The sequence below is a fragment of the bacterium SCSIO 12844 genome (assembly GCA_024397935.1).
Taxonomy (GTDB): Bacteria; Pseudomonadota; Gammaproteobacteria; order Francisellales; family Francisellaceae; genus M0027.
Genome location: CP073743.1, coordinates 458,979 through 516,649 on the forward strand (window position 1 = coordinate 458,979; position 57,671 = coordinate 516,649).

50 protein-coding genes (2 of these 50 cut by a window edge) are annotated in these 57,671 nt (G+C 32.9%); 30 read left to right on the forward strand and 20 right to left on the reverse strand.

What is annotated here, in order from left to right; translation table 11 throughout:
• Window positions 1–217: the end of a hypothetical protein gene (locus KFE69_02265; GenBank protein ID UTW42987.1), read on the forward strand. 470 nt of this gene lie to the left of the window's left edge; the window shows 217 of its 687 coding nt (coding positions 471–687); its start codon lies beyond the left edge, outside the window; its stop codon occupies window positions 215–217.
• Window positions 218–221: 4 nt separating this feature from the next.
• Here KFE69_02265 and KFE69_02270 read toward each other — a convergent pair whose 3' ends face one another.
• Window positions 222–1,886, reverse strand: coding sequence for a hypothetical protein (locus KFE69_02270; GenBank protein ID UTW42988.1), 1,665 nt, complete (start codon window positions 1,884–1,886; stop codon window positions 222–224).
• Window positions 1,887–2,208: 322 nt separating this feature from the next.
• The gene (locus KFE69_02275; GenBank protein UTW42989.1) at window positions 2,209–2,547 is read right to left on the reverse strand and encodes a P-II family nitrogen regulator; all 339 of its coding nucleotides are present in this window, start codon (window positions 2,545–2,547) and stop codon (window positions 2,209–2,211) included.
• A gap of 97 nt (window positions 2,548–2,644) precedes the next feature.
• Here KFE69_02275 and KFE69_02280 point away from each other — a divergent pair, with 97 nt between their 5' ends.
• The 3 genes from KFE69_02280 (at window position 2,645) to KFE69_02290 (ending at window position 5,021) form a co-directional block, all read left to right on the forward strand.
• On the forward strand, window positions 2,645–2,911 hold the full coding sequence (locus KFE69_02280) for an accessory factor UbiK family protein (protein UTW42990.1): 267 nt from the start codon (window positions 2,645–2,647) through the stop codon (window positions 2,909–2,911).
• Window positions 2,912–3,032: 121 nt separating this feature from the next.
• On the forward strand, window positions 3,033–4,541 hold the full coding sequence (locus KFE69_02285) for a YifB family Mg chelatase-like AAA ATPase (protein ID UTW42991.1): 1,509 nt from the start codon (window positions 3,033–3,035) through the stop codon (window positions 4,539–4,541).
• Between the two features lie 66 nt (window positions 4,542–4,607).
• Window positions 4,608–5,021, forward strand: a complete 414-nt coding sequence (locus KFE69_02290) for an acyl-CoA thioesterase (protein UTW42992.1) — start codon at window positions 4,608–4,610, stop codon at window positions 5,019–5,021.
• Here the strand turns inward: KFE69_02290 and KFE69_02295 are convergent.
• Window positions 5,016–6,335, reverse strand: coding sequence for a hypothetical protein (locus KFE69_02295; GenBank protein ID UTW42993.1), 1,320 nt, complete (start codon window positions 6,333–6,335; stop codon window positions 5,016–5,018). The two genes, KFE69_02290 and KFE69_02295, sit on opposite strands and share 6 nt — an antisense overlap.
• Before the next feature lie 244 nt (window positions 6,336–6,579).
• Entirely contained in the window at window positions 6,580–7,230 is a 651-nt protein-coding gene (locus tag KFE69_02300) for a glutathione S-transferase family protein (protein UTW42994.1), read from the reverse strand.
• A gap of 147 nt (window positions 7,231–7,377) precedes the next feature.
• Here KFE69_02300 and KFE69_02305 point away from each other — a divergent pair, with 147 nt between their 5' ends.
• Entirely contained in the window at window positions 7,378–8,592 is a 1,215-nt protein-coding gene (locus KFE69_02305) for an MFS transporter (GenBank protein ID UTW42995.1), read from the forward strand.
• On the opposite strand, the gene gshA is transcribed toward KFE69_02305, so the two are convergent.
• Together gshA and KFE69_02315 are read right to left on the reverse strand one after the other, a co-directional pair.
• Window positions 8,578–10,125: a glutamate--cysteine ligase gene (gshA, locus tag KFE69_02310; protein UTW42996.1), complete on the reverse strand. Its 1,548-nt coding sequence runs from the start codon at window positions 10,123–10,125 to the stop codon at window positions 8,578–8,580. The genes KFE69_02305 and gshA overlap by 15 nt on opposite strands.
• A gap of 47 nt (window positions 10,126–10,172) precedes the next feature.
• Window positions 10,173–11,507 carry a dihydroorotase gene (locus tag KFE69_02315; protein ID UTW42997.1) on the reverse strand — a complete coding sequence of 445 codons (1,335 nt, stop codon included), beginning with the start codon at window positions 11,505–11,507 and terminating at the stop codon, window positions 10,173–10,175.
• 164 nt (window positions 11,508–11,671) lie between these two features.
• Between KFE69_02315 and KFE69_02320 the strand changes: the two genes are divergently transcribed.
• Complete coding sequence (locus KFE69_02320) at window positions 11,672–14,152, forward strand: copper-translocating P-type ATPase (protein UTW42998.1); 2,481 nt, start codon at window positions 11,672–11,674, stop codon at window positions 14,150–14,152.
• Window positions 14,153–14,154: 2 nt separating this feature from the next.
• Here KFE69_02320 and KFE69_02325 read toward each other — a convergent pair whose 3' ends face one another.
• Together KFE69_02325 and KFE69_02330 are read right to left on the reverse strand one after the other, a co-directional pair.
• Window positions 14,155–15,594, reverse strand: coding sequence for a bifunctional diguanylate cyclase/phosphodiesterase (locus tag KFE69_02325; GenBank protein ID UTW42999.1), 1,440 nt, complete (start codon window positions 15,592–15,594; stop codon window positions 14,155–14,157).
• Window positions 15,595–15,929: 335 nt separating this feature from the next.
• The gene (locus KFE69_02330; GenBank protein UTW43000.1) at window positions 15,930–17,027 is read right to left on the reverse strand and encodes an IS4 family transposase; all 1,098 of its coding nucleotides are present in this window, start codon (window positions 17,025–17,027) and stop codon (window positions 15,930–15,932) included.
• A 210-nt stretch (window positions 17,028–17,237) separates the two neighbouring features.
• Here KFE69_02330 and KFE69_02335 point away from each other — a divergent pair, with 210 nt between their 5' ends.
• From KFE69_02335 to KFE69_02345, 3 genes are all read left to right on the forward strand, one after another.
• A complete protein-coding gene (locus KFE69_02335) occupies window positions 17,238–18,926 on the forward strand; it encodes a hypothetical protein (GenBank protein ID UTW43001.1) in 1,689 nt (562 codons plus the stop codon).
• Window positions 18,927–19,111: 185 nt separating this feature from the next.
• Window positions 19,112–23,788, forward strand: coding sequence for a hypothetical protein (locus KFE69_02340; protein ID UTW43002.1), 4,677 nt, complete (start codon window positions 19,112–19,114; stop codon window positions 23,786–23,788).
• Window positions 23,789–24,071: 283 nt separating this feature from the next.
• The gene (locus tag KFE69_02345) at window positions 24,072–25,169 is read left to right on the forward strand and encodes an IS4 family transposase (protein ID UTW43003.1); all 1,098 of its coding nucleotides are present in this window, start codon (window positions 24,072–24,074) and stop codon (window positions 25,167–25,169) included.
• 102 nt (window positions 25,170–25,271) lie between these two features.
• Here the strand turns inward: KFE69_02345 and KFE69_02350 are convergent, their stop codons facing one another.
• Together KFE69_02350 and rph are read right to left on the reverse strand one after the other, a co-directional pair.
• The gene (locus tag KFE69_02350; GenBank protein ID UTW43004.1) at window positions 25,272–25,466 is read right to left on the reverse strand and encodes a DUF378 domain-containing protein; all 195 of its coding nucleotides are present in this window, start codon (window positions 25,464–25,466) and stop codon (window positions 25,272–25,274) included.
• A gap of 79 nt (window positions 25,467–25,545) precedes the next feature.
• Window positions 25,546–26,268 (reverse strand): ribonuclease PH, encoded by a 723-nt coding sequence (gene rph / locus KFE69_02355; protein ID UTW43005.1) that lies wholly within the window; start codon window positions 26,266–26,268, stop codon window positions 25,546–25,548.
• A gap of 148 nt (window positions 26,269–26,416) precedes the next feature.
• On the opposite strand from rph, the gene KFE69_02360 reads away from it, so the two are divergent.
• Both KFE69_02360 and ubiA read left to right on the forward strand, forming a co-directional pair.
• On the forward strand, window positions 26,417–26,956 hold the full coding sequence (locus KFE69_02360; GenBank protein UTW43006.1) for a chorismate lyase: 540 nt from the start codon (window positions 26,417–26,419) through the stop codon (window positions 26,954–26,956).
• Window positions 26,956–27,813, forward strand: coding sequence for a 4-hydroxybenzoate octaprenyltransferase (gene ubiA / locus KFE69_02365; protein ID UTW43007.1), 858 nt, complete (start codon window positions 26,956–26,958; stop codon window positions 27,811–27,813). The genes KFE69_02360 and ubiA overlap by 1 nt, the downstream gene beginning before the upstream one ends.
• On the opposite strand, the gene KFE69_02370 is transcribed toward ubiA, so the two are convergent.
• Window positions 27,801–28,529 (reverse strand): metal-dependent hydrolase, encoded by a 729-nt coding sequence (locus KFE69_02370; GenBank protein ID UTW43008.1) that lies wholly within the window; start codon window positions 28,527–28,529, stop codon window positions 27,801–27,803. The genes ubiA and KFE69_02370 overlap by 13 nt on opposite strands.
• A 286-nt stretch (window positions 28,530–28,815) precedes the next feature.
• Between KFE69_02370 and groES the strand changes: the two genes are divergently transcribed.
• The 10 genes from groES to KFE69_02420 all read left to right on the forward strand — a co-directional run bounded on the left by groES (window position 28,816) and on the right by KFE69_02420 (window position 39,449).
• Window positions 28,816–29,121 carry a co-chaperone GroES gene (gene groES, locus KFE69_02375; GenBank protein ID UTW43009.1) on the forward strand — a complete coding sequence of 102 codons (306 nt, stop codon included), beginning with the start codon at window positions 28,816–28,818 and terminating at the stop codon, window positions 29,119–29,121.
• Window positions 29,122–29,165: 44 nt separating this feature from the next.
• On the forward strand, window positions 29,166–30,821 hold the full coding sequence (groL, locus tag KFE69_02380) for a chaperonin GroEL (protein UTW43010.1): 1,656 nt from the start codon (window positions 29,166–29,168) through the stop codon (window positions 30,819–30,821).
• A 154-nt stretch (window positions 30,822–30,975) separates the two neighbouring features.
• Window positions 30,976–31,896 (forward strand): branched-chain amino acid transaminase, encoded by a 921-nt coding sequence (locus tag KFE69_02385; protein UTW43011.1) that lies wholly within the window; start codon window positions 30,976–30,978, stop codon window positions 31,894–31,896.
• A 117-nt stretch (window positions 31,897–32,013) separates the two neighbouring features.
• Window positions 32,014–32,457 carry a hypothetical protein gene (locus KFE69_02390; GenBank protein ID UTW43012.1) on the forward strand — a complete coding sequence of 148 codons (444 nt, stop codon included), beginning with the start codon at window positions 32,014–32,016 and terminating at the stop codon, window positions 32,455–32,457.
• Between the two features lie 150 nt (window positions 32,458–32,607).
• Window positions 32,608–32,901: a hypothetical protein gene (locus KFE69_02395; GenBank protein ID UTW43013.1), complete on the forward strand. Its 294-nt coding sequence runs from the start codon at window positions 32,608–32,610 to the stop codon at window positions 32,899–32,901.
• A 98-nt stretch (window positions 32,902–32,999) separates the two neighbouring features.
• Window positions 33,000–33,929, forward strand: a complete 930-nt coding sequence (gene hutG / locus KFE69_02400; protein UTW43014.1) for a formimidoylglutamase — start codon at window positions 33,000–33,002, stop codon at window positions 33,927–33,929.
• Between the two features lie 71 nt (window positions 33,930–34,000).
• The gene (locus KFE69_02405) at window positions 34,001–35,698 is read left to right on the forward strand and encodes a urocanate hydratase (GenBank protein UTW43015.1); all 1,698 of its coding nucleotides are present in this window, start codon (window positions 34,001–34,003) and stop codon (window positions 35,696–35,698) included.
• A gap of 123 nt (window positions 35,699–35,821) precedes the next feature.
• Window positions 35,822–37,348 (forward strand): histidine ammonia-lyase, encoded by a 1,527-nt coding sequence (hutH, locus tag KFE69_02410; protein ID UTW43950.1) that lies wholly within the window; start codon window positions 35,822–35,824, stop codon window positions 37,346–37,348.
• The gene (hutI, locus tag KFE69_02415; protein ID UTW43016.1) at window positions 37,332–38,540 is read left to right on the forward strand and encodes an imidazolonepropionase; all 1,209 of its coding nucleotides are present in this window, start codon (window positions 37,332–37,334) and stop codon (window positions 38,538–38,540) included. Before hutH ends, hutI begins: the two co-directional genes overlap by 17 nt.
• Before the next feature lie 66 nt (window positions 38,541–38,606).
• Window positions 38,607–39,449: a hypothetical protein gene (locus KFE69_02420; GenBank protein UTW43017.1), complete on the forward strand. Its 843-nt coding sequence runs from the start codon at window positions 38,607–38,609 to the stop codon at window positions 39,447–39,449.
• Here the strand turns inward: KFE69_02420 and minE are convergent.
• From minE to minC, 3 genes are read right to left on the reverse strand one after another with little or no spacing between them, the layout of a single operon-like run.
• On the reverse strand, window positions 39,446–39,727 hold the full coding sequence (gene minE / locus KFE69_02425) for a cell division topological specificity factor MinE (GenBank protein ID UTW43018.1): 282 nt from the start codon (window positions 39,725–39,727) through the stop codon (window positions 39,446–39,448). The genes KFE69_02420 and minE overlap by 4 nt on opposite strands.
• A gap of 3 nt (window positions 39,728–39,730) precedes the next feature.
• The gene (gene minD, locus KFE69_02430; protein UTW43019.1) at window positions 39,731–40,606 is read right to left on the reverse strand and encodes a septum site-determining protein MinD; all 876 of its coding nucleotides are present in this window, start codon (window positions 40,604–40,606) and stop codon (window positions 39,731–39,733) included.
• A gap of 40 nt (window positions 40,607–40,646) precedes the next feature.
• Window positions 40,647–41,381 (reverse strand): septum site-determining protein MinC, encoded by a 735-nt coding sequence (gene minC / locus KFE69_02435; GenBank protein ID UTW43020.1) that lies wholly within the window; start codon window positions 41,379–41,381, stop codon window positions 40,647–40,649.
• 196 nt (window positions 41,382–41,577) lie between these two features.
• Between minC and KFE69_02440 the strand changes: the two genes are divergently transcribed.
• Window positions 41,578–42,609, forward strand: a complete 1,032-nt coding sequence (locus tag KFE69_02440) for an iron ABC transporter permease (protein ID UTW43021.1) — start codon at window positions 41,578–41,580, stop codon at window positions 42,607–42,609.
• A 9-nt stretch (window positions 42,610–42,618) separates the two neighbouring features.
• On the opposite strand, the gene rpmG is transcribed toward KFE69_02440, so the two are convergent.
• From rpmG to KFE69_02460, 4 genes are all read right to left on the reverse strand, one after another.
• Window positions 42,619–42,774, reverse strand: coding sequence for a 50S ribosomal protein L33 (rpmG, locus tag KFE69_02445; GenBank protein UTW43022.1), 156 nt, complete (start codon window positions 42,772–42,774; stop codon window positions 42,619–42,621).
• Between the two features lie 12 nt (window positions 42,775–42,786).
• A complete protein-coding gene (gene rpmB / locus KFE69_02450) occupies window positions 42,787–43,023 on the reverse strand; it encodes a 50S ribosomal protein L28 (GenBank protein ID UTW43023.1) in 237 nt (78 codons plus the stop codon).
• A 123-nt stretch (window positions 43,024–43,146) separates the two neighbouring features.
• Window positions 43,147–44,490 carry a nitrate/sulfonate/bicarbonate ABC transporter ATP-binding protein gene (locus KFE69_02455; GenBank protein ID UTW43951.1) on the reverse strand — a complete coding sequence of 448 codons (1,344 nt, stop codon included), beginning with the start codon at window positions 44,488–44,490 and terminating at the stop codon, window positions 43,147–43,149.
• Window positions 44,491–44,497: 7 nt separating this feature from the next.
• Window positions 44,498–46,237 carry an ABC transporter permease subunit gene (locus KFE69_02460; protein UTW43024.1) on the reverse strand — a complete coding sequence of 580 codons (1,740 nt, stop codon included), beginning with the start codon at window positions 46,235–46,237 and terminating at the stop codon, window positions 44,498–44,500.
• A gap of 180 nt (window positions 46,238–46,417) precedes the next feature.
• On the opposite strand from KFE69_02460, the gene KFE69_02465 reads away from it, so the two are divergent.
• The 8 genes from KFE69_02465 (at window position 46,418) to KFE69_02500 (ending at window position 56,611) form a co-directional block, all read left to right on the forward strand.
• Window positions 46,418–47,410, forward strand: coding sequence for an OmpA family protein (locus tag KFE69_02465; GenBank protein UTW43025.1), 993 nt, complete (start codon window positions 46,418–46,420; stop codon window positions 47,408–47,410).
• Window positions 47,410–48,507 (forward strand): glycosyltransferase, encoded by a 1,098-nt coding sequence (locus tag KFE69_02470; GenBank protein UTW43026.1) that lies wholly within the window; start codon window positions 47,410–47,412, stop codon window positions 48,505–48,507. Before KFE69_02465 ends, KFE69_02470 begins: the two co-directional genes overlap by 1 nt.
• A 94-nt stretch (window positions 48,508–48,601) precedes the next feature.
• Window positions 48,602–49,279: a polysaccharide deacetylase family protein gene (locus tag KFE69_02475; protein UTW43952.1), complete on the forward strand. Its 678-nt coding sequence runs from the start codon at window positions 48,602–48,604 to the stop codon at window positions 49,277–49,279.
• A 110-nt stretch (window positions 49,280–49,389) separates the two neighbouring features.
• Window positions 49,390–50,007, forward strand: a complete 618-nt coding sequence (gene gmk, locus KFE69_02480) for a guanylate kinase (GenBank protein UTW43027.1) — start codon at window positions 49,390–49,392, stop codon at window positions 50,005–50,007.
• Between the two features lie 84 nt (window positions 50,008–50,091).
• Window positions 50,092–51,291 (forward strand): PAS domain-containing protein, encoded by a 1,200-nt coding sequence (locus KFE69_02485; protein ID UTW43028.1) that lies wholly within the window; start codon window positions 50,092–50,094, stop codon window positions 51,289–51,291.
• 10 nt (window positions 51,292–51,301) lie between these two features.
• On the forward strand, window positions 51,302–51,745 hold the full coding sequence (locus KFE69_02490; GenBank protein UTW43029.1) for a response regulator: 444 nt from the start codon (window positions 51,302–51,304) through the stop codon (window positions 51,743–51,745).
• Window positions 51,746–51,787: 42 nt separating this feature from the next.
• Entirely contained in the window at window positions 51,788–54,751 is a 2,964-nt protein-coding gene (locus tag KFE69_02495) for a PAS domain S-box protein (GenBank protein ID UTW43030.1), read from the forward strand.
• Window positions 54,752–54,868: 117 nt separating this feature from the next.
• Window positions 54,869–56,611, forward strand: a complete 1,743-nt coding sequence (locus tag KFE69_02500) for an EAL domain-containing protein (protein ID UTW43031.1) — start codon at window positions 54,869–54,871, stop codon at window positions 56,609–56,611.
• On the opposite strand, the gene coq7 is transcribed toward KFE69_02500, so the two are convergent.
• Both coq7 and rpoD read right to left on the reverse strand, forming a co-directional pair.
• Entirely contained in the window at window positions 56,583–57,227 is a 645-nt protein-coding gene (coq7, locus tag KFE69_02505; protein ID UTW43032.1) for a 2-polyprenyl-3-methyl-6-methoxy-1,4-benzoquinone monooxygenase, read from the reverse strand. The genes KFE69_02500 and coq7 overlap by 29 nt on opposite strands.
• A gap of 99 nt (window positions 57,228–57,326) precedes the next feature.
• Window positions 57,327–57,671, reverse strand: the 3' end of a protein-coding gene (gene rpoD / locus KFE69_02510; protein UTW43033.1) for an RNA polymerase sigma factor RpoD. 1,584 nt of this gene lie beyond the right edge of the window; 345 of the gene's 1,929 nt are visible here — the last part of the coding sequence; the start codon falls outside the window, past its right edge — the gene reads right to left on this strand; it ends in the stop codon at window positions 57,327–57,329.

A 57,671-nucleotide genomic window follows, 5' to 3' on the forward strand; every position in this document is an offset into this window, starting at 1 on the left:
ATATATGGACTACAGTACTAGCTATAGCTCTAACTGGAATATTGCACCAATGATTGGTTTATCAGGTGGTTATCAATTCTCCTTTGGACTAGCTGTTACTGGTAATGTAGATTATGTATTTGGTAAAAGCACAGATGATATTACTTCTGTTAGTGAAAATGATGCATTGGCATACTATAGTATTGGTTTAAACGTTAGTTATACGTTACCAATCTAATTTTCTAATAAGAAGCAATTAATGCTTGAGGGTCATTTCCTATGAGCATAGGTGCTTCTCTAAAATAATTAGCAGGATTATAGTTAGTCGTATTTTCAACAAAATTACGAATACTATTTTTAAACTGCTCCTCAACACTGATGTTATCGTTGTTGACATATTTATATCTTTTGGTTTCCCATTGTGTATCAAATACACGTAAGATATTTTTTAACTCTTTAGCACTTGATGGTGTCATATTACGTTTTCTTTGTAATTGACTGCTTTGAATAATATCCTGCATTATTTGATGTAATTGATTAGGATCTCTAGCATCAGCATTTTGCCATTGCTTTAGCTGCGCTTCTATTTGCTGATAACGTTGAAGTTTATGTTCAGTATTATCAAATGTTTTAGAACCATCTTCAGCATTTTCTAGTGCTTTAGTCAGTTTTTCAATTTGATCTTCACAGTGTTTAGTAAGGCGGTTATGCAATTCTTCTAGTGGGTCATAGCTAAAACGTATCTCTTCTTTAGGTAGATAATAGTTTTTGGCATAATATTGGGCAGCACAGGTGGCTATTACAATTGCTGCACCGATAATTGGTGCATAAGGTCCACCAATTAAAGAGACAGCCATACCAAGAAATAAACCAGCAGCAACACCTAATTTAGCCCATTGTTGACGTTTAGTATAACGTTTTTTAAGCTTTATACGATCTCGCATTTCAATAGCAGATTCGAGTTTTTTAATATTATTTTTTCTTTTTGCTAATGCTTGGTATTTTTCAGGAGGAATATTCATTTTTAGTTTTGCGTAATATTTTAATCTTTGTTCTTCAGATTGATTTTTTTGTTTTAACTGGTTTATACTATTTGGTAGATTTAAATCATTATTAATATTTAATCCCGTACACAAGCTATTAATTTTATTATCTAGCTTATTTATAATTCGATTCATTTTTTGAATTTTTTGATAGGATTTGATTGCTTGATTTAGACAATCAAAACCATATAATGCAACGGTTAAGTAAATACCACCAGGGCCTAAAACCGAGGTTAAGGGTGTTAAATATAATCCTGTCGACATTCCAAAAGTCATTGTGCCTGTAGCAAGCCAGGCTAAGTCGTTGAACCACTCAAAAGCATGTTTTCTTGTATAATCTAGATTGCCTGATTTTGTATGTTTAACAATCAAGGAAGTATGTCTTAAAAATCTCGGTACATACCATAATATACCTAGTGCTGAAATTGCAGGGTTGGCCTTATCAATCGTATTTTTTAGAGCATCTGAATGTAGCGCCTGAGCAATAGAGTCAGCAAGACGTTTAAGGCGCAATGCAAGTAATCTTGAATAATTCCATTCAGGAAAAAAATCAACACCAACCCAAGGCCCTGCCCCATGTTTAAGTTTACTAAAATGTCCTTTAGCGTTAACAAAAATATTAAGTGGGTTTGGCTCTTCTGGGTTTCCGTGGCGTTTTTCTACTATTTTAATAACCCTATTTAATGAAGCTAAACGATCTTGATAATTTAATTGCATTAATAGGTTAGAGTAGTTTATTAGTAATTCATGATATAACTTTTTATCTTTAGAGCTTGGGTTATAGATTGTAAATAACTCTTCGTAGAGTTCGCGTTTTTGGGTTAATGTTAATCCTTCACATAGTTCTTCTAGGAGTGTGTTCATTGTGATATCCTCCATATCCTCTGACTAAATTTGATTTGTTTTTATTATTATGACTTTCAATTAATTATCGTTATTATTATCAAATTAAGTTACTTAGGGGTGGGGTAACACATTGGTTTACATTTAATACCATAGCATATAGATTGCTGTAGTTAATGTGCTAAAGTATTCTCAATGCAATAAAATCTAATTAAAAAATTAAACAATTTAGCATAAGTATTTGAATTTTATTTATAAAATTAATTCATAAAATGAAATAATTATCAGTTATATAATTACCATAGAAAATAAAATAATAGCAGTTGCAACATATTCATTTGATTTATAAAGCATCTTTACCAACTTCTTGTGTACGAATGCGAATGACTTCTTCTAATTGTGTAATAAAGATTTTACCATCACCAATTTTACCAGTTTGTGCATGTTCAATGATCATATCAATAATATCTTCTAGCCACTCATCAACTACAGCAACTTCAAGCTTTATTTTTGGTAAAAAATCAACAGCATATTCTGCACCTCGATATAATTCAGTATGCCCTTGCTGATTACCAAAGCCTTTAACTTCAGTTACAGTCATGCCACCAACACCAAACTCAGTTAAGGCATCTCTAACATCGTCTAATATATGTGCTCTAATAATTGCAGTAATTAATTTCATGGTGACTCCATTTTCTTCTCATTATAGTGTCTATCTGAAAGAATAGTTGTTAAACTTAAACACATTAAATGAATTGATTTTAATAAAGGAGATTATAATGCTAGATACAAAAATATTCGATGAAATGGCAAAAAAATTTACAGATTCTTTGCCACCAGCGCTTAAAAGTATGCAAGAAGAAATGGAAAAGAATTTTAAAACGATTTTGCAAAGTACATTCTCAAAGTTAGACTTAGTCACTAAAGAAGAGTTTGACCGTCAGGTTAAAGTATTAGAAAAAACACGTGGAAAAATTGATCGTTTAGAAAAAGAGTTAGATAAGTTACTAAAAGAAAAAAGTGCTACAACTAAAAAATCAAAATAAATAATTTAAGCATAATAAGATAAAAATAAGTTATATAATAAATAATATAAGCTGTTAGTGTTTTCAAAAAATATATTAAAGTCTAAAATATTGTCAATAATAATAAACAAGGATGTTATTGATGAGTTTGGCGACAGTTAAATCTCGTGCGCAATCTGCAATGAAAGCACCATTGGTCTTTATTGAAGTTCATTTATCCAATGGTTTACCTGGGCTATCAATTGTTGGTTTGCCTGAAACTGCAGTAAAAGAGAGTAAAGATCGTGTACGATCTGCAATTATCAATAGTGGTTTTAGTTTTCCAATGCGAAAAATTACCATTAATATGGCACCTGCCGATTTACCTAAAGAAGGTGGGCGCTTTGACTTACCTATTGCATTAGGTATATTAGCAGCTTCAGGACAATGTAATACTGAAATATTAGAAGCATATGAGTTTGCTGGTGAATTAGCATTAGGTGGTCAATTACGTGCAATAAGAGGTGTGCTACCTTTTGCACTTGCAGCTTTCAATGCAGGTAGTCGACTAATCATTCCAGCGGCTAATGCTGATGATGTCTCATTAGTTAAAGATTTAACTGCTTATAAGGCAAATACGCTATCTGAAGTAATTCATCATTTAGAAACAGTTGAGCCATTAAAAAAAATACGCTCACGTACTCAAATGCCTTATTATGATACAAAGATTGATTTATCAGATGTTAAAGGACAGTATCAGGCAAGAAGAGCATTAGAAATATCAGCTTCAGGCAGACATAATATGTTATTAATGGGACCACCTGGTACTGGTAAAACAATGCTAGCAAGTAGACTTAATACAATTTTACCACCACTAACTGAATCAGAAGCATTAGAAAGTGCATCGATTCATTCTATTCATGGTGCTTATAAAGTTGCAGAGCGTTTTTTTATTCGCCCCTTTAGAACACCTCATCATACAGCATCAGCTGTTGCATTGGTTGGTGGTGGCTCACAACCAAAACCTGGTGAGATTTCGCTTGCACATTATGGTGTTTTATTTCTAGATGAGTTTCCAGAATATGACAGAAGTGTTTTAGAAGTATTAAGAGAACCATTAGAATCAGGTAAAATAACCATATCACGAGCAAATCGAAATGCAGAGTTTCCCGCTAAATTTCAGCTGGTTGCTGCGATGAATCCTTGTCCATGTGGTTATCTAGGCTCTCAAGTAAAGAATTGTTCTTGTACCGAATCACAAGTTAAGCGTTATCAAAATAAGCTATCAGGGCCATTATTAGATCGCATTGATTTACATATTGAAGTGCCAGATTTGCCAAAAGGGTTATTATCGGATCAAAAGTCTACCTATGAAAATAGTGAGACAATTAGAGCTCGTGTTAATATGACTTATGATTTACAAATAGAGCGTCAAGGTTGTACCAATAGTCAATTATCAGGCTTTGAAATTGATCATTTTTGTCGTTTGGCTAAAGCTGAAGCAAAGTTATTAGATCAAGCAATGGAGCGATTAAGTTTATCAGCACGAGCTTATCATCGAATTTTAAAGGTTTCCCGCACAATAGCAGATATAGAAAAATCATCTGATATTCAAATATCACATATTACAGAAGCCTTAAGTTATCGAAAATTGGATCGATATATTCAGTAGATTGATCATTTTAGTCATTTAACTTACAATCCCTTATTAATTATAAGGATAATAAAGGATTTTTTAATGTTACCTAAATTAGCATTTACTGGTGAGTATATATATCAAACTGAAATTGATGTTAGAGTACTAGATTTAAATATGGGTGGACATTTAAGTAATGATAAAGTCTTAAATTACTTAACTGAGGTTAGTGAGCGCTTTTTACAATCTAAAGGATTTAAATTAACTAATATAAATGGTTGTACTTTAGTATTTAGTGCAAGTTATATTCGTTTTAGAAAGGAGGTTTTCTATCCTGAGAAATTAACAGTTAAGTTAGGTATTATGGAGATTACTAAAACACGGGTATTTTTTTATTATTCAATTGAAAATAGCCAAGATCAACTAACTCATCAAGCTGTAATTGAAACAGCTTTAGTTAATAATCAAAGTGGTAAGTTAGAGAAGGCAGAGATGGTTAAGAATTATTTATTATAATTCAACACCAAATGATTGCTCAGGTTGTAATTTATCTAAGTATTCTTGAAATAATTTAGGTGGATTTTGTTCAATTTTACCACGCTCATCAGAACTAAGTTGATTATATGACTTATATTCTTCTTGTTGCAACTGCCATGCTAATTTTTCATCTAGGTTTTTTTGATTGTTGCGGATGTCTGGGTTTTGTCTATGTACCTTTTCTTGCTGCTCAGAAGTTAGTTTACTAAGTGCAGTGTTAGTTAGCTGTACATTTTCTATAATCTCAGAATAAGCATTTTCAAGTTCTTTATATGATTGATAAGTTCTATCTGCTTTATCTTCTAATGCAGAAGCTATTTTAACTGTTTGGCTATTTACAAGGCCACTTAGATTCTCTGTGAATTTTTGATAAGCTTCAGGTGCTTTTTCTTTTGCAATTTTAGTGACCAATTCTGTATGTGTTTTAGGCTCGTAATCAACATCTACTTTTGTTTCATAAGCATTAATAACATGTGTAGCACAGTCGAAATTATTTGTTTGTTCTTCTGTTGACCAGTATTCAGGTTCTTCAACATCAGGGTTATCAATTTCTTTTAGTAAATCATGACTTTTTTCAAGTATGGTTTGTTGTCTCGGGGTTAATTGATTATCTGGCTGTTTAAAAGGTTGTGAATCTTGAATAGTCCAATCAGTTTGGTTTGCTTCACGTTGTAGATAAAACCAATGTCCATCTTCAATGCAAGGTATAAAGACTGTTTTATCTTCATTTTCTGCAATTAATTGTTGCAAAGTTGTATCATGCTCATAGTCAAAAGTAGAAACTGAAATGGGTTTACTAATAAGAATATCATTATTCTCTGTACCATGATTTGGTAATAAAGTTTCCATATCTTTAACAGTAAATAAAGTTTGCGTATTTAAATTACCAGTTTTTTGTAATTCATCAGCAACACTAAGATAAGCTTGCGCGTGCTGATTAATTAGACCTGTATTAGCTTTTTCTAGTTCAAGTTGTAGTTGTAATTGCCATTGCATTAGCTGCTTATGTTTTTCTTCAAAATTGTAGCGAAAGTCTGAAAAAATATCGTGAAAATTTTCTAAAAATTTTGCGCCTTTAGTAGCAGGTTCTATAGATAATAATTGATATAGTTCAATATTATATTGCTTACAAAATTGAGCAATATTCTTTTTATTTTCTTCAAGTTGTTTAATTAGTAGAGGATTGTTAGCAAGTTTTGCAAGCTCTAATAGGCCACCTTGTTCATCAGCTAACTCTACTGATGGAGTTAATTGCTTTTCTATTAGCTTTTGTTGCTCTGGACTTAATGGCATATCGCTCTACCTTAAAACTTTATAATTGAACTTATCATACCTTAATATAAATAACTAAATCTACTGATTGGTTTTTAATCATGTAATCTTAATTAGGTATTAAATAACATTATACGTTGATTTGTAATAGGTAATATATCATAATTTGATGTAATAAATTTATATAGAAATTTCTAAAAAATTTAAGTAGAAACGTAATTTATCGCGTTTAAGCGAAGAACTATTCTATCAAAGAAAATATAATTTAAACAGTTGCTTTTTCAAAAAAGCCTTCACCATAGTATTGATGTACTTTGGTATAGAATGCTTCTGTCATTAACTGTTTGCGCCAGTTATTAAGATGTGGGTACTGATTTAGATCAATATCAATTAGATCAACTGGATCAAGACTTGCCAATAACTCAATATCCGCAATCGTCATATGATTACCTGCAATATAAGTATTATTCGTTAACTGTGCTTCAAGAATAGGTAGATGATTGCTTAAAAACTGATGGCCTTCTTCCATAGAGCGGCTGTCAACTTCAATACCGATTTTATCAGCAAAGTATCGGTTAAATAAAACTTTACTAACATTTGTACCAATATGTGATGCTGCAAAGTCTAACCATTGATTAACTAAAGCTTGTTGTTGTAAATCAGATGGGTAGTAGTTTGTGTTATGGACTTTTTCAGCTAGATAGCGAACAATCGCATTACTTTCAAATAATGTAAAATCACCATCTTCAATCACAGGGACTTTGCCTGCTGGATGACGTTTGATATGAGCTTCAGATTTATGCTCACCTTTCCATGGGTTTAATGCGACAAATTCATACTCAAGATTAAACAAATTAAGTGCAAATCTAACCTTATTAGTTGGAAATGATAAATTAAATCCATAAAGTTTTATCATGATCCTATATCCTTAAATTAATATAAAACACGACACTACTTTACGTAACTTGCTTTTAATTTACAATGGCGATACAATGCTGCCTGAAAAATCAATTTTGTATATTATTTGTTCTATTTTTAATACTTAAAGATTTATGGTGAACTAATGCAGATGATAAAACATTTAAGCTTAATACTCTGTATTGTATTAACCGATATTGCCGTTGAAATTAATATCGATAGTTATTTTCCATCGGTACCACATATGGCTGAAAGCTTTGGCGTATCAATTGGTGCTGTACAGATTGGTTATGCCACATTTCAAATTGCTTGTGCATTGGGTGTTTTTATTTTTGGTCTTTTAGCAATACAAGTTGAAAAGCGTCGATTAACTTTAATTGCCTTAGTAATTTTAATTGTCTCACTGATTGGTGTATCAGTTATTAATCATATTTATTTGTTTTATATTTTACGTTTTATTACAGGCTTTGCTGTCGGCGGTATTATCTCTGTGACTTCAGTCATTATGACAGAGGTTTTTAGTGGTAAAGATATTGCAAAGGTAGGATCAATTTTAATGATGATATTGGCAGTTGTGCCAGCTGCTGCACCTTTTTTAGGGGGGGTGGTTGAAAGTTCAACTCATATTTGGCAGCTAAATTTTATTATTCCTATGATAATTTGTGCATTCGTTTTTCTGCTTGTGTGTTGGAAGTTATCAACCTATCCACCAGAAAATGATGTTCAAACGCTGAAACTAATGCTAAGAGATTATATTGCGCCATTAAGTGACCGTGCTGTTTGGTTTGTTATTTGTAATATTTTAGGTTTTGGCTGGATATTATTTTATATGACAATATCGCCAGAGTTATATCAAGTTCATTTTGGCCTATCAGCTTATGACTATGGTAATTTAAGTTTAGGTATGATCGTTGTTTTTTTCTTAGCGCCATTGTTAAATATTTTGTTGCTTAAATTTATGAGCTTAAGAAATATTATTTTTATAGGCATTTTTATTATGCTAATTTGTAGTGCTGTCGGGCTTTATTTACACTTAGAGTCACTCTATGTGGTATATAGTATTTTAGTTATTTTCTTATTTGGCTTATCTTTAGTTAGAAGTAACCTATATGCTGTATCAACGGAGTATTATTCAAGAAAAGAGAATATGGCAAGTATTTATCTATTATTAGTGATTTTGATCTCGCCAATTTTTAGTTACTATGGTGCGTACTATCGAATTAATGAAGTAGTTGATATTTATCAGGTTGCGCTTTATTTTACCCTAGCCTTATTAATGACATTTTTATTGAATTTATGGTGGTCAAATAAGAAAAAAGATAATTGTGATTCAAAGCAATTAGACTTAGCGGCAAACTGAAGCATAATAGCGTTGGATATAAGATTCAAATGCCCCTTCTTCTTTTGTTTCAAGTAATTTTAATGCCTCTTGAGAATCTGATACTTCACGCTTAAGCTTAGCGAGTAGATTTAAGGGTAATTTAGTTTCAAGTAATGATTGTTGATGTTGATAAGCTTGATTAAGCATCCAATCTTCTGTATTAAGTTTACTTTGTTTAATTGAATTAATTAACATTGCTGAAGGTGTTTTTTCAACATCATTTAATTTTTCGATTTGTGCATAGACAGCTGATTGGTAATGGTTAGTAGCATTTGTTTGATCCCATTTTTCAGCGATTAAAAGACATTCATTTAATATAAGATGAGCCCAATCTTTTAATAATATGTCATTTGAGTTTTTATGTAGTTTTAGTTGTGGGTTACGTCCATAATTAGCGACTAATGCAAAATTTTCTTTGGCAATTTGAATCATTGATTTGGAATATATTGGTGCTTCAGCTAATAAGCAATAAAGGAAAAATACATCCAAAAAGTGTGCGCTTTGAAGATCAATTCCTAATGGCATAAAGGGATTAATATCTAATGTACGTAGCTCTATATAGCTAACACCACGTTTAGATAAGGCGCAAGCAGGGCGTTCACAACGATGGACAATTTGTTTGGGGCGTATGGGGTTATAATATTCATTTTCAATTTGTAAGATACAATCATTTAATTGTTTATAGCCATAGTTTTTATCTAAAACACCAAGTTGAGTATAGTCAGAAAATGGTATTTGTGTTGCTTTAACTAAGTCATTGACATAACTTTTAATATCTCGATAAGAAATATTTAAATCCTTTTGTGCATGACTTTGATAACCAAATTCACTCATGCGAAGACAGGTTGCATATTTATGATAATAGTATTGGCTGTCAAATTCTTGTAATTTATGTTGATTATTAACAGATGTTTTCGCAATAATCGGCGTTGCGCCAAATAAATAGGGCAATAGCCAAGCGTTTTGATAGAACTTTCTTATTAAGCGAAAATAATACTTATTTTTATAGTATTGTAATGTATGTTCACTATGACCATTTTCAGGGATAAGTTGGCTAAGAAATTCATCAGGAAAAGAAAAATTATAATGAATGCCTGCAATTATTTGCATAACTTTACCATAACGTATTGCTAAACCTCGGCGGTATATATGTTTCATCATACCTGAGTTTGAATGGCCAAAATCAGCAATTTTAATTTCATCTTCACAAGTCTTAGGCGGCATACTCATAGGCCAGAGTAATTCACTATGTTCAAGGTTTTGATAAGTGAAGTTTAAATAGGTTTCTAAGCTTTCAAATAATGATGAATAGCTCTCAAAGGGCTCAGTAATGAGTTCAAGTAACCCTTCAGAGTAATCAACTGTAATATTAGGGTGAGTTAATTTTTCACCTAGTTTTTTACTGTGATTGCTTTGTGCAACATTGCCTTTAGGAGTAACTCTTAAAGCCTCACGTTCAATGCCACGTTTAATAGAATCTAATGTTTTAAAGTCAAGGTCAGAGAGATTCATAATAATTCGCCTTATGCAAAATAATTGATATTTAGCAAATGGAGACGCTATCGACTAAATTCAAGGGCAAGGGCTGGTGTTTCATAAATAAATTTACCATTTAAATATAATAATTCACCATTAACCATAGTCATTTGAACGGTCCCATGTAAATCAATACCAGAAAACGGGTTCCATTTACACTTATAAAAACTGCCTTCATCGGTAACTGACTGAACTTTTTCAGGGTCAACTAATACAAGATCAGCATAATAGCCTTCACGGATAAAGCCTCGATCTTTAACTTGATAAACAATTGCAGGGTTATGCGCTGTTTTTTGCACAATTTGCTCAATACTAAAAACGCCTTGGTGTACAAGTTCAAATAGAGATGGCAAAGCATGTTGTACTAGTGGTAATCCAGCTGGTGCTTGAAAATAAGTATTATTTTTTTCATCCTTTGTATGTGGGGCATGATCTGTTGCAATAATATCAATTAAATTAGAGTTAATGGCATCTCGTAAGGTGTTGCGATCATTAATTGTTTTAATTGAAGGGTTGCATTTAATTAAGCTACCTTTGCTTTCATAGTCTTGGTCATTAAAAAATAAGTGATGAACACAGGCTTCTGCAGTAATTTGTTTTTTCTCCAAGGGAATTGATGAATCAAATAAACTCATTTCTTTAGCAGTAGTCAAATGTAGTACGTGTAGCTTAGTACCGTGGCGTTTGGCTAATTTTACAGCTAAAGAGGATGATTTAAAACAAGCGGCTTCTGAACGGATATCTTTATGGTATTTAAAAGGTATATCATCACCATATTTTTCTTTATAAGCTTTTTCATTGAGAGTGATCATTGGTGTGTCTTCACAATGTGTAGCAATTAGGGTAGGGCTTGCAGCAAAAATATCGTTTAATATCTGTTCATCATTAACAAGCATATTACCGGTTGATGCACCCATAAATACTTTAACACCAGCAATTCTGCTTCGATCAGCTGATTTAATTGATTCTAAGTTATTGTTACTAGCACCTAAATAGAAGGCATAATTTGCTAGCGATTTATATTTAGCTCGATTTAATTTATCTTCAATCGCCTGCATATCAAGCGTTGGTGGTGTAACATTGGGCATTTCCATATAGGAAGTAATACCACCGGCAATGGCCGCTTTTGACTCACTTTGGATATCACCTTTATGGGTTAACCCAGGCTCCCTAAAATGAACTTGATCATCAATCATACCAGGTATAATATATTTTCCTAATGCATCAATAATCGTTGCATGGGTTGATGTAATATGTGGTGCTATTTTTTCGATTCGTCCATTTTTAACTTTAATATCAGTTTCAATTTGCTTGCCTTCATTGACGATAATGGCATTTTTAATAATATATGCGCTCATGATTTTCCTACAGTATAAATACAGCTAAATTTGTTAAATATATTATACTCGTTATAGATGTTAATTGTAATTCATAGCAGAAACAAAACGGCCTCTAAGGTTGAATTTTAAGTTTAAGAAGAATTAAGATAGAGTATCTTTTGAGAGTAAAGTGAGGTAGATAAATGAAAGGGCAAGAGCATGTGGAAGTTTTTTTAGTTGATGCAATGCGCTGTTCATCCTGTGTGGCAAAAATTGAAACGGCAGTTGGTGGGTTAGATGGTGTTAAATTTGTTAATGTTAATTTAATGGAAAAAGAGGTAACTATCTCAGGTGGTAATCGAGACTTAATAATTAAAAAATTAACAGATTTAGGTTATCCAGCAAAGCTAAAACAAACACCTCAAGTAAAAGGTGTGCAATTTTCAATTAATAATATGTCTTGTTCAAGTTGTGTTGCTAAAATTGAAAATGCCTTATCCAAAGTCAATGGTGTGACAGCGGTCAATGTAAATTTTGTTGAGAAATTTGCTAAAGTAGAAGGTGATTTTAAAGCCAGTGATATTTTATTTGAATTAGAAAACCTCGGTTATCCTGCTACTGTAATTAAAGCAAATGATTTAGATCAGATTACATCTCGAAAAAAATCAGCTAAAGCTGAAATTAGGCATAGTTATTATAGAGCGATCATCGCATTTATTATGGGTTTATTTTTATTTATTCCAGATATGCTTGCGATGCTTTCAGACAAAATAGAGATCTTTCCTTCATTTTATCACCATACAAAAGGCATATTTAATATAGACCCTTATCCTTTTTGGCTTGTGATGTTAATTTTAGTTTTGGCTGTGATGATTTATTCAGGGGGACAGTATTACCAAGGTGCTTGGAAACAGTTTAAACATCGTTCATCAAATATGGATACCTTAATTGCCTTAGGTACAGGTGCTGCATTTCTCTATTCAGCTTTAGTGATACTATTTTCTAAATGGTTGCCAAAAGAGATGTTATACATTTACCTGGATGCAGCGGTTTTAATCCTCGCATTTGTTAATTTTGGTCATGCCTTAGAGACAAAAGCTAAAGGGAGAACTTCAGAGGCCATTGAAAAACTAGTTGGCTTAAAACCAAAAACGGCAATCGTATTACAAGGTGATAAGGAAGTTGAGCTAGATGTTGATTTACTATCGCTTGGTGACTGTGTATTAGTCAAACCAGGCGAAAAATTACCAGTTGATGGTGTTGTGATTGATGGTGAAAGCTCAGTGAATGAGTCAATGCTCACAGGTGAATCATTACCTGTTACTAAAAGAATAGATGATGAAGTCTATCAAGGCACGATTAATTTAAATGGTATATTAACAGTTCAGATTAAAACAGATATGGCTGAAACACAGCTAGCTAAAATTATTGATTTGGTTCGACAAGCCCAAAGTTCAAAACCGCAAATTGCAAGATTAGTTGATACGATAGCAGCGGGTTTTGTACCGATTGTAATCGGTATTGCTTTTATTACATTTGCACTGTGGCTTGGTACAAGTTTGCCACATGCGGTAACTGCTGCAATTAGTGTTTTAGTTATAGCTTGCCCATGTGCCTTAGGTTTAGGGACGCCAATTGCTATGATGATTGGTATGGGAAAATCTGCAGAGTATGGTGTGTTAGTAAGAAATGCGCAAGCTTTGCAATCTGCAAGTAAGCTTAATATGATTGTTTTTGATAAAACAGGAACATTAACTGAAGGTAAGCCTGAGGTAACAGAGGTGCACTGGCAAGGGGACAGCGATCAAAGTAAAGCCTTAAATTATTTATATCAAATAGAAAAGTATTCAGAGCACCCATTAGCTCAAGCTATTTGTCAATATATTGAAACAAAGGAGACTGCCATTAGTCCAGTTGATTTAAAAGGCTTTCAAGCAATTTCTGGGCGCGGTGTTAAAGGATTGATCAATCAAGAACCAATCTTTATTGGCAACGAAAAATTAATGCTAGATGCTAAAGTTCAGTTAAGTGATGAACAAAAGTCACTATCTATATCACTAGCTGAAAGTGGTGCAACCTCTATTTTCGTTGGTTTAAATGGCAAAGTGATTTTAACCTTAGCAATTACAGATCCAATTAAACCAGAAGCCAAAGAGATGATTAATTTGATACATTTAATGGGTATTAAAACGGCAATGATTTCAGGTGATTTATATCAAAGTGCACAGGCGGTGGCACAGAGTGTTGGCATAAATACTGTATATGCTGAAGTATTGCCTGAAGATAAGTCAGCCTATATTAGACGATTACAAAATGAAAAATTAAATGTTGCTATGGTTGGTGATGGTATTAATGATGCGCCAGCCTTATCTCAAGCTCAAGTGGGTTTTGCAATTGGTTCAGGAACTGATGTAGCTATTGAAAGTGCTGATATTACCTTATCCAGTGATAATTTATATTCGATTAAAAATGCGATTGTGTTTTCACGTAAAATTATGCGTAATATTAAACAAAACCTATTTGGTGCATTAATTTATAATGTCATTGCCATCCCAGTTGCAGCTGGTGTTCTTTATCCATTTTTTGGCATCTTACTTAGCCCAATAATTGCTTCTGTTGCAATGGCATTATCTTCAATTACTGTGGTACTAAATGCATCAAGGTTAAGAAGGTTAAAACCTTAAAATTATTCATCTTTTACAATTAATTTCTCTGCATCTTTTGGTATTAGTGGCTTTGAAAAATAATATCCCTGAACAAAGTCACATGTCTCTTTAACTAATAAATCTAGTTGTGCTTTTGTTTCAACACCTTCAGCGACAACTTTAAGATTAAGTTTTCTTGCTAATGCAATAAGAGAAGAGACAATACTATTATCAGCATCTTCAACACCTAAGCCTTGAATAAATGTTTTATCAATTTTAATCGTTGTAATGGGTAAGTATTTTAGATGCGAGATAGATGAGTAACCGGTACCAAAATCATCTAATGCATGTGATGTACCAAGTTTATGTAACTTATCTAGCATATGACCACCATGTTGCATAATGGCCATTTCAGTAATTTCAAATTCAAACAATTGATAGGGTAATTGATACTGATCAATAATTTTACTAATGACTTTAAATAAATCTTCTTCAGTTAATTGTACAGGGGAGAGATTAATTGACATTTTATAGTTAAACTTTTTTGTATGATTCCACAGTGCTACTTGCTTACAAACAGTTTCTAAAACCCACTGGCCAATTGCGTGTATCATGCCATTTTCTTCTGCAATGGGTATAAATTGATCAGGAGGTATTATGCCTAGTTTTTTATTCTTCCAGCGTATTAATGCTTCAAACCCATGTAGTTTACATTCAGGTAATGCATAAATAGGCTGATATACCATACTAAACTCATTATTTTTTAAAGCTTGTTTTAATTGCTGTTCAATGGTTAATTGTTGTATATGGTCTTTATGTAGATTAGTGGTTGCATAGGTGTAATTTATTTCACTAGAAGTTTTTGCTCGATACATTGCAATATCTGCATTTTTTATTAAATCAGTTTCATTATCTGCAATCATTGGAAAACATGAAATACCAATGCTTGCACCAATAGTTGCACTATGACCGTCTAAATCATAGGGCTTGTTAAGCTCTTGAGTGATTTTCCAAGCAACAATACCTGCGGCATGCGTGCTTTTAATCTCATGTAAAATAACAGCAAATTCATCACCACCGATTCGTGCGACAAAGTCACCTTTTCTTAAACTTTTTTTAAGTCGTAAAGCAACTTGTTTTAGTAGTAAATCACCAATTTGATGTCCTAATGTATCATTAACATTTTTAAACTTATCTAAATCAATAAATAAAAGTGCTAGAATATGTTGATGTCTTTTAGCATGCGCCATTAACCTGTGTAATGTTTCTTCAAAATTTCGTCGATTTGGTATATCCGTTAATACATCATTACTAGCAAGTTTTTTTAATAGTTCATTTTGTTGATGAATTTGCTCTATTAATAGTTTATTTTCAAGAATCAAGTCATGCATGGATGAAAGTTCTACTGAATTAGTTTTTTGATTATTAACATTATTTTCACTACTTTCGTTAGTTGAAGTTAGTTTTTTTAATGTATTCATTTGATTATTTAATTCACTAAATAATTGAGACTTCTCAATAGTTGTTGAGACTGCGCGTTCAAAACCAGTGGATGTTAGTTTTTCAGTATTGAGTTTATCAAGTACATATTGATTTAACTCATCTGTTTGATTTTGGCCATCTTTTAGTAGATAAATAATGGGTATTTTTATATTGCTTGGATTTAAGTTTAATTTTAAAAACGCTTTAGTTTTATCAAAACCAAGTAAAATTGCAGCATAATGATTATTAGTTAATATTTGACTATTTAATTTTTCATTATTATAAGTGGTGATTTGATAAGATTTTGAGTGAGTATTAATTAATTTTTCTCACACTACATGACACCTACCAGAGCCATTCTTTGACTAATTGATATTTTAGGTTTAAATGTAGCTTTGATAATATTACAGATATACTCTGAAGAATTAATGGCTCTGGCTAGCGATTTAGCAATAGTTTCAGTACCAATTTTAATCAAAGACTTAGCTTTAAATCCATGCTTTTTAATTTTAATAGGTTTAATGCTTTCTAATATTTCACCTGTACGATAAGACCATATTAATGCAATGGATACAACAAACATAAGCCTTGAAAGTTTTTGCATATCAGTTAAGTGGGTATTCTCAAAATTAAAACCACGTTTTTTAATAGCTGAAAAAAATGACTCAATCTCCCATCTTATTTTATATTGATCGAGTGCATTTAGGTTAAACTCTCTAGTTACAACAATAACTAATTCACCTGTAGGCAGTCGCAGTCCTGAAACATATAAATCGCAGCCTACTATACACTTTGTATTATGAAGTGTTCTTGCTTGTGAAGCTTTAAGAGTTAGAAATAATTTTGAAATCTTTTTATTAGAAGCTAGATAATTACCTTTGGCTCGAATAACAAATTTAACTTGTTTGCTAGACAAATAAGCTATCCAATTTCCATCAATAAATTCACGATCACATAAAAGTGTTTTAATTCTAGTTGCAGGAATAAATTCAAGTAGTTGATCAAATAGTCTCTGCCTATCAATGGCTTTTGAGTTACCTCTCTTTCGCTGAGGAAGCAGTGACCAAATCACAGGAATTGCAACACCTTTATAAGCAATAGCAATCATTAGAAAATTAATATGTACCTTGCCAAACTTCCAGTTAGTTCTATCCATGCATAATATGACTTGATCAGATAAATTGAAAATGGTGTCGACTAGTTTCCAGAGGCTAAGAAAAGATATTTCAAACCTTGTGATAAAACGTTGAAGACGCCTATAACATGACGTAGTTGATGCTTTTGATGGAAAACATTTAGCAATTTGTGAAAGATTAACATCATTTATTATCTGTAGGGCAATAATAAAGTAAGTTAGGCATTCAGTATTCCAAAAAGATAAGTTAAAATAGTGCTTCAGTGACTGTTGTAATTCATTGATGTGTTTCATCATATCGCTCTTTTTTGTTTTTTGGCGATTATAAGAATGAACGATAACAATGAAAAATCAATGGGTTACACCGTTACTGTCGTGTAGTGTGAAATAGTTTGATTAATATAAATACCAATTATTTCAAATTTAGTTTTATTATATTTGATAATTTACTCTAATTCTAATATAGCTTAAAAAGAGGTATTACTTAAACCATGGAGGGTAAGGTATATGCATCTTTCATCATCTGACATCTATGATTTTTTAAATGCTGGCGCTACATTAGAGCGTGTTTTTAGACGCCTATTAGATAATACTTGTGTACGCCCACTCAGCCAATCATTGATTCAACAGTTTGCTATCAATGAACAAACTAATCTAAGACAACAAGGTATCGCAAAAGCACCTATTACAACGTTTATAACAATGCTTAGACAAAACTCAAACCTCACAGACTACTTAGATGAATTATCACAAGCTTTTAAATTATTAATTCAAAAACAAATAAAAAAAGGAGAACCCATTAGTAATGCATTTCAATCAGATTATGAACTTTTAACTACAATGAATGCTTTAAAGGTCATTTTAATTATAAACCGATTAGATTCGCTTCACTCAACAACAAGTTTTAGTTTAGAAAAGTTTGAAGCAATTGAAAGCGAGTTAGCAAAAAAACTTCAATATAATATTCGTCTTACAACCAATATTCACAATGCATTAACCTATATGTTTTATTACTATTGGGAGCATGATTGTAATAAAAACTATCAAATATTTGCTCAAAAATGCGGATTCTTATTTGGTTTTAGGAAAGATGCTGAAGAAAATAATTGGCCAGTTAGTACTCGAGTTACTAAAACAACAGAGGACAACTTTGATGCATTTACTGAGATTTTTGAACTCCAACCTAAGCTAAAAGGCTATATTGGTGATATTTTGCAACAATTACCTATAGCGCTTAGAAATATTGATGATCATATTTTTTCAAAATTTACCGAACGAAAACGAAAAAATCTCGCTATTAATGGTCTTGCTATTTTAGCACCCGATAATCAGTGTGGGCTACAACTCGTTAAAACAGGCAAAACACAATATCAACTAGTCTGCCCTGAAGATGATAAAGAAAAATTTATTCTGCAACACTTATTACCCACAAAGTTATATGAATTATTACAAGACCCAGCTAAATATGAACGTTACCAAAATCTACTAAAATACTATTCAAAACCTGAAAATGAACAACTCTATTTTGATCTTTTTAATGACTCATACTCAATGGAGTATCTTGCTACAGTTAATAACTTTTTTATTCGTGCTAATGAACTATTGAAATTGAAACCAAAACAATCAAATACATTATTTTTTAATTCATTACTTAGTTATAACAACCAAAATCAAGATGATCGAATTGAAATCATTGATATGATTGCTAATGCACAGAGTAGTTCACATCTTTTAGCAATGCGTGAACTATGGTTTAAAAATAATCAATTTCTCGCATACGGTAAGCTTAAGACATCCAAACACTGGACAATAACACCAACTGGTGAGATTACTCGAATATCAGAAAGAAATAGCAGAATTAATCTATTATGTGCCATTAAGCTCTTTTTATTATTGGCTCAAGAAAACCAACTGCCTAATGCTAAAGCACTCAATGCGTTAATTGATGAAAACCCTGCATTTTTATTTTTAAAGTTAGCAAGGCGAACTTATATTAGTGACTTATCTAATCAAACTTCATCGCTTTATCAAACCTATTGCCAATATCTTGATGGAAATCAGTCTGAGCAAACACATCATAATATTATCCAATACCTTAATCAGCGTTGGCATACGCATATTGAAAAAATAAATAAAAAATTGAAATTAAATATTGATGCACCGATAGATGCGCCTGCTATAACAATGAACTCATAAGTTATTCTTAGCTATATAAATGGCCTTTTTAGTAAATAAATTGTAACTCGTTCATAATTAAAAATAATCAAGCTATTGTTTTTAAAAAGTTTATTTTTCAATCTAGTGAAATATTTAAATTATATCTTTTATTTAAAATACTTCTTACTATAAATGATTTAAGACAATGAATTTGGAGCTGCAATATGAAAGATCTGGATAAAAGGATATTAAAGTCAAAAATCGAATTTGCCTTAAGTTTTAATCATGATGCTGAAGAATTTATAATTCTTCAGCAAGAAGCAATCGCTTTAAAAAGACTGTTTGCTGAAAGTGATCTTTCTGATTATTCAAGAAGCGATAAGCTAATTGCAAATTTTAATCAACATTTTAACAGCTATTTTCCAGATGCTCCAAATTTTCAAACAACAAAGGCTCCAAGATTTGATCAAGTAAAAAAAGAGGTTGCATCACTTGTTCAAACATATCCTATACAAGCATTTTCAAATACGTCAGAGTTACTAGAATCACAATCTAAAGGTTCGTTTCGTATTAGTGGCTCAACGCTTTCTACTAAAACTGACACAAATTTTTTCTATATAGATAATTACGCACAACAGAGTCTACGTGATGGTAGTCTAAAACCTAACTATGCTGATACGGGATTTAAATTTCATATCAGCATTTTAGATGAAGATATGGAAAAAGCTTATGCAATCATGATTGATTTACTGAAAAAAGGTAATAGTCCTATTGCTAAGATGAAAATAACCTTAATAAATTCAATCTATCAAAGAAAACAACAAGCAATAGAAGAATTAAATGAGCTTTATAAAAAACGAGAAGAGTTTAGAATTTTAGAAAAAGAAGACAAATTATCTGAAAGAGATAAAAATTATAATATACCTAAAAATGAAGATGATATTCTTCGGATGATCAGTTTCATAAAGTCTACGAACCGCTTTATGAACAATTGCCAATTTACATTATATATCAATGAAGGTATTGAAGATAAAGCCTATATCGAATTTATACAAACATTAGAAAGACAATTCTTAAATGCTGGTATTCGTCCAGGTCATATGCCAATTGCTGATCAAAGTTTATCTCTTTATGCTTCCGGACGATATGAATTAAATGAGCAAGGGAACTATATTGCTGCTGGTGAAGTTGAAAGCTTAAGTGGTCAAGCAAAAGCTTTTTACCAAAAAAGACATGATGAAAATACGATATTTCAAGGGGTTAAGTACGCTACTTGCATCCAGCTTGAGCAGTGGCTTAATCAACGATTCCCTCAACTTATTACTCCTGATTTTAGCCAACATACAAACTATGAATTAAAACAATTAACCAATGCAATTATTGAATTTAATCAAAAATATGGCAGTGAAGTTTCAGCTAACACAATCCAAGCTATATTAAATTTAGCCAAAATTAATATCAACTATTTAGAGCAGTTAAACTTTGAAGATTTTCAACAAATTAATACATTATCCGGTCATGGTTATGATGTTCACGAAGTAATTTCAGGACTATTTTTTACTAAAAAAGCTAATCCTGTCATAGGCTATCAACTCAATACATTAAGAGAAGAACTACTGGCATTTGAAAAAGAGAAAAACTTTATTAATCAATGCTTACTAAAACATGATGTCCATCAAGTCAGCTTAATGCAATTATCTGTAAAGGATTATCATGAATTAATTAAAGTTAAAAGTAGTACTAATAATGAAAAGGATATTGTAAATACCTATCATAATATTGTCTTACAAAAACTGTTAATTCAAAGAGATATTCAAGCTGCTGAAGCTTTAAAAGAAAGACAAAACAATATTCAATTAGGTGAGCAAATTGCAATTCAGTTTTCTTTACCTGCTGTTATTTTAAACACGCTAGATGAAGATGATTTTCAAGCAATTGGCTTTAAAGCACAATCCCTATTACCTCGACATGCCTTAGCATCAACGCTACAAGCAAAGGATTTAAACAGTTTTGCTGAACAACTAATTTCAGAAGCTGGGCAAATAGATTATGAACTAACTATTGATAATTTATTAAGGAGCTATGGAATCAACAATCACTGTTCAAACTTTTTAAATCAAGACCAGATTACAAGTATTGGTGAAGCTATGCTTGAAAGGCCACAAGATGACCCTCTGGATATTTTTATTGAAAAGCTAGGTGAGTTTAATAGTCCATTAAGAAAAATAATCTCATTATGGGCAAGTAATAATAGGCCAATTATTCAAAAAATGCATCAAGTTACCGAACAATTATCTAATGATTTTCAGTTAGTTATAAATTTTAATTCAAGTGAGCTACTCAAATTAAATCAATTACTATATCGACATGAGTTTAAAGCAAACTCTTTAAATGCAATTGCTACAGTTTATGAAGACAATGGTTATCATATGGCTGCCAATAAATTTAGAGATACGAATAATCTATATTTAGATGGCATTAAATTATTACGACATCTATTACCAGAGCAATTAGCTCACGACATTACATCTTATTTAAAGGCTCATCATATTGTAAACATTCAAAAAGCTCATCAACAAGGTCTTGGCCAACAAGGACTTTTAAATCGATTATTACTATCACTCAAATCAAATTCAGATGAAAGTCATCAATTAAGCGTAACTACTCTAGCAATTGGAAGTTTATTAGAAAATTATCATAATGCTTATCAAAGTATCATTTCTATTGCTCCCTCACAAAATCTAGCAACCCTTATTGAGCACATCAAACCAATTGATTTAATTAAAGCCGTTAACATGCTTAACGAGCAAGATAATTGTAATTATTTAAACAGATTATTAATTAATTTAGATGATCAAGATATTAAAAATACAAAAATACTCAAAGAATTTTCAGATGATTTTCAACGAGGTATTGCTTTATTACAAGCATCAAGCTTTGATCAATACCCTCAAGTAAGGTCACACTGCTCTATTGGTCAAATTGCAAAGCTTGGTCAACAAGTACGTCAATACAGTAAACCACTTCAAGCAGTTGAACAACTATTCCACCAGATTAATCAAAAGTATCAAGAAGGTGCACCACAAATCTGTCGTGACTTAATCACCGTTAGAAATAAACTAAGTAATTGCGGTTATCCCAATGATATTATATATCGACTAGATATTCAAAAGGTAATGCCATTACTATTTCCTAACTTAAAAGATACTAAGCAATTTCATAAAAATACAAGATTATTATTAGCTGATTATCAAGTGGATCCAGCCATTGAATTATTCAAAACACCTATACCTATTGAATATGAAAATGATCATGGCATCGAAAGCCAAATAATTGTTATTGGAGAGCGCTCTGGACAAAGTTACTTCACATCTCAATCAGAAGTTTTAGAAGATGATAGTTTTGATGGCAGGGTTGTAAGTGAAGAGAAAAAAATTGAACAGCTAAAACAAAATTGGGACCAACGAAATGGTTTCGACTTTGATGAGTATAAAAATTTAACATTAGCTCAAAAGTTACAACTAAACCGTCTGCATGCCATTAAAGATGAGCTTAAAGGCAAAGTGACTTTTGATGGTTTAAGACTAAAACTAGAAGATGCAGATCCTAAAACAATTATGATGCATGAAAACCTTAAAAAGATCTTTGAGTTTAGTGGTAATGATGCATTCTTAGAAGAAAAACAAATACATTTTATGCGAATCATTAATTTGTATAATGATCAATTTAAACAAGTTAATGATAAACTAGATTTTGAAGTGTTACGTTTATTCTTAAAAGAAACTCACTTAATTAACTCCTTTGGTCCTCTAGGAGAGAATGGACTTCCAGTGAATTTTGAACAATCTATTGTAGAATTAAAACAAAAAGAATTAGAACTTCTTACTATCAGTCAATTAATGGATCAAGCCCTAACATCCATTAACTACCCTAATCGAGGTTTCTACTTACCCATAGAAGATATGTTAAGTATTAAAGATAAACTCATTGAATATAAAGGTGTTGACATTGGATTAATTAATACATTAATTACTAGTTTAGAAGAAAAAGGCAACCAAGCATTAGCCCAACAATTATCAAATCATCAACAAAATTTTTATCAAAATACGATTACTAATATCTTTAAACAATATGGCATATCAGAAGAACAGTTGGATCTTCAAGCTAATCAATATCAAATGATATATCAATTTTATGCGCAATATCTTAAATCCGAAGGTAAAGCACCATCAATTAGTATTATGCTTGATATGTATAAGAAAGTAACGAATCAAGTACAAGGTGATTTTCTTGAAACGCTTGTGATTAATAATCTCCAAGATATAAATAAAGCTTTAGCTCTTGTCACACAGGCTTGCCAAAGGTATCACTTACCTAGCGAAAAGCTAAATGAATTATCAAATACTGAACTTTTAAGTATTTATGATGCTTATCGATTTCAAGGCAGAAGTTTAATAGGTGCACTTGCAGATACCTATTTAACTAAAGGAGATGCTCAATTTGCTAACGAATTATTAAAGATTGATCCAGCTAATTTTAAATGTAAAGGATTACTATCAAATACCTGCTATGTCTCTGAAGCTAGAATAGCTCAAATTGAACCATCTGAATTGTATCAGCTATATAATGCAATGGAGCAATGTAATCAAAATAGTATACTGATGATCTTAGACAAACACCAATCTGGCCTTAATATGTTAGCTCAATATTATAATGCTGGCATTGTAGCACTTAAAGAGACGTCACAGGAACTTCCTCTACTAATTGATGTAGAATATATGGTTCAAACTGGAAAAAAAATATATGAAGCAAGGACTCCTGCAATAATAAATAGAGAACTTTTCTATCGGCAAAGTGAAAATCAAAAATCTCCTGATAATCCCTATGAGAATAGCAAATAAAATAATCCTTTTAATTAAGCTATAATTTTTAAATATAGAATTACAAAAATCACCAAAACAAATAACCAAACTTTTACCTATACTTACAATATAACTACATCATTTCTTTTTAAAGCTTTTAAAAAAGGAGTTGATTACCAATATGGATAATGATGATTTATTATTAATAACAGATGATCAAAATATAGAAAAATTCACACTACACGACAGTAACGGTGTAACCCATTGATTTTTCATTGTTATCGTTCATTCTTATAATCGCCAAAAAACAAAAAAGAGCGATATGATGAAACACATCAATGAATTACAACAGTCACTGAAGCACTATTTTAACTTATCTTTTTGGAATACTGAATGCCTAACTTACTTTATTATTGCCCTACAGATAATAAATGATGTTAATCTTTCACAAATTGCTAAATGTTTTCCATCAAAAGCATCAACTACGTCATGTTATAGGCGTCTTCAACGTTTTATCACAAGGTTTGAAATATCTTTTCTTAGCCTCTGGAAACTAGTCGACACCATTTTCAATTTATCTGATCAAGTCATATTATGCATGGATAGAACTAACTGGAAGTTTGGCAAGGTACATATTAATTTTCTAATGATTGCTATTGCTTATAAAGGTGTTGCAATTCCTGTGATTTGGTCACTGCTTCCTCAGCGAAAGAGAGGTAACTCAAAAGCCATTGATAGGCAGAGACTATTTGATCAACTACTTGAATTTATTCCTGCAACTAGAATTAAAACACTTTTATGTGATCGTGAATTTATTGATGGAAATTGGATAGCTTATTTGTCTAGCAAACAAGTTAAATTTGTTATTCGAGCCAAAGGTAATTATCTAGCTTCTAATAAAAAGATTTCAAAATTATTTCTAACTCTTAAAGCTTCACAAGCAAGAACACTTCATAATACAAAGTGTATAGTAGGCTGCGATTTATATGTTTCAGGACTGCGACTGCCTACAGGTGAATTAGTTATTGTTGTAACTAGAGAGTTTAACCTAAATGCACTCGATCAATATAAAATAAGATGGGAGATTGAGTCATTTTTTTCAGCTATTAAAAAACGTGGTTTTAATTTTGAGAATACCCACTTAACTGATATGCAAAAACTTTCAAGGCTTATGTTTGTTGTATCCATTGCATTAATATGGTCTTATCGTACAGGTGAAATATTAGAAAGCATTAAACCTATTAAAATTAAAAAGCATGGATTTAAAGCTAAGTCTTTGATTAAAATTGGTACTGAAACTATTGCTAAATCGCTAGCCAGAGCCATTAATTCTTCAGAGTATATCTGTAATATTATCAAAGCTACATTTAAACCTAAAATATCAATTAGTCAAAGAATGGCTCTGGTAGGTGTCATGTAGTGTGAAACTATTTATTAAAGATAGTTGAATGCTATTACTAATTAATTACTTTAGATTTTGAAACAAATTATTAAGAAGTTCAAATAATCTATAGGGTATTAATTATTTACACACCTTCTTAAAAAATGAAATACAATAAATCGCTGCAATACCAACAACTAAATAGACTAGTTTATCTAACCATTCGGTAGTACCCAGTAATCGTTCAACGGCATTATATTCAAACACACCAACAAGTAGCCAGTTTATGCCACCAAGAATAACTAATAATAGGGCAATAAAATTAATCACTTTCATTATATTGTACTCCACTATTTATTTTAGTTTCGTACTAACTGTAGAAGGTAAAGCTAATTTTGTAAAGGAAGTTGGTTGTTTATTGTGCAGTTGCTTGTTTTTGTTTACCAGAGATGATTTCGGTGCCTTTTTTAGCTAAGATAAACATTTGATGAAATTCATCTTCACTAAAAGGAGCACCTTCTGCTGTACCTTGTATTTCAATGATATTGCTATTTTCACTCATAATCACATTCATATCAGTTTCAGCAGATGAATCTTCAGAGTAGTCAAGATCAAGAATTGGAGTTTGATTGTAAATACCAACAGAGATTGCTGCAATATGCATTTTAAATGGTTTGGCGCCTTCTTTAAGTAAATTATTTTGTTTCATATAATCAATGGCATCAAATAATGCAACTGATGCGCCAGAGATTGCAGCTGTTCGTGTACCACCATCAGCTTGGATAACATCACAGTCAATGGTAATGGTATAATCACCAAGTTGTGTTAAATCAATGGCGGCGCGTAACGAGCGACCAATTAAACGTTGAATTTCTTGAGTACGGCCTGATTGTTTACCGCGAGCTGCTTCGCGTTGCATTCTTTCATGGGTTGAGCGTGGTAGCATACCATATTCAGCGGTAATCCAACCTTGATCTGAGTCTTTTAGAAACTTTGGTACGCCTTTAACAACAGAGGCATTACATAGTACCTTGGTATCACCAAATGAAATTAAAACAGAGCCTTCAGCGTGTTTGGTATAGTTTTTTTGGATAGAAATTTCTCGTAGTTGATCGTTTTGTCTTTGACTTGGGCGCATGATTTTAGCCTTAATTTTTAAGGATTCATTTAAATTTAAACGATAGTATACGATTTTATTAATAAAAATTTAAGTGCCAAGTTTAATTGATTATGGGATAATACTGCCCAGTGTAACTTAACTATAATGATAATAAAGAAGAATATTGATGTCTTGGCAGTTTCAATTACCCAGTAATAATCCATTGTATATAAAATGGCTAAAAGAAACACAAAAATTAAGTGCTAGTCTTCGAGATGTATTTGAAAACTGGCATATTCGATTATTATTTCAGGAAAAAGCATCATTAAATGTATCGGATCAGTACCTATTAAATGTAACATCTAATGAAAGTTGGCAACGTATGATTGTACATTTAGATGATCAAACTCCATTAATTATTGGTCGAGTGGTTGTGCCAGAAATAACTTTTGAGCGTTATCAAGATCAATTATTAAATTTAAAAAAACGCTCTATTGGTGATCAACTATTATTTATTGACCCTAAGATTAAACGTAGCCCATTTTTATTTAATGAGTTTTCAGTTCAAGAGCTTCAATTTAGCCAATTACCAGATTGGTTGTTTGAGCAAGAGGATACAAGTGTAACTGCACGAAGCTCAATTTTTCATTTAAATGCAGAATACCCTTTAATGATTGAAGAGTATTTTTTAGCAAGTTTTTTTGAATCGTTAAAGGCAAATATATAATGGCAAAACTCAAAGCTTATTGCTTTTTAATGCGCCTACATCGCCCAATGCCTATTTTATTATTACTATGGCCAACATATTGGTCATTATGGACAGCTTCAGGAGGTTATCCAGGCAGAAAAATATTGATTATTTTTACCTTAGGCGTTGTGATCGTTAGAACTTTAGGTTGTATTATTAATGATTTATCAGATAGAAAATATGATAGCCAAGTTAAGCGTACTGAGAAAAGGCCATTAACAACAGGTGAAGTTAAACCAAATGAGGCATGGATTCTATTTATTATATTGGGTTTAATTGCCTTTTTATTGGTCTTATTTTTAAATATTGAAACAATTTTTATGTCATTTGGTGCTTTAGCATTAACCATTTTTTACCCTTTATGTAAGCGCTTTTTTTCATTGCCTCAATTGATTTTAGGTATGACATTTAACTATGGTATTTTAATGGCCTCAACAGCCATTTTAAAAACAATTACCCTAGAAGCATTTTTACTTTATTTGGCTTCAATTATTTGGACACTAGCCTATGATACAATTTATGCACTAGCAGATAAGCCCTATGATATTAAATTAAAGCTTAAATCATCAGCAGTAACTTTTGGTCGCTATGATATTGTCATGATTATTCTGTTACAGCAATTAAGTATTTTAGTCTTGTGCTTATTTGGGTTTATTAGTCATTTTTCTTGGATTTTCTATCTTGGTTTGATTGTTTGTGAAGTTTTATTTTTCTTTCAATATCGCTTATATAAAAAGCGAGATATTGCAAATGTTATTAAAGCATTTTCAGATAATCACTGGGTAGGTTTTGTGATATTTTTTGTAATTGTATTACAGTTTAGTTATACGCTTTGATGATTTTGTGTTTCTGAACGATAAGCTTTTGGATAAAGATTTTCTTTAATATGTGTGTAGATTTTACCTTCAGTCACTTGTGCTGTTAAACCATTTGTACTTGGCAATATAAACCATAGAGCAATGATTAGTACATATAAAATAGCATACTGAATTAGGTGGGAAAAAGAAATTAGCTTAAATGCTGTACCGAAGGATTTTTTTAGTGTTACCCCTGAAAGATTAACACTATAGAGTTCATCAAGGATTAAATGAACGCAAAAGCCATAGAATAAAAATATACCGAAAACCCAAGATACTAAATTATTTCCGCTTAAATGATAGATGCTGAATATAAGTAACATGCTTAAAAAAATACCCATCGGGACTGAATGAAAAATTCCTCGGTGAATGGTGAGTTTTCTAAAGATGTGAATAATACCATATCGAACCAGTAAAAAGGCAATAAACCAAGAGGAGATGCCGATAATAATACCAAGTTGGGGCATTAAAGAAAAAATAGCACAAAAACCACTAATGGCAGCTAAAATACCAAAAATAATGCTAATTGAAGTTGAATGATCAGAGTCAACATCCGGCAGAAACCCACCAACCATGCCAATACCAATGGCAGTAATTGTTTCAATTGGGGTTAAAATACCACAAGCAGCGACTAAGCCACCAGCAATGACACTTGCAGATGCCGCAATAGTTAAATGTGTATGAAAATTGGCCATGAGTTTGATTTATCTATATTTATTTGATTGTATTAAAGAGCATAACTAATATCGTTAAAAAGCTCTATTACTAAGTTAAATTATTTTTAATAAACAAAAATTTAGCTTACATAGCGTGTCGGTGAGTTTGATGATGTATAAAAAAAATTAAAAAAAAATGTTTTGATGACTTGAAAAGATTTGTTATGCCCTTATATAGGGATGTGCAAACAAATTAAATAAGCCAATTTTCTGGCTTAAAGATAGTTAATTAGTTTTAGATAAACACTCAAAAGGAGGAAATTAAATGAGTATTCGTCCATTACATGATCGCGTACTAGTGATACGTGCTGAAGAAGAAACAACAACAGCAGGTGGTTTAGTATTACCAGGTAGTGCTTCTGAAAAGCCAGTAACTGGTGAAGTCGTTGCGGTTGGTAACGGTAAAATCTTATCTGATGGTACAACACGTCCTTTAGATGTTAAAGTTGGTGATACTATTTTATTTGGTAAGTATTCAGGTACTGAAGTAAAGCTTGATGGCCAAGAATATCTAGTTATGCGTGAAGAAGATATTATGGGTGTTGTTGTTAAAGAAACAGCAAAAGCATAAGTTTTAGAATTAATTAGTTTTAAATTTTAAAGAGGAAATTAAACATGAGTGCAAAAACAGTTAAGTTTTCAGATGACGCACGTACGCGTATGCTTGATGGTGTTAATACACTAGCAAATGCAGTAAAAGTAACGTTAGGTCCTAAAGGTCGTAATGTTGTATTGGAAAAGTCTTTTGGTGCACCTACAATTACTAAAGATGGTGTTTCAGTTGCAAAAGAAATTGAACTTAAAGATAAGTTTGAAAATATGGGTGCGCAAATGGTTAAAGAAGTTGCATCACAAACTGCTGATATCGCAGGTGATGGTACAACAACTGCAACAGTTTTAGCACAATCTATTTTAACAGAAGGTTTAAAATCAGTTGCTGCTGGTATGAATCCAATGGATCTTAAGCGTGGAATTGATAAAGGTGTTCAAGCGGTTGTTGCTGAACTTAAAAATAACTTATCTCAACCATGTGATGATAATAAATCAATTGCTCAAGTTGGTACAATTTCAGCGAATGCTGATCAAGCTATTGGTAGTAAAATTGCTGAAGCAATGGAAAAAGTAGGTAAAGAAGGCGTTATCACTGTAGAAGAAGGTTCTGGCTTCGAAGATGAGCTAGCAGTTGTTGAAGGTATGCAATTTGATCGTGGTTATCTATCACCTTACTTTGTTACAAACCAACAAAATATGACAGCTGAGCATGAATCACCTTATATCTTACTAGTAGATAAGAAAATTTCTAATATTCGTGATTTACTTCCAGTATTAGAAAGCGTTGCGAAAGCAGGTAAGCCTCTAATGATTATTGCTGAAGATGTGGAAGGTGAAGCATTAGCAACATTAGTTGTTAACAATATTCGTGGTATTGTTAAGGTTGTTGCTGTTAAAGCGCCTGGTTTTGGTGATCGTCGTAAAGCAATGTTAGAAGATATCGCAATTCTTACAGGTGCAACTGTAATCTCTGAAGAAGTTGGCTTAACACTAGAGAAAGCGACAATTGATCAACTAGGTACAGCTAAGCGTATCCAAGTTACTAAAGAAGAAACCACTATCATTGATGGTGCTGGTGAAACAACTTCAATTGAAAATCGTATTGCACACATTCGTACACAGATTGATGAAGCAACTTCTGATTATGATCGTGAAAAATTACAAGAGCGCCTAGCTAAATTAGCTGGTGGTGTTGCTGTAATTAAAGTTGGTGCTGTGACTGAAGTTGAAATGAAAGAGAAAAAAGATCGTGTTGATGATGCGCTTCATGCAACGCGTGCTGCAGTTGAAGAAGGTGTTGTACCTGGTGGTGGCGTTGCATTAATTCGTGCAGTTGCTGCATTAGATAGCTTAACTGGCGATAATGAAGATCAAAACCACGGTATTGCAATTCTTCGCCGTTCAATGGAAGCACCTCTTCGTCAAATCGTAACAAATGCTGGTGGTGAAGCTTCAGTTGTTGTTAATGCAATTGCAAAAGGTGAAGGTAACTTTGGTTTTAATGCTGCAACTGGTGAATATTGCGATATGGTTGAAGCGGGTATTATTGATCCAACTAAAGTAACACGTTCTGCTATTCAAAATGCAGCGTCAATTGCTGGGTTGATGATTACAACAGAAGCTATGGTTGCTGAAATTCCTGAAGAAAAACCAGCTGCTCCTGATATGAGTGGCATGGGTGGAATGGGCGGCATGGGCGGAATGGGCGGCATGATGTAAGCCTTTTTCTTAAGCTTCTTATTTTTTAAGAATAAACTTAATAAAAGCCTGTATTTTATGCAGGCTTTTTTTTTGCCTTTTATATAAGAAGTCTTTAAACTTGATTGACTATTTAGAAAAAATTTAAAATCTAATTTATCTTAAGGATTTATACATGAATGAAATGCAAAGTATTTGGCATAATGGCGCTTTAGTTCCATGGCAAGAATGTAAGGTACATATTCTAACGCATGGGCTACATTATGGCAGCGGTATTTTTGAAGGTATTCGTGCTTATCAAACTGATCAAGGCCCAGCTATTTTTAAGTTACAAGAGCATATGGCGCGTTTTATTTATTCTGCTAATGCGTTGGGTATGAAACTACCTTATACGCAGAAAGAATTAGAAGATGCAGTTTGTTTAACCGTTCAGTCAAATCACTTAGAATCAGGTTATATTCGCCCTGTTGCATTTTATGGTTATGATGAGTTAGGTGTTGTGCCTGCAAAAAATTCACCAATCGATGTTGCCGTTGCCTGCTGGCCATGGGGTAAATATTTAGCCAGTGACCTAATTGATGTTGAAATTAGTCAGTATATTAGAATACACCCTAAATCAACCATTGCTGATGCAAAAATTTGTGGTCACTATGTTAATAGCTTATTATCTAAACTTGCATCAAATCAAGCAAAGTATCATGAAGTGTTAATGCTAGATGCCGATGGCTTTGTTGCTGAAATGTCAGCATCAAATGTCTTTATTGTTAAAAATAATAAAGTCTATACAACAGAAGAAGGTACCATTTTAGTTGGTATTACGCGTAATGTTGTCATTGATATTTTAAAATCTAAAGGTTATGAGGTAATTGAAACAAAATTCACACCTAACGAAATCATTGATGCTGATGAAGCCTTTGTTTGTGGGACAGCAGTTGAAGTTGTTTCAATGAAAAGCTTAAATGATCAGTTAATTAATCATGGTCAAATAGGCAAGGTAACAGAATTAGTTAAAGAGGCCTATCACCGAATCGTTACAGGTAAAGATGAAAGTTATCAAGATTCATTAACCTTAGTAAGTGAATATTCTACCACATAGCAATTTAGTTCTATTTTTATCATAAAATATCAATGCCATGATGGATAAATTAATAATAGCTTCCTAGACTTATATAAATCAAAATTGGTTTCAAGTAATCTAGGAGTGTTTTTTAGTATGAAAAATATAATTATACTATCTGCATTAAGTGTTTTATTCAGTGTGTCAGTTAGTAGCTTTGCTGCATTTGGCGTTAATACAGGTGTAAGTACAGATACGGCAAGCCAAGCATTAAGTTCTAAAGCTTCAGTTGGTGATACAAAAGATATTAATGAGATTATTAATCTTAATATTAATGATCAAAGTGATCAGGTGATGTGGAGTAATTTTGTTAAAAACTGTATGTTACCTGATTTATCTCATGATCAAATTGCTTCTTTAGCAACAGGTGGCGTAAGTGGTATAAATAAATTTTTAACAAGCTTCACACCGCAACAAAGCGCAATGACCATGGCATATAATAAGCTTGTATCTTGCCCTGATGCAAAACCAGCAGCAAAAAAATTGCTTGAAAAACTATCAACAGCCCAAGTGACAAAATCAAAATCATCGCTTTGGTAAAAGGCTAGTACTTAATAGCGCAATCAGTTAAACTTCTATTTATTATTACTAGATTATATAATTGTGTGGATGCGTCAAAAAGATAATATCAATTTAATATCTATAGTTCTATGGCTTTTTATAAGCTGTATTATCTTGGGATTTTTAGATATGATCTCATCTAATAGTATTGTTGATGCAGCTGCGAATTTTTATATTAGTGATATGATTGCTTATCTTATTTTTGCAACACTAATACTTTTGTTAAAAATGGGTTATACATGGGCTAAATATGCGTATGTGATTTTCTTATTTTTTTGGTTTATTATTCTATTTTCTTTATTAATTCCTTATTTTAATCATACAGTTAACTTAATGTTAATTGGTTTGCAGATTGTATTAAATTTATTAGGCGTTTTTATTTTATTCCAAAGCCAAAGTAATACCACTCATTCATGTATATAAGTTAAATTTAGATTGAAATTGCCTTTCATAAAAGGCTGTGGTAGCGTAAAAACTATTCTATTTAAAGGACTTTAAGGCAGGAATGCAGATTGTATCGTATGACAGATAAACGCAGTCTATGGCAAGGGCGTTCTGATATAAGCAAGCATGAATATATCTATCAAATTGTTCAGCAATTATCAATTGATCAATTAAAGCCAACTTCTGGCTTTGGTTTAATTGGTTTTGCATCTGATGAAGGTGTTCGGCGAAATTTAGGTAGAGTTGGTGCAAAAGAAGGCCCTGATGCACTAAGGCGAGCATTAGCATCAATTGCATTAAAAAAAGAGATGAGCTTATATGATTTAGGGGATGTGTTATGCTTAGATGGTGATTTAGAAAAAGCGCAGAGTCAATTAGCAGCATCGGTTAAATCAATCATTGAAAATGGCTTGATGCCGGTTGTCTTAGGTGGTGGGCATGAGACAGCTTGGGGGCATTTTCTAGGTATTGATCAGGCTTATGCATCCAAAGAAGAGGTTGCGATTATTAATTTTGATGCACACCTAGATTTAAGAGCATTAATTGATAATAAATATGCCTCTTCAGGTACGCCGTTTTATCAGATTTCAGAGTATTTAAAATCAATGGATAGGCCATTTCATTATTACTGTGCAGGTGTACAGCCATTTGCAAATACCAAGACATTATTTGATTATGCAAATGATCATCAAGTTAATATTTATTTGGCAGAAGAGATTAATCAAAATCCTTATAATTTGGGTTTTATCAAAAATATAATTGAGAAGCATAATAAAATTTATGTCTCAGTCTGCTTGGATGTGTTTCAGGCAGCTATAGCACCTGGCGTTAGTGCGCCACAAGCATTAGGCATTAACTTAACTTATGTTTTAGAAGCATTAAAATTATTGGCTCAATCTAATGCTGTCGTGGGAGTTGATATAGTTGAATTATCACCACGTTATGATATTGATTGCCAAAGCGCTAAATTAGCAGCTAGCCTATTAAGTACTTTTTTACAGACCTAATGAGTATTAAGTCTTTTAAATATTTAAAAAGAAACAATTTATATTAATTAACTTTAGGAGTTTTAAGATAAATGGATGAAGTAGTGGAATCAAATTATCAAAGTCAAGATAAGCATGCGCCATATACAGTTAAGGCGCCAACAGGTAGCTCATTACAATGTAAAAGTTGGCAAACAGAGGCAGCACTTAGAATGTTGATGAATAACTTAGATCCAAGTGTTGCTGAATATCCAGAGCAACTAGTTGTCTATGGTGGGATTGGAAAAGCAGCAAGAAATTGGCCCTGTTTTAATAAAATTGTTGAAACTTTGAAATCATTAGAGTCTGATCAAACATTATTAATTCAATCTGGAAAACCAGTCGGTGTATTTACTACAACTGAAGATAGCCCAAGAGTATTAATTGCCAATTCAAATTTAGTACCACATTGGGCAAATTGGCAGCACTTTCATAAACTTGATCAAGCAGGTTTAATGATGTATGGCCAAATGACGGCAGGCTCTTGGATTTATATTGGCTCACAAGGTATTGTCCAGGGAACTTTTGAAACATTTGTTGAAATGGCAAGACAACATTATCAGGGTGATCTAGCAGGAAAATGGATACTAACTGCAGGTCTAGGTGGTATGGGTGGAGCACAACCATTAGCAGCAGTATTAGCAGGCGCCTCTGTTTTAGTAGTTGAGTGTGACCCATCACGAATAGATTTCCGCCTAAAGACAAAATATTTAGATTATAAAGCAGATAATCTTGATCATGCTTTGGAATTAATTGAAACAGCAAAAAATGAAAAACGCGCAATTTCTGTTGGTTTATTAGGCAATCAAGCTGAAATTTTACCAGAACTTGTAAAGCGTGATGTTCGCCCTGATGCAGTTACCGATCAAACCAGTGCACATGATCCATTAAATGGTTATTTGCCAATTGGCTGGAGCTTAGAGAAAGCAAAAACAATGCGTCAAAGTGAGCCTGAAACAGTGATTAAGGCAGCAAAAGAATCAATGGCTATCCATGTTCAAGCGATGTGTGATTTAGCATCATTAGGCATTCCTACATTTGACTATGGTAATAATATTCGTCAAATGGCCTATGAAGCTGGATGTAAAAACGCCTTTGATTTTCCGGGCTTTGTGCCAGCTTATATTCGGCCATTATTCTGTCAAGGCATTGGCCCATTTCGCTGGGTAGCATTATCTGGAGATCCTGAAGATATCTATAAAACAGATCAGAAAGTAAAAGAATTATTACCTGATGATAAACATTTGCACCGTTGGTTGGATATGGCCAAATCGCGAATTCAATTTCAAGGCTTACCTGCAAGAATATGCTGGGTTGGTTTAGGTGATCGTGCAAAGCTTGGTGTTGCATTTAATGAGATGGTTAAATCTGGAGAATTAAAGGCGCCTATTGTTATTGGTCGTGATCATTTAGATTCAGGCTCTGTTGCCAGCCCCAATCGAGAAACTGAAGCTATGATGGATGGTTCTGATGCGGTATCAGACTGGCCTTTATTAAATGCACTATTAAATACAGCTTCAGGTGCAACTTGGGTAAGCTTGCATCATGGTGGTGGTGTTGGTATGGGCTTTTCACAACATGCTGGCATGGTAATTGTTGCAGATGGTACAGATAAAGCAAAAGCCAAACTAAACCGTGTATTAACAAATGATCCAGCGACAGGTGTTATGCGTCACGCAGATAGCGGTTATCAAAAAGCTATCGACTGTGCAAAAGAACACAACCTAAATTTACCGATGATTAATGAATAACGTGATAGGTGGTGATGTATGGATACAGTAGAATTTAAAGAAGAGATTAATACGTTTGAAAAAGTAATTGAAAAAAAAGAGAAAATAGCTAGTGGAATAGATCAATCATTGGGTGAGGATAGTATGCTGCCATTTATATTAATTCCAGGAAGTTTAGATCTTGAGAGTATTCGACATTTGATTCAAAATGATCGTAAAATAAAACTTGCAGATAGTGCTTATCATGCAATTGATCGTTCCTATCAAATATTACAAGAATTAATTTCTCAAGGTAAAACAATCTATGGTGTTAATACAGGTTTTGGCCTATTAGCGAATAAAAAAATAGAAAAAGAAGAGCTAAAGCGTTTACAAAAGCGTTTGATTTTATCGCATGCTGCTGGTGTTGGTAAAATGCTAGATACAGACACAGTTAAATTAATACTCTTATTAAAAATTAATAGTCTTGCCCAAGGTTATTCAGGTGTTTCGCGTAAATTAATTGATCGCTTAGTCTTTTTTTATAATCAGAAAGTATTCCCTGAAATTCCATCTCAAGGCTCAGTTGGTGCTTCAGGAGATTTAGCACCATTAGCGCACTTATCATTACCATTATTAGGTGAAGGGCGTGTTAATTACCAAGGAAAAATCGTTTCAGCATCAAATGCATTAGCTAGTATGGATATAGAGCCACTTCAACTAGAAGAAAAAGAAGGTTTAGCATTAATTAATGGTACTCAAGCTTCAACAGCTATTGCTTTAACAGGATTATTAAAGGCACAAAAGAATTTTGCAATTGCAACGATTTCAGGTACCTTATCGCTTGATGCTGTTGCAGGTAGTATTCGCCCATTTCATCCAACGATTGCAAGAATGAAAAAATCACAAGGGCAAATGGTTTTCTCTCATGCAGTGTTTAAATTAATTGAAGGCAGTGAAATTTTACTTTCTCATCAAAATGAATGTAATAAAGTACAAGATCCTTATTCAATCCGTTGTCAGCCCCAAGTTATGGGTGCAATCTGGCAACAAATTAAGCATGCTGAAGATAGTTTAATTAATGAAGCAAATGCAGTTTCTGATAACCCTTTAATTATTCCAGATACAAAAGAGGTTATCTCAGGTGGTAATTTTCATGCAGAATCAGCAGCTTTAAGTGCAGATCAAGTAGCAATTGCTGTATGTGAAATTGGTTCAATTGCAGAACGTCGAATCGCACTTTTAACTGATAAAGCTTTTAGTGGGCTGCCCGCATTTTTAGTTAAAGATGCTGGCTTAAACTCAGGATTTATGATCGCACATGTAACAGCTTCTGCCTTAGCCAGTGAAAATAAAACACATGCACACCCAGCCTCTGTTGATTCATTGCCAACCTCAGCCAATCAAGAAGATCATGTTTCTATGGCAACGTTTGCCGCAATGAAGTTAAATCAGATTTGTGATAATGTTTTACAGATTTTAGCGATTGAAACCTTAGCTGCATGCCAAGGAATTGATTTTAGATCGCCATTGAAGTCATCTGATAAATTAATGGGTTATTATATGCGGATAAGGCGTGAGGTATCTTTTTATGAAAAGGATCGCTTATTTGCAGATGACATTGCTAAGATTGCTAAATTAATTAGTCAGATTGCTTATTATGGTGAGATGTATCATGATCTCTTCTCTTGATCTTTTAATTAAAAATGCACGTCTTTTAACGATTAATAATCAATTCGATATATTAGATTGTGCTGATGTTGGTATTAATAATGGTAAAATTGTAGCAATTGATAAGAAATTAGCCAAAGTAGATGCAATTAAAGTCATTGATGCTAAAGGTGCACTTCTAACGCCAGGCTTAATTGATTGCCATACACATATTATCTATGCAGGCAATCGTTCAGATGAGTTTGCAATGAGGTTAAATGGTGCAAGTTATCAAGAGATTGCTAAAAAAGGTGGTGGTATATTATCAACTGTTAATGCAACGCGTAAAGCAAGTGTTGATGAATTGATTTCATCTGCCTCAAAGCGTTTAGATGTTATGTTAAATTATGGTGTGACAACACTTGAAGTTAAGTCAGGCTATGGGCTTGATATGAATGCTGAAATCAAAATGCTACAAGTTGCTAAAGTATTAAATGATCAGTATCCTGTATCAGTTATAGCAACTTTTCTTGCTGCGCATGCAGTGCCACCTGAGTATAAAAATAACCCAGATGAGTATCTTAATCTTATTATTGAGCAAATGCTTCCTGAAGTAAAAGCCAAAAATTTAGCTGAGTTTATTGATGCTTTTTGTGAATCAATTGCATTTGATGCTAATCAAGTAAAGCGACTGTTTGAAAAATCTAAGTCATATGGTTTTAAACTAAAGTTACATGCAGAGCAACTAACAGATCAAAAAGGTGCTAAATTAGCTGCCAGTATGGGGGCGTATTCAGTGGATCATTTAGAATATTTAAATAAAGAGGATGTTATAGCTTTAAAAGAAAATAATACAGTTGCTGTATTATTACCTGGTGCTTATTACTTTCTTAAAGAAACTAAGTTGCCGCCGGTTGATGCACTACGACAGCATCAAGTACCAATTGCTATTGCAACGGATGCTAATCCTGGTAGCTCACCATTTCTATCTTTACCACTAATGATGAATATGGCATGTATTTTATTTGGCTTGTCTATTAAAGAAGCTTGGCAGGCTGTAACTATTAATGCTGCCAGGGCATTAGATCGTCAGAATAGTATCGGTAGTATAGAAGTTGGAAAATTAGCAGATTTAGTTATTTGGAATACAAATAATGAAAATGATATTGTTTGCAATTCAACTGGGATTAAGATAGATAAATTTATAAAATCAGGTGTATTAATTAAAATTTAACTTAAATTTTTATGATAAATATTTGATAAATTAAATCCAAGTAATATTTATTTGGAGGTTGTATATATGTTTAAAGAGCCATTATTTGAAGTACAAGATATATCTAGTGATGAAGATGAGAGGTTAGATTTATCTGAGGTTAGAAGTTTATCTACCAAAGCATTTGTTCAAGATTATTTAAATCAAGAAGTACCGTTATCTTTAAAATTTAATGAAAAAGAACAAAGTGCTACATTGTATTTGGTTCGTCCAGAGGGTGGAGTTTTTGCCGGTGGTGCATCAAATACTGTAGCAATACCTAAAGATGGTTATTTTATCTATTTTAAATCTCAACTTGAACGCGGTGTATCTGGAGAAGCTATTGCTTCTTTTTCAGCGACAGTACTACCTTGGAAAGAAAATAGTATATGTACTCAAAATCTTGATGAGGCTGAAGATATAATTGTAACGCCAATACTTGAAGGTTGTACATTTGTGATTGATAAAAAAAATGCTGAAGTCCATCATATCAATGCGCAAACAGAGTCAGGCAATATTTCTGTTGATTTAATGCATACGAAAATAGAAAAATTAATGCGTGAAAACTCTCTTAGTGAATCAGATATAATAGTAATTGGTCCTCAATCCGGTACTGAGTCATATCATTTTAAAGAACATGAAAAACTAGCTAATATTGCTAATGTTGTTGGAGTTAAGACGCAAGCTGTCTGGGAATTTAATGTTCATACTTATGGTATAAATTGTGAGTCAGAAGAATATGAAATTGACCAAGTTTCAGTCAAGCGTTATAGTATAGGCGATAAAGCTATAGCAAGATCACCTAAAACTGTATTTGCAAGTGAAGCTTCTGAGGCAAAGCATAAAAAAAGTATTTGTGAAACTATCTCTGAAAGCTGTGTAATTCTTTAAGCTTCTTGTAAGGTGACATTTAATTCTAGTACTGAGTGGCCATCGATATTACCAACATCGACATTGACTTTTTCTCTGTCAACTTTAACATACTTTGCAATGACTTCCATAATCTCTTGTTGAAGTTTAGCTAAAATTTCAGGTGAAGCTAAAACGCCTTCATCACCACTGCCTGAGCGCTCTGCTCTTTGATGAGCAACAATAATCTGTAAACGTTCTTTTGCAATATCAGCTGATTGCTTTGATGTCTTTGAGCGAAATAAATCAAAAAGTCCCATTATTTAAGCCCTCGCGCCTTTGAAAATTCTCTGAAAAAGACCAATCTTTTTAGCTTCAATATAGCGAAGAGGTTTATCTTCTCCTAAAAATCGCTCAACTGCGTCGAGATAGGCTTGTCCTGCATCACTATCATTATCCATAATGACAGGCACACCAGCATTTGATGCTTTAAGGACTGCTTTAGATTCAGGAATAACGCCAAGTAAAGGTATGGATAAGATATCTTTAACATCAGTTAATGATAACATTTCACCATTATCAACGCGATCAGGTGAATAACGTGTTAATAAGAGATGCTCTTTTATCGGGTCATCTCCTTTCTCTGCGCGGCGGCTTTTACTGGATAATACACCTAAAATACGGTCAGAGTCACGAACAGATGACACTTCAGGGTTGGTTACAACGATTGCTTCATCTGCAAAATACATCGCCATTAAAGCGCCTTTTTCAATACCTGCTGGCGAATCGCATACAATATAGTCAAACTCTTTAGCTAGCTCATCTAAAATTTTGCCAACAGCTTCTTGTTTTAAAGCATCTTTATCACGTGTTTGCGATGCTGGTAGGATATATAAGTTATCAATACGTTTATCTTTAATTAAGGTTTGCTTGATATTGGATTCACCATTAACAAGATTAATAAAATCATAGACGACACGGCGTTCACAACCCATCACTAGATCAAGGTTTCTTAAGCCTACATCAAAGTCGATAACAACTGTCTTATTACCTTTCTGAGCAAGTCCAGAAGCAAATGCAGCACTTGTGGTTGTTTTGCCAACACCACCTTTACCAGAGGTGATGACAATTATCCTTGCTTTTTTTTCATCTTTTTTATGATTCTCTTTTTTCTTATCACTGACTTCTACTTCACTCACGGTACGATCCTCTATATTACTGTTAAATCAGTTAAATTGTTTAGTTAATCGGTAGTATCATTAACTGTCCATCTTTTAAGTATATTTGATGTGAGCGATTTTGCTCACTATGGTAACCATCTTCAAATAAACGGTATTGTCCTGCAATAGAAATTAAGTTTGCTTCTAGGTTATGACAGAAGATACGTGCATCAGCATTACCATTAATGCCTGCCAACGCACGACCGCGTAAAGTACCATAGACATGGATGCTGCCTTCAGCGAGTAATTCGGCGCCTGGACTTACTGTTGATGTAACAACTAAGTCACCTTCTGATGCATAAACTTGTTGTCCTGAGCGAATCGGTGTATCAATAATAAGACTTTGTTTACTGTATTGGCGTGCGATTGCCTCAGAAGCCTTTTTACTGCCATTTGTTGTCGTTTCTTTATCTTCTTTAGACTGTCTTGGTTGAGCAGTTAGTCGAGCTTCAGTTAAAACAGGTAAATTAAGTGATTTTATTTTTTCTTGCCAAGTGCTATTTTTAGTGCAGTAGCCAACAGGAATTAGTGCATGTTTTACTAATAGGTTGTTTAATGCTTCTAAATCGATTGTTTTAGTTTCATCTTTTTCAAGATCAAGTAAATCAATCACAATGGGTGCTTGATTGAAAAAGTTAGGTGCCTGTTCTTTCTTCTTAGCAAGTTCTTTATCAATTGTATCAATATGATTGCTGGTTAATTGCAACACGCTAAGTGTGAACAATCGACCTTTAAGCTGAAATGCTGCTTCCATGTTGCCTCTTTTATTAAGTATTGGTTATTTACCCTGTATAGTTTATGGTTTTATAGCGTTAGTATCCAGCTTTCGCAAGAAAAAAATTATAAATATTGTCTTCTTAAGGTTTTCATTTGCAGCAATTTAGGACAAAAAGTGATTATAATACAGAAAAATGTATAAAATCTGTAAAAGTAAAAAAGGACCTATTAATTTGAAGCCTTCATTTTATATAAGTATTGTATTGTTGATTGGTATTATCAGTGCATCGTTTGTTTTTTTAATCACAGGTGAAGCTGCAATTAGCCCAAGCTTACTTTTAAAGTTGTTATTTTCTTTATTGGATCAAACTTATCAGATGACATTATTAGATCAGGTCATCTTATTTATTAAATTACCTATTTTAGTTGCAGCATTATTAGCAGGTATTGTCTATGGTTTTGCAGGAGCATTGATGCAAGGGTTATTAAGAAACCCTTTAGCTGATCCAGGTGTTTTAGGTGTATCATCAGGTGCATCGCTAATGGTTGTTTTAGGATTATATTTTTGCGCAACACCTTTTATGATTAGCTTTAATCAAAATATAATTATTTTAGGCTTAGCAGCGATTGGTGCTGCAGTTGTTTTAGTTTTAATGTATTTAGTTTCAGTCTTGTTTATTAATGGTAAGATAACAGGAGTGCTATTAGCAGGTGTTGCATTAGCTTCTATCTTTTCATCGGTTTTAATGTTAATTATTACATTTTCACAGACAAGTAATTTACATTTTGCATTAAGTTGGCTTATGGGGGGTATTCAAAACGTATCGTGGATTTTGTTGGGCTTTGATTTTATTGTCATTGTTGTTGCCTTAATTCTACTACAAAGATTAGCGCCGGCATTAGATATTTTGGCATTAGGGGAGTTAGATGCTAAAGTAAGCGGTGTGAACATGAACAGGCTATTAGTTATGATATTAATTGGTTTGTCAAATATTATGGCCGTTGCAGTTTCAATTTCAGGCCCTATTGCTTTTATTGGTTTAGTTGCACCACATATTGTACGCCTTTTAGGGTTACGTACCCACTTTGCATTATTATTAAATAGTGCATTAACTGGAGGTTTATTGGTAATTATTTCAGAGATTATTGCAAGGTGTTTATTTGCGCCATATGTTTTGCCATTAGGCGCTATCACTGCATTAATTGGAGCGCCATTTTTTTTAATGTTATTATGGCGATCAAGAAAATTAAGCTTATTTATATAAAGCTACTATTTATTTGATTTTTGCTTCTTTATAGATGACGTGCTTGCGAGCAACTGGGTCAAATTTTTTAATTTGAAATTTTTCAGTCATCGTACGTTTGTTTTTAGTTGTTGTATAAAAATGACCCGTACCTGCTGATGAAACAAGTCTTATTTTTTCACGCATGAGATTTTCCTCTTATACTTTAATGCCGCGGCTGCGGACATCAGCTAACACACTGTCAATACCTTTTTTATCAATGATACGCATTCCTTTGGCACTGACGCGAAGTTTGACATAACGATTTTCACTTTCAACCCAAAAACGATGTGTGTGAAGATTAGGTAAAAAACGACGTCTTGTTTTATTATGCGCGTGAGAGACATTATTGCCGCTCATTGGGCGCTTATTTGTAACCATACATACTCTGGACATGATAACCTCCAAATTAAACTAAAAAACTAAAATTCTTCAAGGCTGGAATTTATATCAGATATTGATAAAAATAACAAGTCTTAGAGCAAAAAGAATCAGAAAAAGTAAGTCTTAAATGAATATTTAGCTATTGGTTTCATCTAAGCTTAGCATCTTAGTATTGTAGTCATATTCGATAATTTCAGCATAACGCGCCCAGTCGATAAAAGTATGTAAAATACGTTCTGCTTCTTTTTCACTAAAATGATCTTCAAGCTCAGTTAAAAAGCGTGATTGTGGCGCACGCTTATTAGGGCGTTCTTTTAGTACTTTAACAACGTGGCGTGCAAGTGGAATATTTTGCAATAATAATCGAGAAAATAGGACTTTACGGTCTGTGATATCAGCATTAACAAATGTTTTACCAAGCTCTGTCATTGTAATATCGCCTTCAGCAATATGCGCAAGTTGTAATACAGATAAGATTTCTAAAATAGGGAATAAATCATCGACATCTAAGCGCACATAATCAGCTACTTCAGGTAAGTCAATGGCACCTTTTTCTTGCATTTCATACATTTCAGATAGTAAACCTGCTAATTCAGCAATGTCCGTATCAGGCAAGCGATAAGCAATCGTTAATGCGCGACGTCGGTTCATTCGTTCGCCTAATTCTTTTGTTTGGGCTGTTGTCATCATCCGGTAAACTTCATCGATTAAATGACTAACTGCTAAATCTTTAGAGTTTCTAGGTCTTGGTAGATCAATCTTTAATTCACCTCGAATAAACCCTGGGTTACTACCAAAGATAATCACTCGATCAGCGGTTAAGACTGCTTCTTCAATATTATGGGTGACAAATAAGATACCTTTCATATCATTATTTTTTTCCCATAATTCGAGTAAATCCTCACGTAATATTTCAGCAGTTAAGACATCTAGGGCAGAAAAGGGTTCATCCATTAATAAAATATCGGGTTTTAATACCAATGCTCTGGCAAAGCCAACACGCTGACGCATACCGCCTGATAACTCTTTAGGATAAGCATTTTCAAAACCATCTAAACCAATCATGTCAATTGCATCAATTGCACGCTTTCTTCTTTCTTTTCTCGGAATGCTTCGAGCTTCTAAGCCTAATTCTACGTTTTCTAATACAGTAAGCCACGGCATTAGTGCAAAGCTTTGAAATACCATAGAGATATCTGAAACAGGCTCAGTAACAGGTTGATTGCGATAAAGTACTTCACCTGATGTTGGCGCACTTAAGCCTGCGATAATTCTAAGTAATGTTGATTTACCAGAACCAGATTTACCAAGTAAGGCAACAATTTCACCTTCTTTAAGTGTAAAATTTACATTCTCTAGTACGACTAAATCTTGTTTGTCAGGGTTTTGAAATGCTTTATTAACATTGCGAACATTAATAATGCTTGTTACATCAGCTGCTTGATTAGGTAGTGGTTGTGATTGAAGTTTACTTTTCATCATAATATTACTCCATTTTATAGCGTGTTTCAGCAAAGCGGTAGAGTCGTCGCCAGAATAAACGGTTAATTAAAGTTACCCAAAAGCACATAACAATAACACCAAGTGCAACTTCAGGCATATGGCCAAGCATTGTATTATCAGTAATATAAGAACCAAGTCCTGTTGCGCTAAATTTTTGGTTATTCCAATCAATTACTTCAGCAACAATACTGGCATTCCAAGAGCCGCCAGCAGCAGTAATTGCGCCTGTGACATAAAATGGAAATACTGAAGGAATTAAATATTTACTCCATTTAGTCCAGCCAGATAACTGTAAGTTATGTGATGCAAGCTTTAATTCTTGTGGAATAGCTGAAGCGCCTGCAATAACATTAAATAAAATATACCATTGCGTTCCTAAAATCATTAAAGGTGCGCACCAGATTTGAAAGTTTAAGTGCCAGGCAAGTACAATAAGGGCAAATGGCCCGTATAATAAATTAGCAGGAAAAGCGGCTAAAATTTGAGCAATCGGTTGAATAGTTTGTGCTAATTTAGGGCGAGTACCAATCCAAATACCAATGGGTATCCAGATAAATGAGCATAAAATAATTAAGATGAAGACTCTAGCACCAGTATAAAAGCCAAGCACAAAAACATGTAATGTTTCTTTAAAATCAATATTGGTATCAGCATAGACAAACTGCCAAATTAAATAAAAGAAAATAACGCCGCATAGGATCAGAGATAAATACCAAACAAATGCTGAGATAGAACTTGGCTTTGTAGCAGAAAATAAATGTGTTTTGCGCCTATGTGGGCGTTTTCTTAGTAATTTTAAATTAACAATATGATTGGCATAAATACCAAATGTATGGCTAAAGCGCTTCATCCAAGGTGCACGTTTCATGACATTTAAAAACCAAGAAGATTGATTTTGCTCTTGAATGTCAGTAACAACAAACTTTTCACTCCAGGCAACTAATGGTCTAAATAAAAGCTGATCGTATAATAAAATGACAATTAGCATGGCGATAAGTGCATAAAAAATGGCATGGCCATTACCTTGATTGAGTGCCGTTTGAATATATGAGCCAATACCAGGTAACATCACTTCATGATGACCAACAGAGATTGCTTCTGAGGCAACAACAAAAAACCATCCCCCTGACATAGACATCATGGCATTCCATAGTAGACCAGGCATTGAAAATGGTACTTCTAATTTCCAAAAACGTTGCCATGCTGAGAGTTTGTACATATCAGCTGCTTCATTTAACTCTTTTGGAATTGTTCTTAGAGACTGGTAAAAACTTAAGGTCATATTCCATACTTGTGACGTAAATACAGCGAAAATTGCAGCGCATTGTGGGCCTAAAAGTGAGCCTGGAAATAGGGCAACAAAAGCAACAATCAAAATAGAAAGATACCCAAGAATAGGCACAGATTGTAAGATATCAATAATCGGGATGATTACTTTACCAGCACGTGTGCTTTTTGCAGCAATCGCGCCAATAACAAAGCTAAAAATAAACGATAAAATTAAAGCAATAAACATCCTTAGCACTGTCTCTAGTGCATAGCGGGGCAAATACCATGGACTTAAATGGATAGTCGGTAAATGGTCAAAGGAAAAACTACCACCAAGATTAGAACCAGTCCATGCAAGTGCCAATAAAACACTAAAGACTAGAAATAATGCGAATAAATCCCATTTATTTGGTAGAAGCTGAGTTGCAGGTTGGTTAAATAAGGTATCTCTCATAGCACCAAACTCTTAAGCTGTTGAACTTTTAGAAGGGGTTGCGAGTGAGAATCTAACATTATTAGCAATTAAATGATAGAAGTTTTTTGGAAAAATATGCTTAATGTTGTTATCATAGCAAGAACAAATTAAGTTATTAATATAATTTATCAAGTTAAAAATTTAAAAAAGGAGTTTGCCATGGCGCTTAAACGTAATCTATTAATTCTATCAGCAGCAGTTGCAACGGCACTAGCTACGTCATCTGCTTATGCAGATTTATATAACCGAGATCCAGGCTTTTATTTTGAAGCTGCAATGGGTGGATGGATTGATGCTTCAACTGCCTATGACTCTTCTCCTGTCGGTTCAGTTAATGCTGGATATAATTTTAATAAGCAATTTGCGCTACAAATAGCGCCTTATGTAAGTGCAACAGCTAATGCCGTTGTTGGTGAAGGTATTTGGAATATCCCAACAAATAGTCGTTGGAATCCTTATCTTGCCGCTGGTGCAGGTTATATGCATATGGTGCATAGTGGCTTTGGGATGGATGCTGGTGGTGGTATTCGTTATCAAGTATCCAAAGACCTTGATTTAACATTAAATTATCGTTATATGCAGCTCTTTGATGGTGATTTGCATAATGGACAGGTTGTAACGTTAGGCATTAGAGTGCTTTTTGGTCAAGCTGGTGCAGCAACAACTGCAGCTAGTGACCAAGTGGTTAAAGAACAGTATGCATTACCAGCTGGTGTCGATCGTTGTAGTGGTGATATGTCACAAGCAACTCGTCAATCAACTGGATGTTATAGTGTATCAAGTGATCAAGTAACCATGCATTTAGATGTTAAATTTGCTTTTGATAAATCAATGCTAACACCAGGCAGTAAAATAGCAGTTACACGCCTTGCAAGTTTTATGAAACAATACCCATCAACGAATGTTGTACTTTATGGTTATGCTAGTTGGGAAGGTAGAGGCTCAAAAGCTTATAATAAAAAGTTATCTTTAAGACGTGCAAATAGTGTTAAAAGTTATCTATATAGCCTAGGTGTCGATAATACAAGGATTAAAACGGTTGGTATGGGTATCTCAAGTCCAATTGCTTCAAATAAAACAGAAGAAGGACGTGCATTAAACCGTCGTGTGGAAGCGGCAATTGATTTACCATTAAAACAAACTAGTAACTAATGAAAGAAATAATAAAAGTCTTACATACCGAATGGGGTGATGGCTGGGGTGGTCAAGAAATGAGGACCATCAATGAGATGAAGGCTGTTGCCCAACAAGGTGTTAAAGTTTACTTGGCTTGTACAGCGCATGCTAAAATTGGCCAGAAAGCTAAAGCTTTAGGCTTTGAAGTCTTTCATTTCCCGTTTAAAGGTAACTGGGATTATAAAACCTTATTTGGCCTTAAGAAATTAATCAAAGACTTAGAAATTGATATTGTTAACACACACTCTAGTAAAGATACAGTGGTCGGAGGCCTAGCTGCAAAATTAGCAGGTTGTAAATTTATCCGTACGCGTCATTTATCGATTCCTGTTAAAAAAACATCATTTATGAATAAAATGGCTGATCATGTTATCACAACTGGAGAAGCTGTTCGTCAAAATATGATTAGTTATAGTGGTTTAAAAGCAGATAAAGTAACTTCAGTTGCAACTGGTGTTGATGAAGGGCTATTTGACTCTAAGCGTTATGACTCAAATAAAATGCGTGATCAATTTGCTATTAAAGAAGATGAAATTGCCATTGGTATTATTGCGGTATTAAGAAATGGCAAACGCCATGACTTATTTTTGCAAATGGGTAAATTACTTAAAGAAAAAGGCTTGAATGTTCGTTTAATGATTGCGGGTAGTGGTCCAGGAAAGGAACGAATAGAGGCGTTAGTTAAAGATACTCAAATGTCAGATTATACAACGTTAACAGGCCATATTGATAAACCGCAAGAGCTATTAAGTGCTTTAGATTATTTTGTCCTAAGTTCTGATGCTGAAGGTGTACCACAATCAGTGATTCAAGCCTTAGCAATGAATAAAGCAACTTTAGCAACCGATGTTGGTAGTACAGCTGATTTATATCAAGGGGATAATTTTATACTGGTACCAAAAGGTAATCCAGAGTATTGGGCGCAACAGCTTGAAGTCTTAATTATATATCCTGAAAAAAAACAACAATTAGAATCAAAAGCGCGAAATTCGATATTAGCTGAGTTTTCAACTAAAGCAATGACAGATAAAGTATTAAGCATTTATCATCGAGTATTAGGCTATGATGATTAATCCTTTTAAGCGATCAGTGCCAGTTTTAATGTATCATCATGTACTAGAGCAATCAGGTTTTATTTGTTCATCAATTGAAGAATTTGATCAACAAATGGCTTATTTGGTTGCTAACAAATATAAGACATTAACCATTGATGAGTTTTATCAATATAAAAAGGGAAAGCTTAAGTTACCTAAAAAAAGTGTGCTTATTACTTTTGATGATGGTTGGCGCAATAATTTTGTTTATGCTTATCCGATTTTAAAAAAATATGGCCTAAAAGCAACCCTTTTTGTTGTCACTGGTTGGATTGAGGCAGCATCAAATAGTAATGATGCGCCATTTCAAGCTGTTCAACATAAGGAATGTAAGAAAAAAGCACCAACTCATCCGCGAGAAGTTCTATGTAACTGGGATGAGCTTAAGAAAATGGCTGATGTATTTGACATTCAAGCGCATACCCATACGCATCGGGATGATTATTTTGGCACACTTGATTGGCAGAAAGATATTATTTTAAGTAGAGAGTTATTGAAACAACGTTTGAATATTGATTCAAAACACCTTTGTTGGCCACGTGGTAATTATGATATAGAGACCATAAAATTAGCCAAAGATGCAGGGTTTGAAGTTTTATATACAACTGAACGTGGTATCAATTTAGCGGATAATCAGCTTGATTATATTAAACGTATTGCCGTTAAAAAAGATGCCCGTTGGTTAAGGAAAACATTAAAGCTATTTTCTAGCTCCCTAATGGGAAGTATTTATGCCAAACTTAAAGCATAGTTTTATTATGCCTCTTAATAAATCTCCAAGATATATTTGACCTTATTATTGATGCTGACTAAAGTAGTAGTCATATTAAAAATTAAATAAAATAAAAAGGTATTTTACAATTGAATACTCGAGAGGGACTTATTTTTGTCATTTCAGCACCTTCTGGTGCAGGTAAGACTTCCTTAGTTAAATCATTATTAGAAGATATAGAAAGCATTGATGTTTGTATTTCGCACACAACTCGAGAACCAAGAGAGGGTGAAAAACAAAGTGAGGCTTATTATTTTGTTAATAAAGAAGAGTTTGAATTTTTAGTTAATGAAAACGCATTTATTGAACATGCAAAAGTTTTTGATCATTATTATGGTACATCAAACGCTGAAATTACTCGAATCACATCTTTAGGAGATGATGTGATACTTGAAATTGATTGGCAAGGTGCAAAACAGATACTCAAGCGTTTCCCAGGGAAGGCTGTCAGCATCTTTATACTGCCCCCATCAATTGATGCATTAAAAGAGCGCTTAGAAAAGCGTGGCAAAGATAGCGATGAAACTATTCAAAAACGTCTTGAAAAAGCCAAATGGGAAATCAAAGAATATCACCATTATGATTATATATTAATTAATGATGACTTTAATCAAACATTAATAGATTTGATCTCAATTATTAAAGGCGAGCGTGTTAAACATCAGCATGACCAAATGGTAGAATTTATTCAAAATCAATTACTTTAGTAATCTCATTGGTATTATTTTTTTTTTCAAGCATAATTAATAACTATTGGTTAAGTAATTAATGAAATGACCGGTATTTTTATTATGAATCATTTAAATTTTCAAACTAATGATAAGATAAAGCCTTATGGTGATGAGCATTATTTAAAAAAAGAGTTATATCAATTAGTTCAGGATGATATTAATGTATTTGAGTTTTTGCAAAATAATTTGTTAGATGGGCTTTGGTATTGGGACTTAGAGCGACCTGAACATGAATGGATGAGTCGAGGGTTTTGGGAGCTTTTTGGTTATGATCCAGAGACAAAAGAACATTTAGTTAATGAGTGGCATGACTTGATTTTTAAAGAAGATTTAGAGATAGCAGTAGAAAACTTTAATAAACATTGTAAAAATGAACAGCATGCATATGACCAGGTTGTACGTTACCGTCATAAAAATGGTAAAACCATTTGGGTGCGTTGTAGAGGGCTAGCAATTCGAAATGCTCAAGGAAAACCTGTACGTTTACTTGGTGTTCATACAGATTTAACTAAACAGAAAGAAGACGAAGCTAAGATACAACAATATGCAAATGAGCTTGAAAAATCAAATCAAGCATTAGAAGAGTTTGCCTATATTGTTTCCCATGATTTAAAACAACCATTAAGAGGGATTAACAATTACACGGATTTTTTGATGGAAGATTATTTTGATCAGTTAGATGAAGTAGGTAAAAAGCAGCTTAAAACACTTAAGCAACTAAGTGAGCATATGTCAGAATTAATTGATAAAATATTATATTTTTCACGTGTTGGGCGTGTTGATTTATCAATCGTGCAAAATGATCTTAATGAAGTAGTTAATGAAAAATTGTTTTTGTTGGAAAATTTTTTAGAGGAAAATCAAGCTGAGGTTAAATTTGTAAAAAACTTGCCAAGCATAAAATGTGATGCTGTGAAAATTGGTGAAGTATTTCATAATTTGATTACTAATGCGGTTAAGTATAATGATAAGTCACCAAAGCTGGTGGAAATTGACTACTTAGAAACAAAAACACACATTCAGTTTTCTGTTAAAGACAATGGTATTGGTATTGATCAAAAGCATTTTGATAAAATTTTTAAAATGTTCGGTCGTTTGCATGGGCAGAAAGAATATGGCGGTGGCAGTGGGGCAGGTTTAAGCATTGTTAAAAGAATTGTTGAGCGCCACAATGGTAAAGTGTGGCTTGAATCTCTTATAAACCAAGGTACAGTTGTATATTTTACAGTCAATAAAACTTATGGTGAGCAAACTAATTAGGAGCTAAATAATGAATCGATCAACTGCAAAGATATTAGTAATTGAAGATAGCGATGAAGATTTTTATGCAACCGATCGTGCATTTAAAAAATCAGGTATTGCAAATCCTTTGGTTCGTTGCTGTGATGGGGAAGATGCCTTAGAGTATTTAAATAAAACGGGTCGTTATAGTGAAAGCAAAGATGAACAATTACCGAATGTGATTTTATTAGATCTTAATTTACCTCGTCTAGATGGGCGAGAGTTTCTAACCCATATTAAAAGTGATATTCACTTTAAAAAGATTCCAGTGATTGTACTAACAACATCCAATGATGAAAAAGATATTGAACATTGCTATGCCCATGGTGCCAATAGCTATATACAAAAACCAGTAGATTTACAAAGATTTATAGAGTCAATTCAACGCTTAAAAAACTATTGGTTTGAAATTGTTGTTTTGCCGAATTTATAATGTAAAAAATACAGATTCATTAATGGTTCAGGGACAGACAATATGTTAGATATTGAAAATATAACTAAAAAAGCTAACACAACGTCAGCATTTAGTGAGTATTTATTTAAGCTAGTATGCCAATTCTTATCTATTGTTGTTATTTTAGTTGGTGTGCTTGTATTAATTGGTTGGTATAGCCATATTACGCTATTAATCCAAATCTTACCGCATTTTGTACCAATGCAATATAATACTGCATTAGGTTTTGTTTTATCAGGTTTGGCGATTTTTTTATTAAAACCTTTACCGAAAGTATCTGTTATTTTGGCAGCATTACTTTTTATATTAGGGTTTCTAACATTATTGCAATATGCTTTGTCTTTAAATTTTGGCATAGACCAATTATTTATAGAGCATTACATTTTAGTTAAAACATCCCACCCTGGGCGTATGGCACCTAATACAGCATTATGCTTTACACTGACCGCTTTAACGTTAGTTCTTATCTTTATCTTAAGTAGGAGGCAATATAGTTTATATATCAGTTTAGTGATCGCAATTGTAATTGGTTGTTTAGGGTTAGTTGCCTTATTTGGCTATTTAGCTGATATTCAAACAGCTTATGGTTGGGGTAATCTAACGCGTATGGCAGTGCATACTTCATTATGCTTTATTTTTATCTCAATTGCTTTAGTTTTTTATTTAATACCCAAATTAAATTATTCTGAAAACTATCAAACATTTTTAATACCAATTATTTCGCTGTTAGTTGTTTGTTGCTTATTTTTAATTATATGGCATATATTAGAAGTTCAACAAGAAAAGGCAATTAGAACTGATTTTAATCAGAAAGCAGATATTTTAAATGAAAAAATATCTCAACAGGTACAGACAAGTATTAATTCGATTAATCGTTTATATTCTCGTTTAAATGGTGGTGCTTATAAATCACAATATTTTATTGATCAAGATATTAATACTTATTTAAAGCATATACCAGCATTAATATTTCTTAGTTTGCAAGGCAGTAAAAGTCAAAAAGAAAAAATATATAAATCTCAAGTTTACTCTAATGATTTTATTAATAAGCTATATGCTCAGTGTCGCAGTACTTTATTTCAGTCTTCTCATAAACAGTCAAATAATATTGATATTATTCCTGGGTTTGTTTGCATTCAATCAGAAACAACTCGTGATATGGCAGCTTTAGATTTGACTAAAGTTATTAATTTTATTGATAGTCAAATTTATGATAAACAGTATCAATTTAAATTAACACAAGATGGTCAATTGATTTACCCATCAAGAGTGGATAGTGATCAATTATTTTCCTTAGACCACTATGCTTATACATTTGATTTATATGGAACAACGCTACATTTACAATTAGCACCCAATCAAAAATTTTTGGATGGCCAAGCATCAATTGTGCCAATTTTATTTCAAGTATTTGGATTGGTTTGTGCTATTTTATTTAGTATTTTGGTTCGTTTTTGGTTAATTAGCCGTCTAAATAGCCAACAGTTAAAAGCTGCGATTGAACAACAAAAAGAAACGGATAAAGTATTAAAAACAGTTACCGATAGTATTTTAGAAGCAGTATTAATTGTTGGTAGTAATGGTAATATTTTATTTTCAAATAAACAGGCTCAAGAATTAACAGGTTATTTTTCTGATGAACTATTAAAAATTATTTCAATTGAACAATTAATTCCAGAGTCTATTAGAGATAAACATAAACTATATCGCCAAGACTATATGAGCGATCCAAAAAGAAGAAGAATGGCAGATTTAAAAAATATTTTTTTATTAAATAAGTCAGGTGAAAAAATTCCTATTGAAATTGGTTTAACGCCAATAAAAATGAATAATAAACTTGTAACATTATGTGCAATTTTTGATATTCGTGAGCGTTTAGCAGCAGAGCAATATAAACGCTATCAAGAAGAATTTATTCAAAATTCAATTGATAGTATTGTTGATTATGCAATTATTATGTTAGATGTTAATGGCTGTGTCATGACGTGGAATTCAGGTGCTGAAGTGATTAAAGGTTATATAAAAGAAGAAGCTGTTGGTAAGCATATTGATATTTTTTACCCAGATGAGCAAACAGATATTGCAATTAAGTTGCTTGAAAAAGCAAAGGATAAGGGTAGTAGTCGTGATCTAGGCTGGCGTAAAAGAAAAGATGGGACATTATACTGGGCTGATGTGGTAATAACAGCACTTTATAATGATGGTATTATTCGTGGGTTTATTAAAATAACACGGGATTTAACGGAGAAAAAACAAGCTGAAGATGATGTTCGCCATTATATGAAAAAACTAGAACGATCAAATCAAGAACTAGATGATTTTGCTTATATTGCATCACATGATTTAAAGCAGCCTTTACGTGGGATTGCAAATTATGCTAGTTTTTTAATAGAAGATTATGCAGATAAAATAGACGAAGAAGGTAAATACCAGCTTAAGACATTACAAGATTTATCTAAACGTTTAGAAACATTGATTGATACACTTTTATATTTCTCACGTGTAGGTCGTAGTCAGTTAGCAATTACAGCATGTAATCTTAATGATGTTGTTGAAGAAAAATTATACTTTTTAAAAGAGTTTTTGACAGACCAAAATGCAACGGTAGCAATTATTAAACCGCTGCCAATGATTCAATGTGATGCATCAAAAATTGGTGAGGTATTTTATAATCTGATTACAAATGGAATTAAATATAATGCTCAAACTGAAAAGCGTATAGAAATTGATTTTGTTGAAAATAAGTCGAATTATCAATTTTCGATTAAAGATAATGGTATTGGTATTGCACAGCAACACCAAGAAAAAATATTTCAGATTTTTAAACGTTTGCATGGTCAAAATGAATATGGTGGTGGTACAGGTGCGGGTATGACGATCGTTAAAAAAATCATAGAACGTCATTATGGTAAGGTTTGGATTGAATCAAAAGAAGGCGAAGGAACAATCATATATTTTACAATCAGTAAAAACCTAGAATTATGAATACAATTTTATTTTATATAATCAAACATATGATTTTAATTTGAAAACATATGCAAAAAAATAATTTTATTCTATAGTTATTATTAATTATAAATAATTTGACTTATTTAGGGTATTATGCAAGGTACTTATAAAATACTGATTATAGATGACAATGAAATTGATAGAGTCAATATTAAGCGTTTATTATCAAAGTCTGATAAGTTTCAATATGATTTCTCTGAAATAGAGGTATTAGATCATCATTTCAATAAAGATTTATTTAGTACAATCGATTGTGTTTTAATTGACTATAGTATGCCTAAGATTAATGGTATAGAATTAATCAATGAAGTTAATGCACTTTTGAATATTCAAGCACCAGCTATGGTGATGATGACAGGTTATGGTGATGAATCAATTGCAGCTGAATCAATTAAATCAGGCGCTAATGATTATTTAAGTAAGAATGATTTTGATTTGGTTACTTTAGAGAGAGCTATATTAAGTAGCATACAGCAAAATGCACTAAAAAAGGAATTACAGGAAAAAGAACAGCAGTTAAGAGTAATGGCACTACAAGATATGTTAACTCAACTGCCCAATCGTGCTGCATTTCAAGAAACACTAACTAAAATGCTATCTGCCTCTGAGCGTTATAATAGAAATTCAGCTTTATTATTTATTGATTTAGATGATTTTAAAAATATTAATGATGGCTACGGTCATATTACAGGTGATGGAGTGCTACTACAAGTATCAACTCGAATTAACCAATGTGTTAGAAAGAGTGATTTTGTTTCACGTATCGGTGGGGATGAATTTGCTGTAATACTCGATGAAATTGTCGAAGATTATGATGCTGGCATTGTGGCTGAGAAGATTTGTCAGTCACTATCAGAGCCATTTGATGTCGATGGAAAAGTGGTTAAAATTGGTGCAACTATTGGTATTTTTTGTTTTTCATCAACCCATATTGATGAAATTGAATGCATTAAACGAGCTGATATTGCAATGTATCGTGCTAAAAAAAATGGCCGAGGTAACTATCAATTCTATCAAAAGGAATTGCATGACCAATATCTTGAACATATAGAGTTAGATGCATTAATTAAAGAGAGTTTAAAACAAAATGAAATTTCTTTAGTTTATCAGCCAATTATTGAACTTGTAACTGGAAAAATAATTGGCTTTGAAGTGTTATCACGATGGTATTGTCAAAAATTACAAAAACAAGTAAGACCAGATGAGTTTATTGCATTGGCAGAGTCTAATGGTTTTATACATGAATTAGGCTTATGGATTATACAAACAGCTTATAAACAATTATTAGTATGGCGAGATGAATATCAATTTAATGGCTTTATATCAATAAATTTGTCGCCAGTGCAACTATCAAGTCATCAGTTTATTGATAGTTATAAATCATTATTAAAAGAAAATTTAGCACTTTCGCATGTTACGCATTTTGAAATTACTGAAAGCACGATTATGAGTGATGCAAAATTATTAATTGATTCATTAGATTATTTAAATATGCGTGGTATTAAGATTCATATTGATGATTTTGGTACGGGTTACTCGTCATTAAGTCGTTTAAAAAGTTTGCCTGTTTCTGTGCTTAAAATTGATCGATCTTTTGTAAATGAAATTGGAGATGAAGTTAATAATGGTGTCATTAAAGCGATTATTTCTATGGCAGATGCATTTCGTTTAGAAGTTGTTGCTGAAGGCATTGAAACACAAGAGCAGTTAGATTTTTTAATTAGACACGGCTGTCGAATTGGACAGGGGTATCATTTTTATAAGCCATTACAGCCAGAAGTGGTTGATCATGACTTAATTAATAACATTAAAAATAATAAGCAGTCGAAGTCATAACTTTAGATTGTAGCTTCATTATTAAGCGTATTGGTAATGGTAGACGGCTGCCACCTTTAACTTGGGCATGATCAGCATGTGCTTCTTCATCAACTCGCATTTGTTTTAAGATTGCTTTACTTTTTTCATCTCCTTTAGGTAGGCGATCAATATGCTCATCTAAATGTTTCATCACTTGGTTTTCAGTTTCAACAACAAAGCTATAACTTAATTTATCGCTGAGAAGGCCAGCTGTTGCACCGATTAGAAACGAGCTAGAATACCAAACAGGGTTTAAGTAACTTCTTCTACTATCTAATTCATCTAAACGTTGTTGACACCAGGCAAGGTGGTCATTTTCTTCATCAGCTGCATGCCAGAGGTGTTGGCGAGTAGTTTGATTTTTTGTCACTAGTGCCTGACCTCGATAGAGTGCTTGTGCACAAACTTCTCCTGTATGGTCAACACGCATCAATGATGAAGCTTGTTGTTTTTCTTTATCAGTTAATTGTGTTTTATTGTCAATTGAATCGCTTGGGTTTTGACGTTGACTAGTGGTGCTTTTAGAAATAATTGTCTTTGCAGCATGTTCAATTTCTATTAATAGCTTATCAAAAAGAGAGTAGTGTCGAGTCATTTTATGATTAACTTAAACTAATAAACATACTTGGTATTATAAAAGAAAATAGACTAAGAAAGAAAAGAAAAATTCAGTTATAAACTTGATTAAAAATAATCAAGACTCTGTTTCATCAGATAAGAAGCTTTTTAGTGCTTCAGAACGTGAAGGATGTCTTAATTTTCTTAGTGCTTTGGCTTCAATTTGACGAATACGCTCACGCGTAACATCAAACTGCTTGCCAACTTCTTCTAGTGTGTGATCGGTATTCATATTAATACCAAAACGCATACGTAAAACTTTTGCTTCTCTTGGTGTTAGCGCATCTAATATTTGACGTGTTGCTTCACGCAAGTTTTCATTTGTTGCACTATCAACTGGAGAGTCGGTGCCTTGATCTTCAATAAAATCACCTAAATGTGAATCTTCATCATCACCAATTGGCGTTTCCATCGAAATCGG

Coding starts and splice junctions, on each gene's coding strand:
- groL (UTW43010.1), top strand. CDS start 29,166: ATGAGTGCAAAAACAGTTAAGTTTTCAGATGACGCACGTACGCGTATG.
- KFE69_02300 (UTW42994.1), bottom strand. CDS start 7,230: ATGATAAAACTTTATGGATTTAATTTATCATTTCCAACTAATAAGGTT.
- KFE69_02305 (UTW42995.1), top strand. CDS start 7,378: ATGCAGATGATAAAACATTTAAGCTTAATACTCTGTATTGTATTAACC.
- KFE69_02360 (UTW43006.1), top strand. CDS start 26,417: ATGTCTTGGCAGTTTCAATTACCCAGTAATAATCCATTGTATATAAAA.
- KFE69_02405 (UTW43015.1), top strand. CDS start 34,001: ATGGATGAAGTAGTGGAATCAAATTATCAAAGTCAAGATAAGCATGCG.
- KFE69_02325 (UTW42999.1), bottom strand. CDS start 15,594: ATGAATACATTAAAAAAACTAACTTCAACTAACGAAAGTAGTGAAAAT.
- KFE69_02330 (UTW43000.1), bottom strand. CDS start 17,027: ATGATGAAACACATCAATGAATTACAACAGTCACTGAAGCACTATTTT.
- KFE69_02485 (UTW43028.1), top strand. CDS start 50,092: ATGAATCATTTAAATTTTCAAACTAATGATAAGATAAAGCCTTATGGT.
- KFE69_02385 (UTW43011.1), top strand. CDS start 30,976: ATGAATGAAATGCAAAGTATTTGGCATAATGGCGCTTTAGTTCCATGG.
- KFE69_02455 (UTW43951.1), bottom strand. CDS start 44,490: ATGAAAAGTAAACTTCAATCACAACCACTACCTAATCAAGCAGCTGAT.
- KFE69_02320 (UTW42998.1), top strand. CDS start 11,672: ATGAAAGGGCAAGAGCATGTGGAAGTTTTTTTAGTTGATGCAATGCGC.
- KFE69_02280 (UTW42990.1), top strand. CDS start 2,645: ATGCTAGATACAAAAATATTCGATGAAATGGCAAAAAAATTTACAGAT.
- KFE69_02350 (UTW43004.1), bottom strand. CDS start 25,466: ATGAAAGTGATTAATTTTATTGCCCTATTATTAGTTATTCTTGGTGGC.
- hutI (UTW43016.1), top strand. CDS start 37,332: ATGATCTCTTCTCTTGATCTTTTAATTAAAAATGCACGTCTTTTAACG.
- KFE69_02490 (UTW43029.1), top strand. CDS start 51,302: ATGAATCGATCAACTGCAAAGATATTAGTAATTGAAGATAGCGATGAA.
- ubiA (UTW43007.1), top strand. CDS start 26,956: ATGGCAAAACTCAAAGCTTATTGCTTTTTAATGCGCCTACATCGCCCA.
- rpmG (UTW43022.1), bottom strand. CDS start 42,774: ATGCGTGAAAAAATAAGACTTGTTTCATCAGCAGGTACGGGTCATTTT.
- KFE69_02465 (UTW43025.1), top strand. CDS start 46,418: ATGGCGCTTAAACGTAATCTATTAATTCTATCAGCAGCAGTTGCAACG.
- KFE69_02315 (UTW42997.1), bottom strand. CDS start 11,507: ATGAGCGCATATATTATTAAAAATGCCATTATCGTCAATGAAGGCAAG.
- KFE69_02470 (UTW43026.1), top strand. CDS start 47,410: ATGAAAGAAATAATAAAAGTCTTACATACCGAATGGGGTGATGGCTGG.
- KFE69_02370 (UTW43008.1), bottom strand. CDS start 28,529: ATGGCCAATTTTCATACACATTTAACTATTGCGGCATCTGCAAGTGTC.
- KFE69_02500 (UTW43031.1), top strand. CDS start 54,869: ATGCAAGGTACTTATAAAATACTGATTATAGATGACAATGAAATTGAT.
- KFE69_02275 (UTW42989.1), bottom strand. CDS start 2,547: ATGAAATTAATTACTGCAATTATTAGAGCACATATATTAGACGATGTT.
- KFE69_02395 (UTW43013.1), top strand. CDS start 32,608: ATGATCTCATCTAATAGTATTGTTGATGCAGCTGCGAATTTTTATATT.
- groES (UTW43009.1), top strand. CDS start 28,816: ATGAGTATTCGTCCATTACATGATCGCGTACTAGTGATACGTGCTGAA.
- KFE69_02475 (UTW43952.1), top strand. CDS start 48,602: ATGGCTTATTTGGTTGCTAACAAATATAAGACATTAACCATTGATGAG.
- KFE69_02290 (UTW42992.1), top strand. CDS start 4,608: ATGTTACCTAAATTAGCATTTACTGGTGAGTATATATATCAAACTGAA.
- KFE69_02270 (UTW42988.1), bottom strand. CDS start 1,886: ATGAACACACTCCTAGAAGAACTATGTGAAGGATTAACATTAACCCAA.
- coq7 (UTW43032.1), bottom strand. CDS start 57,227: ATGACTCGACACTACTCTCTTTTTGATAAGCTATTAATAGAAATTGAA.
- KFE69_02285 (UTW42991.1), top strand. CDS start 3,033: ATGAGTTTGGCGACAGTTAAATCTCGTGCGCAATCTGCAATGAAAGCA.
- KFE69_02345 (UTW43003.1), top strand. CDS start 24,072: ATGATGAAACACATCAATGAATTACAACAGTCACTGAAGCACTATTTT.
- hutG (UTW43014.1), top strand. CDS start 33,000: ATGACAGATAAACGCAGTCTATGGCAAGGGCGTTCTGATATAAGCAAG.
- KFE69_02340 (UTW43002.1), top strand. CDS start 19,112: ATGAAAGATCTGGATAAAAGGATATTAAAGTCAAAAATCGAATTTGCC.
- KFE69_02295 (UTW42993.1), bottom strand. CDS start 6,335: ATGCCATTAAGTCCAGAGCAACAAAAGCTAATAGAAAAGCAATTAACT.
- KFE69_02335 (UTW43001.1), top strand. CDS start 17,238: ATGCATCTTTCATCATCTGACATCTATGATTTTTTAAATGCTGGCGCT.
- minC (UTW43020.1), bottom strand. CDS start 41,381: ATGGAAGCAGCATTTCAGCTTAAAGGTCGATTGTTCACACTTAGCGTG.
- KFE69_02420 (UTW43017.1), top strand. CDS start 38,607: ATGTTTAAAGAGCCATTATTTGAAGTACAAGATATATCTAGTGATGAA.
- hutH (UTW43950.1), top strand. CDS start 35,822: ATGCTGCCATTTATATTAATTCCAGGAAGTTTAGATCTTGAGAGTATT.
- minE (UTW43018.1), bottom strand. CDS start 39,727: ATGGGACTTTTTGATTTATTTCGCTCAAAGACATCAAAGCAATCAGCT.
- rph (UTW43005.1), bottom strand. CDS start 26,268: ATGCGCCCAAGTCAAAGACAAAACGATCAACTACGAGAAATTTCTATC.
- KFE69_02390 (UTW43012.1), top strand. CDS start 32,014: ATGAAAAATATAATTATACTATCTGCATTAAGTGTTTTATTCAGTGTG.
- rpmB (UTW43023.1), bottom strand. CDS start 43,023: ATGTCCAGAGTATGTATGGTTACAAATAAGCGCCCAATGAGCGGCAAT.
- KFE69_02460 (UTW43024.1), bottom strand. CDS start 46,237: ATGAGAGATACCTTATTTAACCAACCTGCAACTCAGCTTCTACCAAAT.
- gshA (UTW42996.1), bottom strand. CDS start 10,125: ATGAATCTCTCTGACCTTGACTTTAAAACATTAGATTCTATTAAACGT.
- KFE69_02495 (UTW43030.1), top strand. CDS start 51,788: ATGTTAGATATTGAAAATATAACTAAAAAAGCTAACACAACGTCAGCA.